We start from the raw sequence: 57,174 nt of genomic DNA on the forward strand, positions 1-57,174 counted from the left end.
CACCCCCACACACCAGATCGAAGAACTCCTCCTGCATCTCGAACGAGATCCACTTCGGCATCACAACGCTCCTCAGTCAGCGTTGCTTAGACCGATGGACTCCGCCCCGTTGCAAAGGCCTGGAAGTGCAGGACTTCGTCAGGAAGTGGCTCACGTCGGGCTCTGACGCCAGCCAGGTGAGCACCGGCGCCGGATGCCCTCAAGTGGCGGCACCCGACACCCAGGACCCGGGATCCCACGTCGTACGCCGCCAGTTGTGAACCAACACCCGAGCGCACGGCGCCGTACGCCATCCTTGGCCCGACTTCATAGGCGTGTCGTCACCTTCCCCCGTGTTGCAGGCCGCGGGAAGGTTCGATTCCCCCGGGTAGCAGGGGGACCAGCGACGACCCCTCAGTTGTCGCGGCGCGAGACCTGCTCGCCGGTGACCACGAAGATGACCCGGTTGGCCACGGACACGGCGTGGTCCGCGATGCGCTCGTAGTAGCGGCCGAGCAGTGCGATGTCCACGGCAGCCTCGACCCCGTGGGCCCAGTCATCGCCGAGGAGCTCGGCGAAGCTGCGCCGGCGGAGCTGGTCCATGATCTCGTCGTCACGGCCGAGCTCGATGGCTGCCTCGACGTCGCGGTCGGAGATGATGGACTTCACCCGACGCACCATGTCCTCGGCGACCTCGGCCATCTTCTCGACGGTCTCCAGGATCGAGTCGGGTACGGCGATGTTGGGGACCCGCAGGCGAGCGATCTTGGCGACGTGGACCGACAGGTCGCCCATCCGCTCGAGCTCACTGACCATGCGCAGGGCAGAGACGACGACGCGCAGGTCGCCCGCCACGGGCTGCTGCAGCGAGAGCAGGGCGAAGGCGTTGTCCTCCACGCGTTCCCGGTTGGCGTCGATGGCCCGGTCGGCGCTGATGACCTCTTCGGCAATCGCGGCGTCGCCGGTCAGCAGTGCTGCCGTGGCACGGTTGACCGCGACCTCGACCTGCCCGCACATGGCGGCGAGGTCGATGAAGACGGAGTCGAGCTGGTCATGGAAGGCCTCACGCATGCCGCCCAGCCTATGTTCGGAGCGTCGGCGAGGCGCAGGGGGGCGATGAACGCCGCATGAACACTGGGTGCTCGGGGTCTCATCGGCAGGCGGGAGCGCGCACAATGCGTACGATCAGAGTGTGGATCCGACGCTTCTGGCAGCTGTTGCCGCCGCCATCGGGGCGATCGTCGCCGGCGGCGGGGTGCTTGCGTGGCACATCAGCGACCGCCAGCAGTCGCAACGCCCGCACGTCGACGAGCCACCCGTCCCTCTCGGCGTCGCCGCCGTCCTGGCCGTCCTGAGGTCGAGCGCCGTCGTGGTCGACCCTGAGGATCACGTGCTCAAGGCGTCCGCGCCGGCCTATGCCCTCGGACTCGTGCGCGGCAGCGAGGTGTTGGTCGACGACCTGTTGGACCTGATCCGCCTCGTCCGCCGCGACGGCCAGATCCGCGAGACCGAGATGCAGCTCGGCACGCAGACCTCCACTGCCCGTACGGTCGTGGCCCGAGTGGCCCCGCTGGGCTCCCGGCTCGTCCTCGCGCTGGTGGAGGACCGCACCCGCGAGCGCCGGGTGGAGTCCGTGCGCCGCGACTTCGTCGCCAACGTCAGCCACGAGCTCAAGACCCCGGTAGGTGCGATCCGACTGCTCGCCGAGGCCGTCACCGACGCCTCCGACGACCCCGAGGCGGTCCAGCGCTTCGCCGGGCGCATGCTCACCGAGAGCGACCGACTCTCCAAGCTCGTGCAGCAGATCATCGAGCTGTCCCGCCTCCAGGGCGACGACCCGCTCGAGACCCCGGCCCGGGTGTCCCTCGACAATGTGGTGGCGGCCGCCGTCGACACCAGCGTCATCGATGCAGGCGCCAAGGGCATCACCCTGGTCACGACCGGTGATCGCGGCCTCGAGGTGTTCGGCTCCCTCGACCAGATCAGCGCAGCGGTGACCAACCTCGTCTCCAACGCGGTCACCTACTCCGAGGCGGGTTCTCGGGTGCTGGTCAGCTCCAAGTCGGTCGACGACACCGCACAGATCTCGGTGGTCGACCAAGGGATCGGCATCCCCGCTCGCGAGATCGACCGCATCTTCGAGCGCTTCTACCGCGTCGACCCGGCGCGGCACCGCTCCACCGGAGGCACCGGTCTCGGCCTCTCGATCGTCAAGCACGTCGCCGCGACACATGGTGGCGACGTGAGCGTCTGGTCGGTCGAGGGCCAGGGATCGACGTTCACCCTCACCCTCCCGCTGAGCCCCGAGCCCAGCAGCACCGGGCCGATGGAGCCGGTCGCGATGGTGGTGCCTGTGCGGCGTACGCCGAAGGCCCCCCTCGCCCCCCACAAGCAGGTCCCACGACCCATTGAGTCAACAACCGACGCCGGAGACGGCGCGGACCACATCGAACCGCAGGAGGTACGCCGGTGACGCGGGTGCTTGTCGTCGAGGACGAAGAGAGCTACAGCGATCCGCTCGCCTACATGCTCCGCAAGGAAGGCTACGAGGTGGCGATCGCAGCCGACGGCAACGCCGCCCTTGCGGAGTTCGCGCGCAACGGCGCCGACATCGTGCTGCTGGACCTCATGCTGCCGGGCGTGCCCGGCACCGAGGTGTGTCGTCAGATCCGTCAGACGTCCAGCGTGCCCGTCATCATGGTCAGCGCCAAGGACGACGAGGTGGACAAGGTGGTCGGCCTCGAGCTCGGCGCCGACGACTACATCACCAAGCCCTACTCCCCCCGCGAGCTCGTCGCCCGCATCCGCGCCGTGCTGCGCCGAGGACAGGAGCCCGACCTCCTGCCCGACACGCTCGAGGCCGGACCCGTGCGCATGGATGTCGAGCGTCACGTCGTCACCGTCGACGGGACCGAGCAGCGGTTGCCGCTCAAGGAGTTCGAGCTGCTCGAGATGTTCCTGCGCAACCCGGGTCGCGTGCTCACCCGAGGGCAGCTCATCGACCGCGTGTGGGGTTCGGACTACGTAGGGGACACCAAGACTCTCGACGTCCACGTGAAGCGCCTCCGAGCCAAGCTCGAGCCCGACCCGAGCGAGCCGAAGTACCTCGTCACCGTGCGCGGACTGGGATACAAGCTCGACCTGTGACGCGTTCCCGACAGCGAACCTGGCTCGAGCGCTCGCTGGTGACGTTGGCGATCCTCGCGGCCTTCGGCGCGGCATACGCGTCCTTCGTCGCACTCGTCATCCGGGCCTTGGAGCAATGTGCCGGGTATGACGACGAAGGGATCATGCTGGCGCCCAAGTCACTGCGCGGCAGAGTGGTGTGCTCGGGGCCGGGATCGGAGACCGGCCTGCTGGTCTTCTACTGGTCGCCGCCGCTGCTGCTGCTCGCGCTCGCGTTGCTCGTCTGGTTGCGCAGTCGCCACGTCGTGGGGTTCCTCGCGACCCTCGTGCTGGCGGCGCTCTCCCCGCTGATTGCCGAGGCGATGGTTCGGGCCATGCCGGCTGACTGCAGTGCCGATCAGAGGCAGCAGTACGGCGAGGAGGGCTGCGATCGCGATCGCGAGCTGAGGTAGCCCGACCCCTCCATCGTCGGCGGGAAGTCGCGGTTCCTTGTCCGAAATCCGCTCGCGGCCGGTCATGGGCGTCCGTAGCCTTGACTTGTGACAACGACACCCGGCATGACCCCCGGCACCACACCCGGCAGGACGCCGACCCAGCCCGCTGACGTCCCGTCTCCCCCACCGACTGACGCCACACCGTCCTGGCTGCCACTCGCGGCGGTCGCGACCACGCTGGTCCTCTGGGCGAGCGCCTTCGTCGGGATCCGACACCTCGGGGAGTCGGTGCCGCCCGGCGCCCTGTCGCTGAGCCGGCTGCTCGTGATGATCCTCGCCCTGGTGGTCCTGATGAAGGGCCGGCTCCCCCGCTTGCCGACGAAGAGGGAGTGGCCGCTCGTGCTCGTCGGCGGGGCCAGCTGGTTCGGCGTCTACAACCTGACGCTCAACGAGTCGGAGCGCCGCATCGACGCCGGCACCGCGGCCCTCATCGTCCAGATCGGTCCCATCCTCGTCGGCCTCCTGGCGACCTTCTTCCTGGGCGAGCGGCTGACGAAGTGGCTGCTCATCGGGATGGGCGTCGGCTTCGCCGGCGTCGTGATCATCGGCCAGGCGTCCTCGCAGGGCGGCAACGGTGACCTGGTGGGCGTGCTCCTCGCCGTCGTCGCGGCGCTGACGTTTGCCATCGGCGTACTCACCCAGAAGCGGCTGCTGTCCGCGATGGGGGTCCTGGACATGACGTTCTGGTATGCCGTCGTCGGCGCGGTCGTCTGCCTGCCCTGGGCGGGCCAGACGGTGAGCGTGCTCACCGACGCGAGCGCCGACACCTGGTGGTGGATCCTCTACCTCGGCGTGTTCCCGAGCGCGATCGCCTTCAGCACCTGGACCTACGCCCTGAGCCACGCCGATGCGGGCAAGTTCGCCCAGTCGACGTTCCTCGTCCCCTTCATCACCACGCTGATGGCGTGGCTGCTCCTCGACGAGGTGCCGCCGGCGTTGGCGTTCGTCGGTGGCGCGCTGTGCATCGTGGGGGTCTTGCTGGCCCGCCGTACGCCGCGGGCACGGGCCTGACGTCAGCGGTGCCCGCCGGCCCGCGACGGAGACGTCGCGGGCCGAAGGGCATGTGTGGCTAATCAGCGAAGCAGCGATTGACCGCTCTCAGGATCAGCGAAGATCCTTGGCGACTCCACACTGCTCCGCAGTCCGGCCGAATTCGTTCTCCACATCGCCAGGGGCCCCACCAGGCTTCTGGTCGACGAAGAACCTTGTTCCCGTCGGGTAGAACTTGTCAGGGAGTTCGGCGTCGTCAGGGTTGTCGGGGGTTGCGTCCGGTTGGGCGATCGCCTGGGCGATGGTGTACGTCGTGAAATTGGCCTCTTCACCATCGGGGATGGGGATCTTCCTTTCACGCGCCATGCAGTTGCTCCAGGTCCACGAGCCAACCTCGGGGATCCCTCGAACCAGAACGCTGGCGAACCGGGTGTGAAGGATGTAGTTGTGGTGGATCCTGATGTCCGTTCCCGCGATCCGCTCCGGGTTGTTCTCCTCGGCGGGGTCGCCGTGCATGTCGAAGATGTGCCCCTCTGACTCAGAGAGAACGAGGTTGTAGCGCGCCTCGTAGGACTGCTTGGTCCCTCCATTGCCGGCGACGGCGTGGCGGTTGTAGTTGAACCGGTTCCACTCGACCAAGGCCTCCGACGTCCCGGTGTCCAACACGACTCCGTACCCGGCCTCCTGCTTCCGGTTGTGGTGGAAGTAGTTGTGGTGGATGTGCGTGTCGATCACGTCGACCTCACCCGGTGCGAGGGCGATCCCTGCGTACGTCCAGTCGAAGATCTCCACGTTGTCGACCTCGATCGATTCCCCGGTGGCGACAATTCCCCTGGAGTTGACGCAGGTCTCGCCGGGGTCTGCTGGGTAATTCTCCTGGATACAGTTCGTGTCGTTGTGTCCCTGGATCCGGAGACCAGTGATCCGGGCACCCGTCCCAACCGAGATCATTCCGCGGCCCTCCGTCGCCACGGTGGTTTTGAGGAGTGCTCCTCGAGATGTTCCGTCCTCGCGCTGGCGCCCGCGGCCGCTGGCCAGCGTAACTCCGTTGGGAACGTGAAGAACAATGTGGTCCTTGGTCAGGCTGGTGAAGTCAAACTTCGCGCTGTCTCGCACGTACACGACGTCGCCGGGATCGGCGTCGTCAAGCGTCTCCTTCAGCTTGCTCTTCTTGCGGACAACGGTGAACTCGCCAGGACATTTTTTGAATTTCACCTGAGTGACGATGTCCGGATAACCGGCGCCCCCTCCGAACTTGTACGAGGTTCCACTGGGCGGGTTGGCTGGGATCGGCGTTCGCCCACACTCAACCTTCGCAGCAGCGGCGCTCTCAGCAGTGAGCAGAGCCTCATCGGCTCCGTCCTGCGCGACTCCCGCGGTGACCGTTCCATCCCCGTCCCAGTCCCCCGGCACTGGCTGGTCGCCGGCGACCCCGTAGGAGAACTGGTGATCGCCCGTGCCGCCGAGGACGTCGGACAGGGACCACTCCGCTCCGCTGACGACACCAGGAGTGTCGCGCCCGTCGCCGTTCCAGTCGCCCACCACCGGCGCGTCACCGGTGGCGCCGTAGGTGAAGCCGTGGTCGACGCCACCCTCCAATGAGTCGGTCAGCTGCCACGTGCCGTCGCGCCAGACGCCCACGGTGGTCATGCCGTCACCGTTCCAGTCTCCGACGACCGGGGTGTCCGTCGAGAGGCCGAAGGCGAACTGGTGGTCAACCTCTCCCGAGCGGTCGTCCGAGAGGTACCAGACCCCCTCTCGGAAGAAACCCGGGGTGTCCGTCCCGTTCCCGTCCCAGTCCCCGACGACGGGCTTGTCGCCCACGTCGCCGAACGACGAGGTCAGCTCGCCGGTGCCGCCACACGAGTCGGCGAGGTGCCACGTGCCGTCGCGGAACACGCCCGGCGTGTCGGTCCCGTTGCCGTCCCAGTCCCCGGAGACGGCTCCATCGCCGGCGGCGCCGTAGGTGCACACGAGTTCGCCGTCACCGCCGAGCGAATTGCTGAGGTTCCAGTCCTTGTCTCCCGTTGCGGTCGTCGCAACCGCTGGCGGAACCGCCGCCAGTCCGAGGATCAGGGCGGAAATAGAGAGTAGAGCCATTCTCTTGGTGGACACATGCGGGCAGAACATAGTTGAATTCCCCGTTACTTTCGTCGGCCAGATGGCCATGGTGAGTGCCGACGGTCGGATTGACCGTGGCCCCGGAGGCGCCGCCGAACAATAGCGCAGCGAGGCAACATGGGGATTCCGGATGTCTATCCCTGGGAATTCGTCGTAACGTCGCCGACCGGGTATTGACACTGCCTGCATCCATTTGACGGAGCTCGACCCACGAAGCGGACCGAGGCGACGCGTCAGCCGGCATGCCATGCTGCGGGCATGAGCCTGGTCGCCAGCATCCTGATCGGCGTTGTCGCCGCCCTGCACGCCTACTTCCTGGTGCTCGAGATGTTCCTGTGGACGAAGCCGGCCGGCCGCGGCGCGTTCGGGCTGACGAGGGAGTTCGCCGAGGAGACGAAGTCGCTCGCGGCCAACCAGGGTCTCTACAACGGGTTCCTGGCCGCCGGTCTCGTCTGGGGCCTGGTCGACGACGACCTCGCCTTCAAGGTCTTCTTCCTCGGCTGCGTCATCGTCGCTGGCCTGTATGGCGCAGCGACCATCAGCCGGAAGATCCTCTTCATCCAGGCGGTGCCGGCCGCGCTCGCACTCGGCGCGGTGCTGGTCGCGAGCTAAGCCGGAGGCGGGGCGGGGTCGGTGCCCGCCTCGAGCCACCCGCGGAATGCGTCGAGGTTGCGCGTCGACTCCCCCCGCGAGATCCGCCACTCCCACTCCTTGCGGATCGAGGAGGCGAACCCGAGCTCGAGGATGGTGTTGAACGACGCGTCCGCGTGGGCCAGCACGGAGCCGAGCAGCCGGTCCAGCTCCTCGTGGCTGACCGACGACAGGGGAAGGCGAGCGTCCAGGTAGATGTCGCCGGTGTGGTCGACGGCGAACGCGACGGCGTACATGCGCAGGTTGCGCTCGAGCAGCCAGCGGTAGACGCGAGCGTGGTTCTCGTCGGGGTTGCGGCAGACGAAGGCGTGGACGCCGAGCGCGTGCTCGCCGACGTCGAGGCGCACCGGCGTCTGCAGCTTCTTCTCCCCCGGCAGGGTCAGCGAGAAGGTCCCCTCGCGCGGTGACTCGTAGTCGATCTCGTTGGCGTCGAGATAACCCCGGATGGTGTCGGCGACGGAGGTCACGCCGACATCTCATCACGCATCAGCGTGCGTGCGCCGCGGTAGGCCTCGAGCGTCCGATCGGCGGTGCGGTCCCAGGAGAAGTCGCCCGCGTGGGCCAGAGCGCCCTCGCCGAGGCGCTTGGTCAACGCCGGGTCGTCGATCAGCCGGCGAAGCGCTGCTGCCCAGTCACGCGCCTCGTGGCCCTCGACCAGCAGACCCGAGACCTCGTCGGCGACGACCGTCGTGAGGCCACCGACAGCCGCGGCCACGACCGGGGTCCCGGTGGCCTGCGCCTCGGCCGCCACCAGCCCGAAGGACTCGTTGTAGGAGGGTACGGCGACCGCTGTCGCGGCAGCGCACCAGCGAGCGAGCTCCGCCTGCGCCACCGGAGGCACGAAGCGGACCACGTCGTCGAGACCCAGCTCGGCGCTGAGCTTGGCGAGGGACTCGGGGTGCTCGAGGCCGCTGCCGGAGGGTCCACCGACGATCGGCACCACGAGCCGCGAGCGGAGCAAGGGGTCCTGCTGCAGGAGCTCGGCCACCGCGCGCAGCAGCACGTCCGGGGCCTTGAGCGGCTGGATGCGACCGGCGAACATCAGCACGGCCGCGTCCGCAGGCAGGCCGAGCTCGCGGCGGACGACGGCCTTGTCGAGCGGCTTGAAGACCGACAGGTCGACGCCGGGGTGCACCACCTCGACGCGGTCCGGCTCTGCGCCGTACAGCTCGATCAACTGTCTGGCCTCCAGGTCGGTGTTGGCGATCAGCAGGTCGGCGGCCTCGACGACCTGTTCCTCGCCGATCAGGCGGGCCAGCGGCTCGGGGGTGTCGCCCTCGGCGAGGGCCTCGTTCTTGACTTTCGCCATCGTGTGCATCGAGTGCACGAGCGGCACGCCCCAGCGGTCCCGGGCGAGGGCCCCGACCTGCCCGGACAGCCAGTAGTGGGAGTGCACGACGTCGTAGTGGCCCTGGGGCTGGATGGCCTCGGCACGCAGCACCTCGCGGGCGAACGCGCACAGCTGTCCCGGCAGCTCGCCCTTCGCCAGCCCCTCGAAGGGCCCGGCCGCGATGTGCCGCACGTGCACGCCGTCGAACGCCTCGACCACCGGCGGCAGCTCCGAAGAGGTGGCGCGGGTGAAGACGTCGACCGCGATCCCCTTCGCCGCGAGCCGGCGGGACAGCTCGACGACGTAGACGTTCATGCCGCCCGCGTCGCCCGTCCCCGGCTGGTCGAGCGGGGAGGTGTGCAGACTGATCATCGCGACCCGGTCCACGCGCGGCATCCTCTCGTCCACGGCACCGCCCAGCGGAGTGGGGCGCCTCCCGGGTGCAACAGCACGACCGGGCCGACCATTCCCCCGGCGGTCAGGCCTCGGCGGTGCCCTGGTGGAACCGCTGCTGCCAGTGCCCGCCGGTGCGCTGCCACAGCGAGCTGCGCAGACGGCTCCCGTCATCGGAGGAGGCGCGCCAGACCAGCAGGATCAGGTCGGGCGCGAGTCTGGAGACGTTCAGGACCTCCAGCGTGACCGATGCGTCGAGAGGGCCGATGTCGTCGAGGAGCACCTCGCGCTCCCACAGCACCCCGGACGTGCCGATCTCCTGCCATTCAGGATGCAGCAGAGCGGCGACCGCTGCTCGGTCGGAGCGCACCTCGTCGCTCAGCAACGACCGCTCCAGGGCGACCACCTGCTCCTCGTCGGAGACCTCGTCCACGAGGTCGCTGAAGAGGTCCGGCTCCTCCTCGACCTGACCGACCTTCGCCGCCGGGTGGTCGGTGCTGCTGCCGGCGAAGCCCGGGCCCGGGTCGGGCACCTCACCTCGCTGGTACGCCGCAGCAGCGGCGTTGGCCCGCACGTCGGCCGCTTCATTGAGCTCGTGCCCGGCGTGACCCTTGACCCATTCGAACCTCACCCGTCGGCCCTGCATGGCGGCGTCGAGCGCCTTCATCAGCTCCACGTTCTTCACCGGGGTGCCGCCACCGGTCTTCCAGCCCTTGCGCTTCCAGCCGGCCATCCACTTGGTGATGGCGTTGATGACATAGGTGCTGTCGCAGAAGACGTGGAGCTCGTCGTCGATGTGGGCCGACTGCTGGAGGAGGTCCAGGACGGCCATCAGCTCGCCCATGTTGTTGGTGCCGTGCGGCCAGCCGCCCGAGGCCCAGCACGTGTCGTCGACGTACCACGCCCATCCTGCTGGTCCGGGGTTGCCGAGGGCCGAGCCGTCTGCTGCCGCGATGATCACGGGAGCATCCAATCAGGGGCGTGGGTCGGGCGGGGTCGGCACGGCATGATGCACCGCATGAGCGAACAGAAGACAGCCGTCGTCACCGGTGCCTCCAGCGGCATCGGCGCCGCCACCGCACGGGCGCTGGCCGCTGAGGGCTTCCGGGTGGTGTGCGCTGCTCGCCGTACCGACCGGATCGAGACCCTCGCCGGTGAGATCGGTGGGGTCGCGGTCCCCCTCGATGTCACCGATCCCGGCTCGGTGGCCTCGCTGGCCGCGCAGGTCGAGGTTGCGCACGTCCTCGTCAACAACGCGGGTGGCGCCTTCGGCTCCGAACCCATCGAGTCGGCCGACGCCGACGACTGGGCCAGGATGTACGACGTCAACGTGCTCGGGATCCTGCGCGTGACGCAGGCCCTGCTGCCCGCGCTGCGGGCGAGCGGCGACGGGCTCGTCGTCAACATCGGCTCGACCGCTGGCCGGTGGGCCTACGAGAAGGGGGGCGGCTACACGGCGTCCAAGCATGCTGTCCGGGTGGTGACCCAGACGCTGCGGCTCGAGCTCAACGGCGAGCCGATCCGGATCTCCGAGGTGGCACCCGGGATGGTGCGCACCGAGGAGTTCTCCCTCGTGCGATCGAGAGGTGACCAGGCGGCAGCGGACGCCGTCTACGCCGGCGTGGCCGATCCGCTCGTGGCCGAGGACGTCGCCGAGGCGGTGCGCTGGATCGCGACCCTGCCCGCCCACGTCAACATCGACGAGGTCATCATCAAGCCCCTGGCGCAGGCCGCGGCCCACAAGGTGCACCGCGTCTGAGCGGAGTCTGGAAGACTGCGCGCGTGCAGACCATCGGACTCATCGGCGGGATGAGCTGGGAATCCAGCGCCGTCTACTACCGCGATCTCAACGTCGGGGTGCAGGAGCGGCTGGGCGGACTCTCCTCGCCCAAGATCGTGCTCAGCACCGTCGACTTCGCCGAACTCACCGACCTCGAGGACCACGAACGCTGGGACCAGGTGGGGGAGCTGCTCGCCGAAGCGGGTCGGGGGGTGGAGCGCGCGGGCGCCGACTTCCTGCTGCTGTGCACGACCACCTTCCACAAGGTCGCCGAGGCCGTGGCCGCGGCCGTCGACATCCCCCTGCTCCACCTGGGTGACGTGGTTGCCGAGGCGTGCCTGCAGGGTGGCCACTCGACGGTCGGCCTGATCGGCACCAAGGTCGCGATGGAGGACTCCTTCTTCGTCGAACGCCTCGCGTCTCACGGAGTGACGGTGCTCGTCCCCGACGCGAAGCACCACGACACCCTCAACGACGCGATCTACGACGAGCTCGTCCACGGCAACGTGGTCGATGCCACCCGACGCCGGGTGGTCGCCATCACCGAGGAGCTCTGGGACGCCGGTGCCGGCGCGATCCTGCTGGGCTGCACCGAGCTCGAGCTGCTGGTCCGCCAGGCCGACATCGAGCTCCCCGCGATCCCGTGCACGACGCTGCACGTCCAGGCGGCCCTGGATCGAGCCCTGGGCTGATCCTCAACGTTCCCGACCGTGCTGCAGCACCAGGCTGGCCAGCTCGTGCAGGTCGCCCGAGAGTGCTTGTTGGGGGAGGGTGATCGGGTCGCCGTCGGCGACCCGGAAGGTGTAGACGAACATGTCAGGCAGCTGCCTGTACGCCGCAGCGCTGGCCGCCGCCGCGTCGAAGTCGATGCGCTCGACCAGGGATCGCAGCTCGCTCTCGGCGTCGCTGAGCGACAGCTCGCCCTCCTCTGTGCGCCCGGCGAAGCCGCCGGACCGCTTGACCCGGACCGTGTCGGCTCCTCTGGGCGCCGGCACCCACACCGCAGGCGCCTCGGACGGCAGGCCCACCTGGCTGCCGGGCATCACGCCGACCGCGCGCCACGCCTCGGTGACCGCCTCCGCGTGCCCTCCGGCAACAGCGATGGTCGCAGCGGCGAAGTCGACGAAGTCGGCGTTCGGCTGCAGGCTGCCGGCTGTCAGTGCGGCGTACCAGATCTGACCGGCACCCTCGAGGCTGGTGCCGCCGATGGTGGTGGCTGCGAGCTGGAAGGCTCGGTTGGGGATGCCGGAGTTGAGGTGGACGCCGCCGTTGTCCTCGTCGGTGTCGATGAAGTCGGCCATGTGCCCGACCTGCGGGTCCTTGCCGAGGGTGAGGTCGTCGTAGGCGGTGCCCGGAGCCGCCATGTCGCGCAGGGCGCGGGCACGGATCGTCGGGACGAAGATCCCCTCGCCGATCAGCCAGTCGCCCTCGGCCGCGGACTGGCGGTGCGTGTGTTGCTTGAAGCAGGCGGCCATCACGTCGGAGACTGACTCGTTGAGGGCACCGGCCTGGTTGCGATAGACGAAGCCGGCGGTGTGTTCGGTCACGGCGTGGCCGAACTCGTGAGCCAGCACGTCACCCGGCTTGGTGAAGCGCTCGAAGACCTCGCCGTCCCCGTCACCGAAGACCAGGTGGGTGCCGTCCCAGAAGGCATTGTCGTAGGCGCGTCCGTAGTGGACCGAGATCGTGACAGGGCCCCCCTTGCCGTCGTAGGACGATCGACCGAAGCCATCGGCGAACATCTCCAGCGTCGCCTCGATGCTCGCTGCGGCCTCGTCGACCGCCACGTCCCCGGTCTCCGGCTGCCCCGCCGCGCGTGCCGGACGCCCGGGCAGGGTCGTCGCACTGCCGGCGTCGTGGACGGTCCATGCCGCCACGTCGACAGCCGCGGCCGCCTGGTTCCTCGGTTGGAGCGCGTGGGCCGCTCGTCGTGCACGGAGCTGTTCGTCCAGTGCCAGCGAGCCCATGGCGCCCACGCGTTCGAGCAACCACGGCGGAATGAAGTGACAGCGTCCCCGAGAGATGTCCATGGACTCAGGTCTACCCCCTCCCACCGACGTGCGGAAGATTCTCAGGGGTGAGGCCGCACCATCGTCGCGGTCAGCCCGGTTGAACTCAGGGGGCGAAGTCGAAGGTGAGGTCGGAGACGATGAGACGCTGGTCGGTGTCGACCGTGCCCGAGAACGAGCCGGCGCCGTTCCAGAGCATCAGGGACATGAAGGTGATCGGCTCCGCGTAGCTCAAGGTCAGATGGCCACCTGAGACCGTCTCGTCCGGCACCCCGTTGTCGCTCACGGTGCTGGAGAAGACGCACGCTCCGCCGAAGCTCGGGTCAGGCTGCTCGGCGATGTCGGGCGACTTGCTGACGATCGCGTATCCCGGACTCGGCATGACGGCGTCCCAGGAACCTCCGTAGCTGTCGATGTCAGCGATCGTGAAGCGCAGGTTGGTGACCGGCCTGCTGAAGGTGAACGTGTAGATGCCCCGATCCTGGCTCCCCGCGGCGTCCCACGAGGTTGTCGACTGCTCGAGGCACACCCCACCCATGTCGAGTCCACCTACGTGGGACTGAAGCGTGAAGTTGGAGTTCCCGTTGGCCACGAACTCCGCCCCCGGCTTCATGTTGCCGGTGTAGGCGCAACCCATCGTCACCGTCAGCGGCGCGGCGCCCACCTTGGAGTACGTCGCTGCGGCTCGGCCGCCATTCGGCCTGGAGTAGACGACATCAGCCCCGTCCCAGTCGAGCGTTCCCGTCGTCGGCGTTGAACCGTGCAACCGGGGCTTGGGGATCGAGACGACTTCGGTGGTGTTCGACATGGGTGTCCTTCGCTCGCTCACTCGTGCCCGCCTGAGGCACAAACACGAACCTACGTGGGGTCAGGCACGGCGCGCACCGTTGTTGATCAAGGGTGGACCTCTTGTGGAGAAGGGGCCTAGACAACTCAGTCGCCAGCAACCCGACTTCTTGCGATTGCAGGGCAGGGGAGGCCCTCCGGTAGCCTGCAACGGCGCCATCCGCGCCATACGGACCCCTCGTTTCGCCCCCGAAAGGCAGTTCTTCTCGCATGCCTGAACGCTCAGACCTCCGCAACGTCGCCATCGTGGCTCACGTCGACCACGGCAAGACCACCCTGGTGGACGCCATGCTCCGTCAGGCGGGTGCCTTCACGGCCCACCAGGCCGAGAGCGTCGCCGAGCGCGTCATGGACTCCGGTGACCTCGAACGCGAGAAGGGCATCACCATCCTCGCGAAGAACACGGCCGTGCACTACGCCGGGCCCGCTGGTGGCGGTCAGCCGATGGTCATCAACATCATCGACACCCCCGGCCACGCGGACTTCGGCGGCGAGGTGGAACGCGGCCTGTCCATGGTCGACGGCATCGTGCTGCTCGTCGACGCCTCCGAGGGCCCGCTGCCCCAGACACGCTTCGTGCTCCGCAAGGCGCTCAACGCCGACATGCCCGTGATCCTGGTCGTCAACAAGACCGACCGGAGTGATGCCCGCATCGCTGAGGTGGTCGACGAGACCTACGAGCTCTTCATGGACCTGCTGGACGAGAGCCACAGCCAGGACGCCCTCGACTTCCCCGTGGTCTACGCGTCCGGCCGTGCCGGCATCGCCAGCCTCGTGCGGCCCGAAGACGGCACCATGCCCGAGGGCTCCGACCTCGAGCCGCTGTTCAAGACCATCCTGGAGACCATCCCCGCCCCCGTCTACACCGAGGGCGCCCCGCTGCAGGCCCACGTCACCAACCTCGACGCCTCCCCGTTCCTCGGCCGGCTCGCGCTGGTCCGGGTCCACGAGGGGACTCTCAAGAAGGGCTCCACCGTCGCCTGGATGCGTCGTGACGGCTCGGTGAAGAACGTCAAGATCACCGAGCTCCTCGTCACCGAGGGTCTCGAGCGCCAGCCCGGTCAGAGCGCTGGGCCCGGTGACATCGTCGCCGTGGCCGGCATTCCCGAGATCACCATCGGTGAGACCCTCGCCGACGCGGAGAACCCCGTCGCGCTGCCGCTCATCCACGTGGACGAGCCGGCCATCTCGATGACGATCGGCACCAACACCTCGCCGCTCGTCGGTCGCACCAAGGGCGGCAAGGTCACTGCTCGCCTCGTCAAGGACCGTCTCGACCAGGAGCTCGTCGGCAACGTGTCGCTGCGCATCCTCCCGACCGAGCGTCCCGACGCGTGGGAGGTGCAGGGCCGCGGTGAGCTGGCACTGGCCATCCTCGTCGAGCAGATGCGTCGCGAGGGCTTCGAGCTCACCGTCGGCAAGCCGCAGGTGGTCACCAAGGAGGTCAACGGCAAGCTGCACGAGCCGTACGAGCGCCTGACGATCGACGCCCCCGAGGAATACCTTGGCACCATCACCGAGCTGCTCGCCTCCCGCAAGGGCCGCATGGAGTCGATGACCAACCACGGCAGCGGCTGGGTCCGGATGGAGTTCATGGTGCCGGCGCGAGGTCTGATCGGCTTCCGCACCGAGTTCCTCACCGACACCCGCGGCACCGGCATCGCCCACGGCATCTCCGAGGGCTACGAGCCGTGGGCCGGCGAGATCCGCTCGCGCACCAACGGCTCGCTCGTCGCCGACCGCAAGGGCGCCGCCACGGCCTACGCCATGACCAACCTGCAGGAGCGGGGGGTCATGTTCCTCGAGCCCACGACCGAGGTCTACGAGGGCATGATCATCGGCGAGAACTCACGCGCCGACGACATGGACGTCAACATCACCAAGGAGAAGCAGCAGACCAACATCCGGTCCGCCACCTCGGACAACTTCGAGAAGCTGATCCCGCCGCGCCACCTCTCGCTCGAGCAGAGCCTGGAGTTCTGCCGCGACGACGAGTGCGTCGAGGTCACCCCGGACGCGGTGCGGATCCGCAAGGTAGTGCTCGACGCGAATGCCCGCGCCAAGACCGCGTCGGTGTCGCGCAAGGCCAACAAGTAGTCGCCCTGCGTCGCGCCCGCCTCACCGGGGCGGGTACGGCGCAATGACAACACCCCGGCTCCGCAACGCGGAACCGGGGTGCTGTTGTTCGTGGTTGTGTCAGCAGGGCTTGTAGTCGAACGTCATGTCGCTGATGTAAATGATCTGGTCGGTGTCGATCGTGTCCCCGAACGCGCTCGCGCCGTTCCAATAGGTGATCGAGAAGGTGGTGACCGGCCCGGCGTAGCTCAGGCCGAGGTTTCCGGCGCTGCCGGTGGTGTTGTCCACCGGGCCATTCGCAACAGTCCGGAAGAACCTCCGGCCGCCGCCGATGCCGTTGGTGTCCGTCCCGACGCCGCTGCCCTGGCTGGTGACGGTGTAGCCCGCTTGGGGCTGGAGGACGTCCCAGAAGTCATTCGACGCCGAGTCGATGTCGGTGAGGGTGAACCTCAGGTTGGTGACCGGCTGACTGAACGTGAAGGTGTAGGTGCCCCGGTCAGCGCTGCCCTGGGGGCTCTTCGACGTGGTCGCCTGTTCCAACCCGAGGCCGGAGATTCCGAGGCCGCCGATGGCTGCCTTCACCCTCAGTGCGTTGGCGGTCGAGCCAGCTTCGTTGCCCGCGCGCATGTTGCCGACGTACGACGCAGCGACCCCGAGGGTCAGGGTCGGGATCGGGCCAAGACCGTCCGGGTCGAAGATCGCCGTTCCGCTGGCGGGGCTGTTGCGGGTGTAGGTCGTGTTCGCCCCGTCCCAGTCCAGGGTCTGGTTCGTCAGGGCGGCGCAAGGGGAGGCGGCGAAAGCCGGGGCAGCCGTGGCGATGGAGACAACCGGCACGCTCCAGGCTGCAGCGCGCACAAAAGAGCGCCGACTCGGTCGGACGAGCGCTTCGGTCATTTCGGGTCCCCCCAGATCAAAGGGCCCGAACCCTTGTGATTTTCTGTCTCGTGAGAAGACTAGGCGGGCGAGGGGACCGCGCCTGCCACGCGAGGACTACGTGTAGGTAACACAATGCGGTCGAATGTGCCCCTGCGGTATCCACTTGGGCTCCTCAGAGCAACACGCCGTCCGCCATGGGCGACGGCAGGTGGGTGATGCCGAGGTCTCAGTGGCCGACGTGCTGGCTGCCGGCGACCCAGGCCTTGGTGCCGAAAGGCACCGTGACGGTGCCGGCGATGTTGACGTACTTGATGGTCGCCGTCGCAGACACCGAGCCGGCGGAGGCATCGGCACCGTCGAAGTCGACGTGGATGCGGTAGACCGAGTTGGCCGGAATGTCTGCCGCGTGCGTGGCGGTGACCGTGTACGGCGACACGGGGCTGACCGGGCCCTTGACCCAGCCGTTGTCGACGACTGGGCTGAACCCGTAGATCGTGAACGTGTTGAACGAGCCGCTACCGTTGGGGATGTAGTCAAAGGTGATCGAGACGGTGTCGATGACCTTGGCGCCGTTGTTCAACGTCAGGTCCCACGACACGTGCTTGACCGCACCGCTGCCCCACTTCACGGGAGTGTCCGTCACAAAGGTCGACGTGGTGGTGAGAGCGAAGGCCGGTGCCGCCGCGGCGATGGACACGACGGGCACGGTCCAAGCGGCAGCGCGCACGAAGGAACGCCGACTGGGTCGGAGTGTCTCAGTCATGTCGGTCCCTTCCTGCCTATAGGGCCCGAACCCTGAATCAACTCTCTCCAACGAGAGTAGGTAGCCGAAGGGATCGGCCGTCCCACGGCAGATCCACGCTGATACCACAGTTCGTCGCATCTTCATCAATTTGGGGCACGCGGTGTGCACACGCAGCGCTGTACCCTCTGCCCCGCCTACAGTTCGATCCGTGACAGGGCAGGGCACCGACATCGTGGTGGTCCGCGTCCTCGGCGTGGCCGTGGCCGTGCCGGCACGTGACGCCCAGACCGCATCGCGCCTGAGACACCAGTGGTCTCGAGCCCTCACCACGGATCCTGCCGAGGTCAGCGCGGATACCGGCGGCCTGTCAGCCCTGGAGGCTGACCAGCACGACTACGCCATGACGTCGCGGGTCACCCTGCGGGCGCTCGAAGCAACCGCCGGGACGCGGCTCAACATGCACGCCGGCGCCGTCGCGGACCAGGAGGGCCGAGCACTCGCCGTGGTCGGCGAGTCCGGAATGGGCAAGACCACTGCCATCCGGGCCCTGGCTTCCCGCCTGGGCTACCTGTCTGACGAGACCGTTTCGGTCAGTTCCGACATGACCGTCCACGCCCACGCGAAACCGCTGTCAGTCATCACCGACCCGACGCGCCCACAACGCAAGGCGTCCGTCTCCCCCGATGATGCCGGGCTCCTCACCCCGCCCGATCAGGCGACACTGCGGCGCATCGTGCTGCTGCGACGCGGACAGGGAACCGAAGGGCTGGTGCCGGTCACCACGCCGGAGGCGATCGTGGAGATCGTGCCCCAGACCTCCTCGTTGGTCCTGCTCCCCGACCCGTTGCTCACCCTCGGCGAGACCATCGAGCAGTGCGGCGGGGCGTTCGCCCTCCACTACAAGGAGATCGGCGACCACCTCGACGAGCTGGTGAGCTTTCTGTCAGAACCCCAGCGGGAGCAGCGGCCTCCCCTCCACCACCCGCTGGTCGACCTGCCGCCACCCCAACCCGGTCAGTGGTCCAGGAGCCCGTGGCTCGATGCCGTTGAGTACGACGACGAGCTGGTCGTGATGATCGGGGACACCGCGCACCTGCTTGCCGGACTCGGGTCGACGATCTGGCGGGCGCTCGCCGTGCCGGTGACGGTGCCAGACCTCGTCACCGCGGCCGAGGTCGAGCACGGGGCACATCCGGACGCTGGCGCCCTCATCGAGGTCGCGCTCAACGATCTCGTCGGGCACGGACTCGTGACGCCTCCCGGATGAGCTGTCCCGATCCTTCGCCGCGCGACTTCCCCCCACGCTTCGAGGAAGTTTGCTCAATACCTGCCCTCGGGTAGGTGGCGCCGCGATACTTCCAGCCATGGCCAGCCCGTCCTCCTCGTTGCACGGTGAGCGGCGGTCCGACATCCAAGGCCTGCGGGCCGTGGCAGTGCTTTCGGTCATTGCCTTCCACGCAGGGCTGGCCATCCCAGGAGGATTCGTCGGCGTCGACGTCTTCTTCGTCATCTCCGGCTTCGTGATCACTGCGATGCTGCAGCGGGAGTGGGAGAAGTCCGGGACCTTGAACTTGGGCCGGTTCTACCTGCGCCGGTTCAAGCGCCTCACCCCCGCGCTGGCCCTAGTCGTGGTCGTGAGCCTCATCGCAGCATCGCTGCTTCTGTCTCCCTTCGACCGACAAGGCATCGCTGCCGACACCGGAATCGGGGCCATGTTGCTGGTGGCCAACGCCGTCATCGCATCCGTCAGTGGCGCCTACTTCGAGTCTCCGGCCGAGAGCAATCCGCTCCTGCACACGTGGTCGCTGTCGGTCGAGGAGCAGTTCTACATCGCCTTTCCTCTCCTGTTGCTCCTTGCCTCGCAGGTGGGCCATCGCGTCGCCAGGCAGCGAGTGGTCGCCCTTGCCATGGTGGCGATCGTGGGCGTCTTGTCGTTGGTGATGATCCGCGGCACCAGCCTGGGCGTCCCTGCCGACTCCTGGCTGATCGGGTTCTACAGTCCGCTCAACCGCGCCTGGGAGTTCGCCGCAGGCGCAGGTCTGGCGCTGCTCGCCGGATGGCTGCCCTGGTTGCAACGACGAGGTGTCGCAATGACGTTTGCCTGCATCGGCGCAGTCCTCCTCGTCGGCTCGTTCTGGATGATTGACGGCGAAATGCCCTACCCGGGCAAGGCCACCCTGCTCCCTGTTGCGGGGACGACGCTGCTCATCGCGGCAGGATTTTCCGACAACCCCATCAGCCGGCTACTCGCGACGAAACCGCTGTCCCTGATCGGCGACTGGTCCTACTCGCTCTACCTCTGGCACTGGCCCTTCATCGTCTTCGGGCTCGCCCTCTGGCCTCTTGGCACCTACACCGCAGTCATGGCCGCCACCGCGTCAGTGCTGCCTGCCCTCCTGTCGTACTACTGGCTCGAGCAACGAGTGCGCTCCCTACCCCCACTCGGCTGGCGGCGCATGTCGCGAGTCGTCATTACCTGCGTCCTCTTTCCAGTGCTGGTTGGGGTCGCTACCCGTCTCATCGCTACCGAGGTATGGGCTCCAGCGCTCGAGTCGGGCCGCCTCGAGGTGGCCTACCCCAGGGACGAGGTCGAGCGAGAAGCGGCGGCGCTCCCGGAGGCGCCCGGCAACCCGTGCACGTCGTCGGAGATCGCTGTCACGGTCGCCGACAACGGCCTTTGTCGCCAGTCTCGGACCGGAGGCCCCGTCAGGGTGGCCTTGGTGGGAGACAGCCACGCCGAGCACTTGTTCGTGGGTTTCGTGGAGCAGTTCCCGGACGTCAACGTGGCGATCTACTCCGTGCGCAGCCCCTTCTTCATGGGGACTCCGGAAGGATTGGACACGACTCTCGACGTCCTGTCGCAGATGCCGGCGCTGCGGGTGGTGATCCTCAGTCGATGGTGGAGCCGTGACACCACGGCAGAGGCGCGGCAAGCACTCCAGACCGCGGTCCAACTACTCGCCGACACAGGGATTCGAGTCTTCGTGGCCGACGACATCCCGGACTACCCCTTCGACGCCTTCAGCTGTCAGTTTCGTCGCGCTCCTGTGTTGAGCGCACCGATGTGCAGCCAGCCCGTGAGCAGGTTCGACGCGATCAGGGACGACTACTTGCCCACGCTCGAAGCGGCCATCGAAGGCCAGCCCCGGACCACGCTGTTGCCCACAGCACGACACTTCTGCGACGACGACACGTGCTCGATGGTGCAGGACGGTCAGGTGTTGTACGGCGACCGCGATCACCTGAACGCTGACGGGGCCCGCTGGCTCGTGGCGCGGCTCGTGGACAGTGAACCAGGCTTCGCCGAGACCATTCGCGGGATCAGGTAGCGAGGTTCTCCGCGTCGCCCCAGGTCGACCTGATGGTCTCGCCGAACGTGCTCGCGCCGTAGGTCCGCGCACTCCATTCCTGCCCTCGATCTGCTCGTGCCTGAGCCGCAGCGGGGTCGGAGAGCACCTCGGTGAGCGCCGCTGCCAGGTCGGGGGCAACGTCGGTCACCCTCACGAACAGATCAGGATCGCCGATCCCCTCAGCACCCACGGTGGTCGTGGCCACTGGAACACCCTGGACCAAGGCTTCGATCGTCTTGAACTTGACGCCCGCGCCCAGCAGCACAGGCACGAGACAGGCTGTGGCCGCGGCATACTCGGCCGAGAGGTCGGAGACGAAGCCCGCCAGCTCCACTCCCGACGACTCCCCCTCGGCGTCGACGCGGCTCGCGAGACCCGGGCGCACCCCGCCTCCCACGAACCGCAACCGAGCGTCGGGGTGAGCCGCTCGCACGCCCGGCCATACCTCGTCGAGCACCCAGTGTGCTGCCGTGTCGTTCTCCTCACGCGCCAAGTAGGAGACGACAAGAACGATCTTGTTCGTGTGGGGCAAGTGTGGCGGCTCGGAACCGCTGGCGAGCGGGGGTGCCACGACGACGGCCGACGACGTCAGGCCGAGGAGTTCGGCGTCCTTGTGGCTGAAGACAAGGACTTCGTCCAGCCGAGCCACCATGCCTGCCTCGTGCTTGCGAGAGCGACGTGCGACGGCCTCCCAGTGTCTGCGCTCGCGGGGTCGGTGCTCAGCGCGCCGCGCGAACGACTGCGACATGACGTCGTGAAAGGTGCCGGTGACGCGGGCGTCGGGATTGAGCCGACGCATGAGGCGCACCAGCCGTATCGACTGCGACCACTGGAGGTCGATGATGTCCGCAGCTCGAATTGCCTCCCGCGCGTGCCGACTACGAGCGAGCCCGAGCAGGAACGGCAACGATGGGGCGCCTGGGTCCCACCGCCGCCAGCGTGCGTCCGCCTGGATCGCCAGCCGGTTCAACCCGCCGTTGATCAGACCTCGCCCTGTCTCGTGACCGAGCAGGAGCAGCCGATCGGGCACGCCCGGCGCAGCGGCGCTCTCCTCGTTCAGACGGCTTCGGACAGCCAGCATCGTCAACTCGGACTCGGTGGCAAGAAACCGCTGGAGCTCGAGCAGGTAGCGGCCACCTGCGTGTGGGACTCCCTCGAACCCGAGGTACATCGAGACGAGCACGACGCGTAATCTGGACACTGCACCATCCTTGCACCCGGCCCGCGGATGAGCAGTCCGTTGCAGTGACCCGCCGCTCGTGGCGGCGCATCGAAGGACTTCTGCACTGCGAGGCGCACGTGGATGTCAAACTACGCAGGTGCCCATGCTGAGCAGCGCTCTACCTCGCGTGGCACGGTTCTTGGGCTTTCCCAGGGGCACAGGGACCCTGATCGATGACCAGACTCGTCGACGCTTGGCGTTCTCTGCGTGCTTGTCTGCCCTGCTAGCCCTCCTCGACATGGCCGGCGTCGTTGCGATGTTGCCGATGATGCAATACGTCACGGGGCAACCTCTCGATGCCGGAGCCCTCGGCTTCGTCAACCGCGCTCTGGACGAGCCCCCTCTGCAGGTCCTCGTGGGGTCCATCGCCTCGATCATCGTGAGCTCGTTCATCCTCAAGGACATCGCCGCGCTTCTCGTGCGTCGCTGGCAGTTGTCATTCATGGCCAACCAGCAAGTGACGGTCTCGACGGCTCTGCTCGAGGGATACCTCACCGGCCCCTACTCGTGGCACTTGCGCGAGAACACTTCTGACAAGCTCTGGATGGTGTCCGGCGCGGTTGGGATTGGCTATGCCGGCGGCTTGACCTCGGCACTTGCTGCGTTCACGGAGATCCTGACCATCGGGTTCATCTTCGTCTCCCTGTTGTTCATCTCGCCGGAGGTCTCGGTCGCGGCCGCCCTGTACTTCGGACTCGCCGCGTGGGTGGTGCAACGGATGATCCGGCCACGCATCGTGCTGGCGGGCCAGCACACCCTCGACGCGTCCAAGGCAGTGGCTCGCGCCTCGCTGCAGTCCTTGACCGCTGTCAAAGAGATCAAGCTGAGGCAAGCCCACGCACCGTTCGTCGACGTCTTCCGCGCGGCGAGCCAGGCCAATGCCGAAGCAGGAGCGCGAGCGGGGATCCTGAACGAGGTCCCGAAGTACTTTCTCGAGATCGTCTTCGTTCTTGGGGTGGGCCTCCTGGCAGTGGCGGCAACGTCAGCCTCCAGCGGGGCTGACGGCCTGGTGCTGCTGGGAATCTTCGTGGCCGCCGGTACTCGGATTCTGCCCAGCTGTGTGCGCCTCATCAATGCGTTGGCCGGAATAAGATTCGCGCGGGCCCCGCTGGAACACATGGTCCGGATCCATCAACACCTGGCGCGGCACCGTGCCGAGGAGCTGGCCGCCGTGATCACTGATCGGGTGCCGGCAGGGGATCTCCGGGTGGAAGACTTGCGGTTCGCCTACCCCGGCCAGCCGGACACTGACGTGCTCCGAGGGGTCGACGTCGACATACCGGTCGGTTCGTCGCTGGCAATCGTGGGTTCCAGCGGGGCCGGCAAGAGCACGCTCGTCGACATCCTGCTAGGGCTCCACCGCCCATCAGCAGGCCTGATCACAGCTGGCGGCGTCCCTGTGTTCGACAATCTGCCCGCCTGGCAGCGTCAGCTCGCCGTCGTACCCCAAGAGGTGATGCTGCTCGACGGGACGATTCGGGAAAACATCGCATTCGACGAGGAAGTGGACGAGCAACACTTGGCACGCGCTGTGGCACGGGCTCAGCTCGCCGACCTGATCGACGCGCTGCCGGAGGGTTTGGACAGCGAGGCCGGCGAGCGCGGCATGCGGCTGTCGGGGGGCCAGCGTCAGCGCATCGGCATAGCCCGGGCGCTCTACCGTGACCCCAGCCTCCTGGTGCTGGATGAGGCGACCTCTGCCCTGGACAACGAGACCGAACGTCGGCTGACGGAGACGATCGAGTCCCTCAAAGGCTCAGTGACCATGGTGATCGTCGCGCACCGGTTGTCGACCGTCCGACACTGCGACGCGCTGGCCTTCATGCGCGATGGCCGGGTGGTGTCCTACGGCACTTTTGAACAGGTGCAACGCGACAACGCCGAGTTCGCACATCTCGTCGCTCTCGGGTCGCTGGACCAGAGCGATCCCTACGCCGCCCGAGGCGCACAACCCCTCGACGACTGATCCCAAACTCGAATCAGCGTGCGCGTGCGACTTTGATGAAGTCGGGCGACGTCAAAGGCAGCGCGTCCTACGATGGTGCGTGACTTCGGGACCTGCGCGCGTATCCGTAGTGATTCCGACGTACAACGCCGCACACGTCATCGGCCAACAACTCGGAGCGTTGGTCGAACAGATCGACGCGCCTGCTTTCGAGGTGATCGTCGCGGACAACGGGTCCACTGACAACCTCGCGGCAGCGGTGGGCGAATGGACCTCCCAGTTGATGCAGTTGCGCGTCGTCGACGCCTCTCGTGGCTCCGGGGTCTCGTTCGCGCGAAACACCGGGATCCGGGCCGCCAGCACCGACCGGATCCTTTTGTGCGACGCCGATGACGTGGTCTCGAACGGGTGGGTCGCCGCCCTGGGACGGGGACTGGAGACTCATCCGCTGGTGAGTGGACCCGTCGAGACCACCCGCTTGTCGGGACGTTCAGCGTCCTGGGTGCCAGTTCCCTCTCTGACCACTGGGCTCTTCGAGACATGGGGTGGGCGAACGTATGGGATCGGTTGCAACCTCGGGATCAGACGAAACGTCTGGACCGAGATCGGCGGCTTCGATGAGACCTACCCCGCCGGCGCCGAGGAGATCGACTTTGCCTGGCGTGCTCAGGACGCAGGGCACGCGATGGGGTACGTCGCCGATGCCCTTGTGCACTACCGGATCCGCACTGACCTGCGCGGCGTCCTCAAGAAGCAACTCAATTCAGGCCGGGGTTCCGCCACCCTCTACGCCAAGTTCCGCCCGGCTGAAGTGGTCCCCAAGTCGACCATTCGCCGGGTGCGCCACGAGGCGCTGTTGCTGCGCCGATTCCCCTGGCGAGGTACGCCCGATGCGCGTCGTCAATGGCTCTGCACGGCGGCCTTCGAGGCTGGCAAGCTGTGGGAGGCCCGACGGCTGGGGACCCCAGCCCCCTGAGCCAGGTCAGCGCCGCTGGGCCATGACCCAGTTCCTGGCGCGCGAACGCAAGGAACGTCGACCTGTTGAAGCCGCCGCCGAATGTTGCTGTCCTCGCCACAGACGTACGACCCCCCCGCCTGCGAGGTGCTGAAATTCATGCGGCCAACGGCTATCCGTTGCCCACGCACGGACGTCGTCGAACCAGGGTTGCGGGTTGCCGAATGTGGCGTAGAGCTTCACTGGACTCAGCGCGAATGGGTGCAGCCCGCTGGCGGTGGCCCGCCAGACCGCAGCGGACACCCCCGGTGTGTGCTCTGACCTGTAGTCGTCGAAGACGACCACGCCGTCGTCCATCAGTAGCTCTCGTGCGGCCTGGATGTCGCCGACCACGTGCTCGTAGTGGTGGGAGGCGTCGACGTGGACGAATCGGTGACTTCCCCTCGTCGCATGGTCCACGATCGATTCGCTGGGTCCCGTGACAATGGTCGGAAGCCGGCCGTGGACCTTGAGGTAGTTGGCCTCGAACGCGGCCCGACTCAGGCCTACGTACTGGTCGTCGTTCTCGCTCTGATTGTCGACCGTGGCAGCATCTTCGCCGAAGAGATCCACCACTGTCAGGACCTCGTCGTCGCTGAGCGCACCCCCTAGCAACACGGCACTCTTGCCGAGGTACACACCCAGCTCGGCCAGGTTCCCCTGCCCCAGGCGTTCGGTCGTCTTGCCCAGAAGCAGCCTGAACAGGTCGACGTCGTAGTCAAGAAACCACCCGGGGATCGCGCCGATGTCGTCGTCGCTGACGTGGGTGACCATGCTGGATCTTCGCACGGGAGGATCAGGGCCAGCGCTACAACCTGTCGACCAGTGACCCTGACAACGTGCCCCGCGTGTCCAGCACCGGAACCCCGGCACGCTCCAGTCGGTCATTGTCGTAGTCGGCATGACCCTGAAGGTGGATGACCAGGTCCGCGTGCGACAGCGCCTCGTCGAGGTCATTGACTCGCTGGAACGTGCGGGCGTGGACGTGCCACTCCTGGACGTACGGGTCGTAGAAGGACAGCTCGGCGCCCAGTGCAAGCAGCTCGATCGCCAGTGGCGTCGCGGGCGACTCGCGCTGGTCCGCGATGCCGGCCTTGTAGGTGACGCCCAGGATGAGGACGCGTGCGCCCGACATGGCCTTGCCCTCGTTGTTCAGCCGCCGCCAAGCTCGATCGGCAACGTACTTGGGCATCGAGCGGTTGACCTCCTGGCTGAGCTCGACGAAGCGGAAGGGGTAGCCGAGCTGCGCCTGGACGCGGTGAGAGAGATATCCGGGATCAATGGGGATGCAGTGCCCGCCGACGCCGGGTCCCGGATAGAAGGCCTGGAACCCGAACGGTTTGGAGGACGCGCATTCGATGACGTTCCAGAAGTCGATGCCCATGTCGTGGGAGAACTTGGCCATCTCGTTGACGAGCGCGATGTTGACCTGGCGGTACGTGTTCTCGAGGAGCTTGGCCATCTCCGCCTCGCGAGTCCCGGTGGCCAGCACCACGGTGTCGATGAACTGCTCGTAGAAGCTCACCGCCCGATCGCGACTCGTCTCGTCGATGCCACCGACCACCTTGGGAGTGTTGACGATGCCGTAGACGCTGTTCCCCGGGTCGATCCGTTCCGGAGAGAACGCCACGTAGAGGTCCCGTCCCACGGTGAGCCCGGACCGCTCCAAGATCGGCACCAGCACTTCATTCGTCGTCCCCGGCCAGGTCGTCGACTCCAGGATGACCAACGTTCCGGGACTGACGTTGCGGCTGACAGCCTCGGCTGCAGCTTGCACCGCACCGAGGTCCGGGGCTCCTTCTTGTGCGAGTGGCGTCGGGACACAGATCACGATTACCCGGGCATACTTCAGGCGCGTCTCATCGGTCGTGGCGCTGAAGCCGCGATCCAACATCGCGCTGATGTCTGTGTCGGCCAGGTCGTCGACGTGCGACTGTCCACCGTTGAGCTGATCCACGACTCTCTTCGACACGTCCAGCCCCAGACCCGTCAATCCGCGCGCGCACGCCGCCTGCGCGAGGGGAAGACCGACATAGCCCAGGCCGATGACCGCGAAGTCGACCTGCTGCGTCTGCTCACTCACAAGGGCTTCCCGTTCACGTTGTCCTGCCGAGCTCAAGTGCGAGCTCGGCCGATTTCTGCGCCTTGTAGACCGTCAGGTCGTCCACTCCGTGACGGAGCCCGGAAGCGCCGGCCGCTTCGACACACAGGGCGGTCAGGCGAGCACCCAGCTGGCCAGAACCGAAGTCGAGAAGACGGTCAAGCACCCGGCCGACCCGTTCGTAACCCGGCTTCGTGGTGACCGTACTGCTCAGCCCGAGGACTCCGGCCCGCCATACTCGATCCTTGACGCCGCCGCGCGGCGAGGAGGCCCTGGACGGCTCAGGATGGACCCGGTAGAAGAGTCGCTTGGAAGCGCCGGAGACGAAGGCCCGCGGGATCCGGGTCGCGGCTCTCGTCGATGGCCCCCGGTGGTCGACCTGGAGCTCCCGGTCCACGATCAGGGTGACCTTGCAGTCGTGCACCAGCCTCCACCCGAGCTCGGAGTCCTGTCCGTACACGAAGCGGGGGTCGAAGCCACCCGAACAGGTCCAGGCCTGGCGGTGGATGGAGTTGTTGGCCGCCCAGCCGATCCAACGGTCCTGCTCGGGGCGGGCGTAGGCAGCCGAAAGGCTGCGCTCGGTTGCCGGCCGCCCATAGACCCGGGCGTAGGGGGTCTCCGGGAAGACGTCCCGCGTCGGTCCGATGACTCCCACATCGGTACGCCCGGCGTGGTGCGAGACGTGGCGACTGACAAAGGACGGCCCCGGAGTCAGATCGTCGTCGCACCTGATGAGCACGTCACCGGTGGCAGTCGAGAACGCGTCGTTGAGCACGGCGACCACGCCCTGGCTGGTCTCGTGCACGATCGTGCGCAGCGGGAGGTGGTCGCGATATGACTCCAGGATCGCGGGGCTGTCGTCGACGACACCGTCGACGACGACGATCAACTCCCACGGTCCGTCGAAGTCCTGCCTCGCCATGGCATCGAGAAGGTCCGGGAGGCGGTGTGCGCCACGGTGAGTGGGAACCACGACACTCGCTTGCACGCGCGGCTCCTTCGCAAGGCTATGCAGACCGTCGACACGAGTTGGGGGTGCTCGACACATGTCAGGATAGACGTCGAGAGTGGAGCGGGTGACGGAATGGATGCGTTGTCGGATTGTGTCAGCGTGGTGGTGCCGCACTACGGCGACCCCGCCCCGACGACCGCGCTCGTGGAACGCCTCCGCGCCCAGCGGGGTGTGACTCTGCAGATCATCGTGGCCGACGACCACTCCGTCGACCCGTTCCCCCGACTTCCTGGGATCGAAGTCGTACGGCGTGAAGCCAACGGTGGCTTCGGCAGCAACGTCAACAGCGGTGTTGCCGCTGCCGCTCACGACCTGCTGCTGGTCCTCAACAGCGACGTCGAGATCGACGACACCTTCGTCGCGGATCTCGTGAAGGCAGCCAGGCCCTGGTTGCCTGCCGTCGTCAGCCCGCGGGTGGTCAGCCGCCAGGGCAACAACGAATGGATCGGTAGACACTTCCCCAAGGTGCGACACCAGGTCGTCGAGTCGCTGCACCCCCTCGTGCGTCTGCGTCCCCGACTCCATGACGCCGTCGGTCACGACACAGCAGCGCGAGGCCAGACGAATGTCGTCGACTGGGTCGTGGGCGCCGCGATGCTCATCCCGACTGCCACTTTTCGCTCGGTGGGCGGATTTGACCAGCGGTTCTTCATGAACTCCGAGGAGGTCGACCTCCAGCGGCGTTTGCGCGAGACAGGTGTGCCGTCCGTCGTGGTCTCCGAGCCCACCCTGGTCCACGAAGGCGGCGGCTCGTCCCCCTCGCTCAGTCGACGACGGTGGCTGGTGCAGTCCCGTCTTGCCTACGCCCGCAAGTGGTCCGGCGTGTCCGGGGAGCGACGATTGCGAACGGCACTGGTGCTCGCGACCTGCGCCAACTTCCTGTGGAACGCAGCGCGCGCGCTTGCCGGCCGCGACTCCCGCCCTGTCAGCTCCCTCCGCGAGGAGCTTGCGGCGATCCGTCCGGGCGCCCGTGGGTCTGGGTCACGTGCGGGGTGACGCGGCACCTTGCTGAACGCAGCCGCAGAACACACGACGTCTGGTCTACTGGCGCTGTGAAGCGATGTACCGGTGACGAGACCTACGGCGGTGCCAGATGAAGGTCCTCATCACTGGCGGCTGCGGCTTCATCGGTCAGCACCTGGCCCGTCGGCTCGTCCGCCAGGGGTCCGATGTGGTTGCGCTCGACGTCCTCAACCCGCAGGTCCACCTCGAGCCGGAGTCGTCCCGCCTCGCGTTCCCGGGCGCGGTGGTCGTGGGCGACATCGCTTCGCCGGACGCCTGGGACGCCGTCTCGAACATCGGCAGCTTCGGTGCCGTTGTCCACCTTGCGGCCGAGACTGGCACCGGCCAGTCCATGTACGAGCACGAACGCTATCGCCGCACCAACGTCGACGGCACCCGCTCCGCTGGCCTCTTCGCAAGCAGCCACGACATTCCCCTCGTCTCACTGAGCTCTCGAGCGGTGTATGGCGAAGGCGCTCCCGATCGGCCGTCGTACGAGGACGATCCCCACCAACCGGTCTCCTTCTACGGCGAGACCAAGTCGCTTGCCGAGCAGGAGGTCGCCGGGTTTGCCTGTTCGGTCCCGATCACGACGATCCGCCCGCAGAACGTGATCGGTCCCGGCCAGGCTCTCCACAATCCATACACGGGCGTCCTGGCCGCTTTCCTCGCCATGCTCCGCGAGCAGCGTCCGCTGACCGTTTACGGCGACGGCAGCCAGACTCGTGACTTCATCCACGTCCAGGACCTCGCCGAACTCGTGGTGTGGTGCCTGGAACACCCAGCGGTCACCGGCGAGCAGCGGGTCCTCAACAGCGGAACCGGCACCCGCACCACGCTCCTCGAGCTCGCGCGTCTGGCCGTAGCTGCGTCTCCGCACGACGTCGGAGTCGAGCATCTCGCTGTCAGTCGCGCGGGCGACATCAACCATGCATGCGCATCGTTGGACAGGCTCAGGACCGTCGGTGCCCCGGAGCCCAGATGGTCTCCCGCCGACGCGGTCACGGAGTTCATCCAGTGGTCCTGGGACCGACCTGGTGCCTCGTCCAGCGCTTGGGACCAGGCTCTGGGCGAGCTGTCGGACCGAGGCCTCGTCGAGTGAGCCGCGTCCTCCTGGTGAGCCCCACGTTCCACGGGTACTGGAGAGCGGTACAGACCTCGCTGGAGGGTCGAGGCCATGTGGTGCAGGCTCACCTCTACGACGAGCTCCTTTCCGTCCCGGCAAAGGTCGGCAACAAGGTTCGTCACGAACTCAAAGAGCGCCTAGGGCATGAGCACGACGCTCGACGCGATCAACACACGACCGAGCATGCCCTGGTGGCTCTCCGCGCGTCCCGCGCGGACGCCGTCGTGATCGTGAAGGGCGACCAGTTGGGAGACGACTTCTGGACGGCCCTCGAGGGTCGCCCACACGTCCTCTGGCTCTACGACGAGCTTCGGCGTACCCGGTGGAAGACCAGATCGATGACCATCGTCGGCCCCATCTGCTCCTACTCGCGTCTCGACGCCGAGGCCCTGATGGGCCTCGGCCTTCCCGCACGTCACCTACCACTCGCCTTCGACCACCAGCTACGTCCCCATCCCCCATCCAGACGCATGAGCGAGACCGTGTTCATCGGAGCCCGCTACCCAGAACGACAGCGGACGCTGGAGGCGCTGGCCGACGGAGGCATCCCCGTCCGCGCGTTCGGCCGCGACTGGTCTCATCACCCGTGGGACCGACTGCGGACGTGGGACCTTCGGCGACCGACTCTGCCAGCCGGGCGCGACCTCGACCGGGGCGATGCCTACGACACGATGACCGCAGCAAGGGCGACGCTCAACATCCACGGTGACCAGGACGGCTTCACGATGCGAACCTTCGAGGCGTGCGGCGCGGGCGCGCTCCAGCTCATCGACCGCTCAGATCTGCAGGGCCTGTATGACGACGGCTCCGAGCTGGCGTCGTACTCCTCAGACGCCGAGATGATCGACCTGTGTCACCGCGCGGCGGTCGACATCAGGTGGTCGGAGCGGGTCCGCACTGCGGCGCGTGCCCGCACGATGGCCGAGCACACGTTCGACCACCGGGTGAAGGTGCTGGAGGAATCGTGGGGCTGAGTCGGCAGGATTGAAGGATCTGGGGTGACGGGCCACCGATGGAACTAGGCTCTGACGCAATGGACATCGCCGCCACACTCGCCGAGTCCCCGTCGCCAGCACGGTGGCACAAGGCTCGGCTGGTGACTGCTCTGCTGTATCGCCGCGCCTTCGGCCGATTGGGCGCCGGCACGGTGATCGTCCGGCCTCAAAGGCTCGCACAGGTCAGGCGCATCCACATCGGCGAACAGTGCGCCTTCTACGAAGGGGCCTGGCTCGCCTGTGAGCGAGCAAGAGGCCCCCTCACGATCGGCGACCGCAACTACTTCGGCCACCGGGTGCATCTCCACGCCTTCGACGCGGTGACGATCGGCTCCGACTGCGTCTTTGCCGACGATGCCTTCGTTGCGTCATCCGACCACGAGAGGGGCAACCCGGCGGGCATCACGGGCACAGGTCCGATCACCATCGGCGACAAAGTCTTCGTCGGGCAACGCGCCGTGGTCCTGGGGGGCGTCACGATCGGAGATCGGGCGACCATCGCGGCGCATGCCGTCGTGACTCGCGATGTCCCCGCGGACGCCACCGTGGCAGGCGTTCCTGCCAGGGTCATCGGGACCCACACGCCGTGACCGGTCTGCTCCATCCCACGGACCTGCGAGCCTGGCGGACCTGGCACGAGTCCCGGCACCCGATCCGGTCGACTGTTCGATCCCTCCTCGGGCGCGGACGGGGCGAGCGTCCCGCCCTCGACCTGGTGGCTCCTCCTGCCGCAGACATCCTCGTGTGCATCGAAGCGACGCACACCAGTGTCCGGAGCGCTGTGGCCAGCGTGCTGTCGCACCTCCCCGCCGAGCGGACCGCGATCCTGTGCCAGCCTGCGTGGGTTCTGCCCAGCACGTACGCCCAGCACACTCGAAACTCAGTCACCGCCCATGACCTGGTGGACCGGTTGCCCCACCTCCGCGCTGTCCTGGCTGCCGGCCACTACACCGTGGTGGGTGCCGCCGGCCACGATGCTGCGGTCGCGAAAGGCGCCGATTTCTTCATCTCCCAGCACGGCGCCCTGACCCCCTATGCGCCCCCGTTACCACCCGAGTCCCGGCTCCTCGCCTGGAGCCAGGGCGACGCCGACTTCTGGAGGTCCGGGCGCACCGATGTCCACACCTTCGTCACCGGTAGCCAGCTGTTGTGGAGCGCCGGCAACCACCGCGACACAGCCCCGCGGGTCAGCACATCCGGGCCACGTGATCGCTTGACGTACCTCGGTCAGATGCACGGCGCCGAGCTTTCTCGAAGTCGTCTGGCAAGCGCGGCGGCCGGCTTCTGTCGTACGCACCGCGCCACCTATCGCCCCCACCCGTCGGAGCGCGACAAGCTGTCGCAGTTCACCCATGCGGCCTATCGCCGGGCAGGAATCACTGTCGACGCTGCCGCACAGCTCACGGACCTCGATGGACCCGTCGTCAGCGTCTTCTCCACGGGAGTGCTGGAAGCAGCGGCCCAAGGGCGCGAGGCCTGGGTTGATTTCCCTCGGCCACCAGCATGGCTCGTGGAGTTCTGGGAGCGTTACGACATGCACCGTTTCGAAGACGTCCCCACCCCGCCGCCCGCTCGTCACGATGAGGAGCCGGCGCGGCGCATCGCACGGATCTTGATGGAGTCGGTCTCGTGAGCTCGATCCTGTGCGTGATCCCTGCACGCGGCGGGTCCAAGGGGGTTCCTCGCAAGAACCTGCTCGACGTCGGCGGAAAGCCACTGATCGTGTGGACCATCGAGCAGGCGCTGGCGGTCCACGACCTCGACGTGCTCGTCTCCACCGACGACGAAGAGATTGCCGACGTCGCTCGGCGGGCCGGCGCCCGAGTGCCCTGGCTGCGACCCGCGGAGCTGGCACAGGACACCACCCCGACAGAGCCGGTCGTGCGACACGCGATCGACCAAGTGACGTCCGAGCGCAGCCGACCCGACGCTGTCATGCTCCTGCAGGCGACCTCACCGGTCCGTCACGACGGGACGCTGGCCCGTGCCGTGCGCGAGTTCTCGGAGTCCGGTGTCGACTCGATGGTGGGCGTGGTCCCGCAAGCCCCTTTCATCTGGCAGGCGACCGAGCCGCCCACCGCGGCGTACGACGTCAATGCGCGTCCGCGGCGACAAGACCTCACGACCACGACGCTCCGCTACCGCGAGACGGGCTCGGTCTACGTCACCCGCACCCAGGTCTACGAGGAAGTCGACAACCGGCTGGGCGGACGGATCGGGCTCTTCGTCATGGACGAGGACGAAGGAGTCGACATCGACACCCAGCTCGACGTGGCCCTCGCCGAGAAGTTCCTCGGATCCTCCAGCCCGCACGCATGACCGCGAAGATCGTCTTTGCCGCCAACCAGGGGGACATCGGTGGTGGCGAAGTCATGTTGCTGCACCTGGCTACGGCCGCCCGAGAGTTCCACGTCGACGTGGAGGTTGTCGCGCCGTCAGCCAGCCCGGTGGCCGACCTCCTGTCCCAAGCGGGCTTCCGGGTCCACGGGCTCGGGTCGACGCGACGCGAATACCTGCTCGCCCTTCCTCGCTTCGCCAGAGCGACGCCCGGCCTGCTGTGGTGCAACGGGCTCGGCCCGGCCCTCACCACGGCCGGCCGTCGCAACCGGGTGGTCCACCTCCACCAGACGCCGTCGGGACGACATGCGGTAGCAGCGAGGCTCGCCCGGTCTCGAGCGCGTGCCGTCGTGGTCCCCAGTCGCTCCAGCGCATTGCACGTGCCTGGAGCCAGGGTGTTGGCGAACTGGACGAGCGAGGTGGTCCCAGAGCCCCGGAGCCAGGGCGACGTGCAGCCAGTCATCGGTTTCCTCGGGCGTCCGTCGGTGGCCAAGGGCGTCGTGGTCCTCGCGGAGGCCATCTCGCTCCTGGCTCGACGATCCGATCCTGCGCCCCGCCTGCTCCTGGCCGGGGAGTCCCACTTCGTCGACCCGGAGGAGCAGGCATCCGTCGGTGTCGCCCTGGGCCGGATCGACCATCTGTGCGTCCGCCAGGGCTGGACCAGCCCCTCCCGCTTCTTCGGGCAGGTCGACTTGGCGGTCTTTCCGTCGATCGTGCCGGAGTCGTTCGGTCTCGTGGCTGCGGAGGCGATGAGCGCCCGGGTGCCATTCGTGGTGTCCGACGCGGGAGCTCTCCCTGAGGTGGCCGGGGCCGAGCACCCTTGGATCGCACGCAGCGGGGACGCGGACGCCCTGGCAGACACGATCGAGGCCGCCCTCTGCTCGCCGCCGGGGCAGACAGCACACGCGGTGGCGTCGGCGCGCGAGCGCTGGGAAGCACACTTCTCGCCCGTTGCCGGACATGCCCGTCTCGGTGCGCTCCTGCGTGATCTCGGGCTGATCTGAGGCGTACAAAGCCGCCCGAAGTCCGTTGCCCCTTCGCCGGTGACGCACCCCACCTCACTGCACGAACCGGGGACGCAGCCACGTCCGCGCGGTTACGGTGGCGATCCACAGTCTTGGGGAGAAGCAGCCAGTGATCATCGAACGTGACGTGACGGCGTACGTCGTCTACTCCGGCGACCCCGTGCTGCGCGCGCTGGAGAAGATCACGGCCAACAAGGCCCGCGTCATCTTCCTCGTGGACGCCCGCGGGCACCTCGACGGTGTGCTCTCCGACGGCGACTTCCGGCGGTGGATCAGCACCTCCGCCAGCATCAACACCGACGCCCGCGTCATCGAGGCGGCCAACACGAGCCCACGGTCGCTGCCCATGGGCAGCACACCCGCCGAGATCTCGCACGCCTTCGACACGGGTGTCGACCACGTGCCACTGGTCGACGAGCGCGGTCACCTCGTCGCGATCGCGATCAACCGTGCGGACGAACTGCGCATCGGACGCCACATCGTCGCAGCCGACGCCCCGACGCTCGTGATCGCCGAGATCGGGAACAACCATCAGGGCGACGTCGCCTATGCCAAGCGGCTCGTCGAGCTGTCGGCCGAGGCCGGCGCCGACATCGTGAAGTTCCAGCTCCGGGACATGGAGGCGCTCTATCGCCAGGGCACGGACGGGTCGAGCGGCGAGGACCTGGGCGCTCAGTACACGTTGGACCTTCTCGCCAAGTACAACCTCGATGCCGACCAGCTCTTCCAGGTCTTCGACCACTGCGCCGAGGTTGGGGTCGACGTCATGTGCACGGCATGGGACCCGCTCAGTGTGGACCGCCTCGTCGCCTACGGCGTCACGTCGCTGAAGGTGGCGTCAGCCGACATGACCAACCACGCGCTGCTGCGACACATGGCCACGTCCGGGACCCCCATGGTGATCTCGACCGGGATGTCCACCGAGGGCGAGATCCGCGAGAGCGTCGAGCTGATCCGCGCGACCGGCGTGCCGCACGCCTTCCTGCACTGCCAGTCGACCTACCCGGCACCCTTCAAGGACGTCAACCTCGCCTACCTCACCAGGTTGGCGGAGATCACCCAAGGGCCGGTGGGATACTCGGGACACGAGCGCGGCATCCACATCCCGGTGGCTGCGGTGGCGATGGGTGCACGCATCATCGAGAAGCACTTCACCACGGACAAGGCGCAGGAGGGCAACGACCACACGGTCAGCCTCCTGCCGGGTGAGTTCAAGGAGATGGTGCAACGCATCCGCGAGGTGGAGGAGGCGCTGGGATCGACCTCCCCCCGTGCCGTCTCGACCGGGGAGATGATGAACCGCGTCAACCTCGCCAAGTCCCTCGTCGCCACCCGTCGCATCGAGGTCGGCCACGTGCTCACCGAGGCCGACGTCGACATCAAGAGCCCCGGTCGCGGTCTCCAGCCGAACGCGTGGGACAAGCTGATGGGTCGTACGACGACGCGGAGCTTCGACCCCGGGGACTTCTTCTACGCAACTGACCTCGGCGCAGCTGCCATCCGCGGCCGCGCCTACGACTTCCGCCGGCCGTGGGGCCTGGCCGTGCGCTACCACGACGTCGAGTCGATGACCCGCGACACGACCCCCGACTTCCTCGAGTTCCACTTCTCCTACCAGGACCTCGACATCGACCCCGCCAAGGTCTTCTCCGACCGGCTCCCCATGTCGTTCTGCACGCATGCCCCAGAGCTTTTCGCCGGCGACTTCATCCTCGATCTGGCGTCGCCGGACAACGACGTCTTCCAGCGCTCGGTCCACGAGCTGCAACGTGTCGTCGACGTGACGCGACGACTCAAGACCTATTTCCGTGAGGACGCACCTGACCCGGTGATCGTCACCAACTTGGGCGGCTTCACCAAGAATGGGTTCGTCGACGCCTCCAAGCGACGTGTCATGTACACCCGCATCGCCGACGGCCTCGGCCTCATCGACGATGCCGGTGTGCGCATCTGTGCCCAGACCATGCCGCCCTACCCCTGGCACATGGGTGGCCAGTCGTTCCACAACCTCTTCGTCGACCCGGCCGAGACCGCGCAGTGGGCCGAAGAGCACGGCCGTCGTCTCTGCTTCGACGTCTCGCACTCCAAGCTGGCCGCGAACTATCTCGGTCTGTCCTTCGCCGAGACCACAGAGCTCCTGGCCCCCCACACGGACCACCTGCACCTCGTTGACGCGACCGGCGTCGACGGCGAGGGCGTGCAGGTCGGCGACGGCGAGGTCGACTGGGCCCTGCTCGCTCAACAGCTCGACACGCACGCCCCCACCGCCAGCTTCATCCCGGAGATCTGGCAGGGACACGTCAACGACGGCGAGGGCTTCTGGATCGCCCTCGAGCGGTTGGAGCAATGGTTCTGACCGCTCGACCGACCGCTCTGTGGGCGATCCCGGTCAGTGACCTGGCGGGGGTAGCCCGACACGCCCTCGACGTGGCGCGCGTCGGCATCCCGGGGTGGCGGCTCGTGTTCCTCACACCCCCAGGGGCTCTGCCGCGCGAGCTGAAGGCGGCCGGTGCTGCTGTGCTCGAGGCGCCCTTCGGACCCGGGCACGGACTCCACGCCTCGGTGAGCTCGCTGCGCCACGCAGTCGCCAAGCTGCAGCCAACGGTGGTGCACACCCATTTGTCCTACGCCGACATCGTCGCGGCGCTTGCGGTCGGGCACGGTCCCCGGCTGATCACGACCGAGCACGGCATCGCCCAGGACGATGTCGTCTATCACGGTTCCGCTGTCAAGGCTCGGGTGATGTCAGTGGCACACACGGCGCGGCTGCGCCGCTTCGACGCCGCCATCGCGGTCAGCGACGCCACGGCCAAGGCAATGAACCAGAAATGGCATCCCCGACGTGCTGTCACGGTCATCCACAACGGCCTTGACCCGGAGGGAGCGCCCACGCGTCCGCCGGGACTACGGGTGCTCTCGCTGGCGCGGTTGGCGCCGGAGAAGCGCCTTGACAGGCTGGTGGACGGCTTCGCCGAGCTGGCCAGCAGCCAAGTCGCGGCCACGCTCACCCTGGCCGGCACTGGCCCGCTCGAGGGCGACCTGCGTCGCCAGGTGAATCGAATCGGCCTCGAGGCGCGCGTTCGATTCCCCGGATTCGTGGACCCGGACGCAGCCATGTCCGAGCACGACGTGCTTGCCATGCTGTCGGTCTGGGAGAACTGTTCCTACGCGCTGCTCGACGCCGCTGCTGCCGGGCTGGGCGTCGTGGCCAGCAGTGTCGGAGCAAACCCCGAGATCCTCCCCGACAGGTGTCTTGTCGATGCGACCGACAGATCGCACGTCGCTGACGCACTTGCTCGTCAGGGCCTCGAGCCCACGCAACGTCCCGGCCTGGACGGCTGGCCCACCGTGACGCAGATGACCCAGCGCATCGCGGGCGTGTACGACACCGTCACTGGGGCCACGACATGAAGAACGTGGCGTCTGCCTGGGTGCTGCCCGACGCCGCCGAGACCCGAGCCGCCCGGGCGGACTCCGAGGTCCGGGTCGTGGAGTTCGTCCTCTTCTCGCTGATCCCGCTGCGCGTCGTGGAGACGGCGGGCCTGCCCGTCAACGAGCTGGCTGCCCTTGCCGTGGTCGTGCTGGCAACCATGCGCCCCGCGCTGGGTCATCGCATCCCTCTCATGCGGGTCTGGTTGTTCTGCGCAGCGGCCCTCGGCCTGCTCCTCTTCTCCGGCATCGCCAACGACGTCGACTGGATGCGCCGAGTCGGTCACGTCGCGATCTGGTGCGGCCTCATCTGGGCGTGCGCGACCGGTCGCGTCTCGCTCCGCTCGGCTGCTCTCGGCCTGGCCGCCGGGCTGCTGTCCGTCATCGGGCTCTACCAGGTCGGCATTGGCGGTGACGCCTACCCCGGTCGTCTCACCGGTTTCCTGGGCGATCCCAACGCCGGGGCCCTCTTCATCGTGACGCTCGGGGCACTCGTGGTGGGCTTCGCCGACGACCGCCGCAGGGTCCGCCTGCTGCTCGCGGTGCCGTTGATCGCCGGGCTGGTGATGACCTACTCACGCACCGGCCTGTTGGCGCTGGCCTTCGCCCTCGCGTGGTGGCTGCTGGGGCGACGCCTCGGCAAGCTAGGCGGTGCCGTCGCGGCCGGTTCGCTGGTATGGGTGGTGGACAACATCCCCGACGACCTGGTGCTCTTCGGCCCCTTCTCCAACCGGTCCGGCAGCGACGCCCTGCGGGAAAGGATCATCGCCCAGGAGCAATCGCTGCTCGATCAGGCGCCGTGGTTCGGGAACGGACCCGGCACTGCCAAGGTCGCTCTGGCCCAGAACGAGTTCTTCTTCCACAACAGCTATCTCGCTGTTCGCCAGGAAGGCGGATGGTTGCTCCTCGGCCTCGTCCTGGCCCTGGTGGCCACCGCCTTCTTGGCACTTTCGTCCAGGACCCGCACCGGGGACGTGCCGGCGATTGCCGCCCAGGCGGCTCTGATCGCCATCCTGACTATGGGCGTGACCCTCGGCGAGGTCTTGCTGGAGCTCCCGACCGCGCTTGCCGTCGGCTTTGCACTGGCGCGAGCCAGCGTGCTGACGTCACCCGGCGACCAGTCGGTCGTTGCCAATATCGTGAAAACTCCACGGTCGGACCCCGAGTGACGTGGGATGGGAGCAGTGCCGACGGAGTGATCTGGCCGGTGCACGTCCAGCCACGCATCCAGGAGTAGCAATGACCCGGTCGGCGATCGCGATCGCCCATGACTACCTCACCCAGCGCGGTGGGGCAGAACGCGTCGTCCTGACGATGCGCAAGGCCTTCCCCGGCGCACCGATCCACACCACCCTCTACGACCCCGACGGCACCTACCCCGAGTTCCGTGAGGCTCACGTCGTCACTTCGAGGCTCAATGACGTCGCCCTCTTCCGGCGCGACCACCGCCTCGCGCTGCCCTTCCTCGCTGCTGCCTCCTCGCGTCTGCGGATCGAGGCTGACCTCACCGTCGTCTCGGGCAGCGGTTGGGCCCACGGCTTCCCCACCGACGGACACAAGATCGTCTACTGCCACAATCCCGCCCGCTGGCTGTATCAGACCGACGAGTACCTCGGCCGGCCAGCCCATCGGCACCCCGTAGGGCCTGCCCTGCTGGCCATGCGACCCGCGCTGCGCCGGTGGGACCATCGCGCCGCCGAGACGGTCGACCGCTTCGTCGCCAACAGCCACGTCGTCCAGCGTCGTATCCAGGACACCTACGGTCGCGACGCCGAGATCCTGCATCCGCCGCACAACATGGACCCGTCGGCGCCCCAGGATGCGGTGGCCGAGCTCAGCGACCTGGACCCCGGGTTCGCTCTGGTCGTGTCGCGACTCCTGGCCTACAAGAACGTCGACGCGGCCATCGACGCGGTTCGCCTCACAGGTCGTCCGCTGGTCGTGGTCGGCCACGGCCCCGAGGCGGCCCGCCTGCGCTCCCTGGCGGACGGGCGGGTGCGGATCCTTTCCGGACTGAGCGACGCACAGCTGCGCTGGGTCTACGCCCGCGCCGGCGTGCTGGTGAGCCCCAGCCACGAGGACTTCGGCCTGACACCCCTGGAGGCTGCCGCCTTCGGCGTGCCAACCGTGGCCCTCGGCGCCGGCGGCTTCCTGGAGACTGTGGTCGAAGGCAGCACGGGCCTGTTCTTCGACCACCCGACCGCGAAGTCGATCGCCCGTGCACTCGCGGACTTCGACACCCACGTGTGGGACGCGGCGACGATCCGCGCCCGGGCCGAGGAGTTCAGCGAGGATCGGTTCATCAGGCGCCTCACCGAGATCAGCCAGGAGGTGATGCCACGTGTCCAGCACTGATCGTGCCTCTCGCGAGCTCCTCCAGGCAGCGAGCCCGACGGCCGTCACCGCACCTGCCGAAGTCACCCGCCGACCTGCCCGGACCAGCCGGATCGCTGCGGCGGTTGCCGTCGTGGACCTGGTGATGATCACCCTGGCCACCCTGGCCGCGATCCAGTTCCGGCTGGACCTGCCCTTCTTCGACCCCGCCACAGACGTGGTCGAGAACACGGCCCGGCCTGCGATCTTCCTGATCGCCGCCTGGCTGCTGCTGCTGGTGATGCTGGGGGCCTACGACAACGACCTCTTCGGCGCCGGCATGGACGAGTTCCGCCTCGTGGTCAACGCGTCGCTGGCAAATGCCGCACTCGTCGGAGTGGGCGCCTTCCTGACGCAGTCGCCGCTGTCCCGCGCTCTCTTCGTGCTGCTCTTCACCATCGGCATCCCCCTGCTCCTGATGGGTCGCCTGGCAGCGCGTCGCGTCCTCCAGCACGCGCGCACCCGCGGCCGGTTGAGTCAACGGGTGCTCCTGGTGGGCACCCCGGGACACGTGGGTGAGATCAACGTCGTGCTCAGTCGGGAGCGCTGGCTCGGCTACCAGGTGGTGGGCTGCCTGCTCCCCCGCGACTACGCGGGGATCCGGTCCACGTCGGGCGGGATCCCGGTCCTGGGCACCACCGACGACCTCAGCGAGCACGTGGATGAGCACGAGGTCGACATCGTGGTCTTCACCGCCGGCGCGGTGAACTCCTCCACCGAGCTGCGTCGTCTGGCTTGGGACCTGGAGGACCACTCCCAGGTCGAGATCATCGTCGCTCCCAATGTCACCGACGTATCGAGCGAGCGGGTGCGGATCCGCCCGGTCGCTGGGCTACCGCTCATGCACCTGGGCCGTCCCCGCTCCCGCGCTGCCAGGAGTGCCGCCAAGCGCCTCTTCGACCTCGCGGGCGCCTGGACGACCCTCGTGGTGTTCGGCCCTCTCTTGGTGGCCCTGATGCTCTGGATCCGCCTCGACGACGGTGGTCCCAGCATCTTCCGCCAGACCCGGGTCGGGCGCGACGGGAAGCCCTTCCAGTGCCTCAAGCTGCGGTCGATGGTGGTGGACGCCGAACAGCTCCGGCCGCCCGGCGACGAGTCGAGCGTCCTCTACAAGCTGGCCGACGACCCCCGCGTCACCCGTCCCGGCCGCTTCATCCGGCGCTTCTCACTCGACGAGCTCCCCCAGCTCTGGAACGTGGTGCGGGGCGAGATGAGCCTGGTCGGCCCGCGACCACCGCTCCCGGACGAGGTCGCGCGCTACGAGGACGACATGCTGCGTCGGCTCAACGTCCTGCCCGGGATGACGGGGCTGTGGCAGGTCTCGGGCCGCTCCGACCTCTCGTGGGAGGACACCGTGCGCCTGGACCTCTACTACGTCGACAACTGGTCGATGACCCAGGACATGGCCATCCTCTTCCGCACGGTCTGGGCCGTCCTGGCCTCTCGCGGCGCCTACTGACCCAGGCTCGCCGCGGAAGAGACGGGACGACTACGTCGTCTTGGCCGACCGACGACGGCCGCGGGGCTCCTTGGCTTCGGCGCGGACGGAACCGGGCTCGAGGGAGGTGTATTCGGTCGCGGCGTAGCCGTAGCCGCCATAGGCGGTCGCCATCGGGCCCTTCTGGGGTGCCTTGTTGAGCACCACCCCGAGCAGCCTGCCCCCGACCTGGTCGAGGATGCGGCGGCAGTGCTGGCTGTGCTCGATCTGGGTCTTGCCGGCCGCCTGCACGAGGAGCACGCCGTCACACGCTGCTGCCAGCAGGCCGGCGTCCGTCACCGGCAGGAGCGGTGGCGCGTCGAGCAGCACGAGGTGGTCGAGCGCCAAGGTGTCGATCAGCCTGCGCATGCGGTCCGAGCCCAACAGCTCACTGGGGTTGGGCGGGATCCGACCCGAAGGGAGCAGGACGAGGTTGGGGATGTCGGATTCCACCAGTGCTTGGCTCACCGCGACATCACCTGCCACGACCTGGGTCAGACCGACGTGGCCGTCGATCCCGAAGGTGCCGGCCATCGTGGGCCGGCGCAGGTCGGCGTCGATCAGCACGACCTTCTCGCCCGTCTGGGCCACGAGTCGTGCCAGGTTGGCCGAGACCGTCGACTTGCCTTCGCCGGGCAGCGCGCTGGTGATGACGATCCGTCGGGGTGGCTTGTCGACGTCGACGAAGCGCAGGTTGGTGCGGAGCTGTCGGAAGGCCTCAGCCGCTCGGCCGAGGTCACCCTCGACGCCGCGGGCATGGTGGGCGAGCTCATTGACCTTGGGGATCACGCCGACCACCGAGCCACCGGTCGCCTCCTCGACGTCGCTCACCGAGCGGATGCGTCGGTCGAGCGTGCGCCGCAGCAGGATGACCCCTGCGGCGAGGGCGAACCCTGCTCCAGCGCCCTTCAGGGCGGCCTTGCGGTAGTCGGGCGTGAACGGATCGGACGGGAGCTCGGCCTCGTCATACGGCACGATCGTGACGAGACTGGTCCTGCCCTTTCCGGCGGGGTTCTGGAGATCCTCGGCCTCGTCGGCAACCGCTTCGACGACCGCCGTCGCCAGCTCCTGCGCCTCCCTCGGCGTGGTCCCGACCGCACGGATACGCAGGAGGCCGGCAGCATCGGCGTACGCCGAGAAGCGGGACGCCACGGAAGAGGGCGGAAGCCCGAGATTCAGGTCATCCACGACGCGCTCGGCGACCGGGGTCGTTGAGACGAGGGCGACGTAGAGGGCGGCCTTCTCCTTGGCCAGAGCGAGGTTGCCCGCCTCCTCGGGGGCGCTCTGCGCGCTGCCGACCTGGATGTACCCGGTCGACGTCGCCTCGTAGAGCACCGGCTCGCGGGTGGTGAGCCCCACCGAGACCAGGATGCCGAGCACCGTGCAGCCGATCAGCGCCCACCGGTGGGCACGAGCGAGGCGCACCAGGTCCGCGAACGTCATGCCCGGAGTCTAGGTGGCAACATGAGGACATGCCGCCTGATCCGGGAAGAGCCTCAGCCGAGGCCGACATCCCCATTGCGGCTCGGGTGCATCTCGCGCATGCCGTGGTCCAGCACCTGGCCGAGACGGCCGGGGCCGACGTGCTTCACCTCAAGGGCCCCGCGATGTTCTCCGGGCTGCGAGATCCGGAGCGGAGCTCGTCCGACGTCGACGTCCTGGTCCGGCCCAGCCACCTGACCGCGCTCATCGACGCCATGGAGGCCCACGGCTGGGAACGGCGTACGGACTTCGAGACCGGCTCGCCCTTTGCGCATGCCGCCAACTGGTGGCACCCCGACTGGGGCTGGGCAGACGTGCACGTCTCCTGGCCCGGCGCCGGGATTCCGGCAGAGCAGGCCTTTGACGAGCTCGCGGCGCCGGGCGCCACCCAGCTGATCGCCCATCATGAGTGCCCTGTCCCGGACCGGATCGGGCAACGGCTGATCCTGCTGCTCCACTACGCGCGCACGCCGCGCGGCTCCGACAAGGAGTGGGCCTGGGACAAGGCGACCGAAGCAGAACAGCACGCCGTCCGTGCCCTCGCTGCCCGGCTGGACGCCGAGGTGGCCCTGGCGGCCGCCCTCGACGAGCTCCAGCACCACAGCGACCACCCCGACCACGACCTGTGGCAGCACTTCTCCCAGGGCGGGGACCGGCTCGCCGAGTGGCGTGCACGCATGACGTCCGCCCGTGGCGTGCGGGCCCGGGTCCGATTGGCCCTGGGCATGGTGCGCGTCAACCGCGACTACCTCGCGATCGAGCTCGGCCGCGAGCCGACGCGCGAGGACGTCCGCCGTCGCCAGCGCGAGCGCGTGCAGCGCGCGGTTGCCGATCTGCGGGCTCGGTTGTGACCCGCTACGTGATTCCCGCTGACGTCGCCTGGGTCAGCCGGGAGGACCTCGACCTGGGAGCCGAACCACACGCCTACATCGCTCTGCTGCCAGACGGGCCGTCGCTGTCCCTCCAGGGCTCGGCCTGCATGGTGTGGCTCTCGATCCACGACGGCGGCACCGCCCACGAGATCGCCCTCCGCACGAGCGAGCTGGCCGAGGTCGAGCTCGACGACGTCCTCGAAGACGTCCAACGGTTGCTGACCGACTTGGTGGGCGCCGGCGTCGTCACCGTCGAGCACGCAGGCGGCGTACACCCGTGACAGCAACCGCACCCAGCAGCGCTCCCAGACCGTTGGTCGCCACGTCCCAGACGCTGCCCTCACGGTCCAGCAGGGCCGCCTGGACCAGCTCGACCGCTGCGGACCCCACCGTGGCAACGAGCGTCACCCGCCACCACGACCAGCCCGACAGCTTCGCCAGCGCCACGCCCACGGGCACGAAGAGCAGCACGTTCAGCAGCACGCCGTAGTGCTCGGGCAGCGCCCCCGCCGGCGCGATCGGGACGTCGTAACGGAAGAACACGTAGAGCCGCACCGTCAGCCTGTTGAGCTGCCAACCCCACGGTCCGAGGAGGAGCACCGCGAACCCGGCCGCACCGACGAGCAGCAGGGTGTACGCCGCCCGCGACCGGACCTCGTTCGGCGCTTCCACGTCAGCCACCCTAGGGCCCGCGGTGCTCTCGCCGACCGCCGGTAATGTGCGCCGCATGACTGCCTCCCGCACCCTGCCGACCGAGGAAGCCGTCGAGCTGCTCAAGCTCGTCCGCGAGATCGCCACCAAGGAGCTCCTCCCCCGGTCGGCCGAGGCAGAGGCCACCGAGACCTTCCCCCGTGACGTCTTCCGGCTGCTCGGAGACGCAGGCCTCCTAGGGCTGCCCTACGCCGAGGAGTTCGGCGGTGGCGGCCAGCCCTACGAGGTCTATCTGCAGGTGCTCGAGGAGATCGCCGCCGTTTGGTCCTCGGTCGGCGTCGGGGTCTCGGTGCACGCCCTCTCGTGCTTCGGGTTGGTGAGCTTCGGCACCGACGAGCAGCGCTCCGAGTGGCTGCCGGACATGCTCGGCGGCTCGCTGCTGGGCGCCTACTGCCTCTCCGAGGCCCACGCCGGCTCCGACCCGGCAGCCATGCGGACGACTGCTCGGCGCGACGGCGACTCCTACGTCCTCAACGGCGCCAAGGCCTGGACCACCCACGGCGGCCACGCCGACTTCTACAAGGTGATGGCCCGCACCTCCGACGACCGCAACGGCATCTCCTGCTTCCTCGTGCCGGCCGACACCGAGGGCCTCACCGCTGACCCGCCGGAGCGGAAGATGGGCCTCACCGGCTCGGCGACCGCGACCATGCGCTTCGACGACGTCCGTGTCCCCGCGTCCCGCCTCCTCGGGGCCGAGGGTGACGGACTCCGGATCGCCCTTGCCGGTCTCGACGCGGGGCGCCTCGGCATCGCGGCCGTGGCGACCGGACTGGCGCAGGGAGCCCTCGACGCCGCGGTGGCCTACGCCCGCGAACGCGAGACCTTCGGCAAGCCGATCATCGAGCACCAGGGGCTGGCGTTCGTGCTGGCCGACATGGAGGCAGCCATCCAGTCTGCCCGCGCGACGACCCTGCACGCGGCCCGCCTCAAGGACGCCGGTCTGCCCTTCTCCCGCGAGGCTTCCGTCGCCAAGATGGTCGCCACCGACAACGCCATGAAGGTCACCACGGACGCCGTACAGGTCCTCGGCGGCTTCGGCTACACCCGCGACTTCCCGGTCGAGCGGTTCATGCGCGAGGCCAAGGTCATGCAGATCTTCGAGGGCACCAACCAGATCCAGCGGATGGTGATCTCCCGGTCGCTCGCCAAGGACAACGCCGGCACCATCGGCTGAGACCTAGCCGCGGAGGGCGTACGCCGCAGGCCGGCGCGTCGGCAGCCACCAAGCCGCCAGCACTCCGCCCAGCGCTCCGAACAGGTGCCCCTGCCAGGAGATACCGGGCTGACCGGGCAGCACGCCGAGAAGCACCCCGCCGTAGACGAAGAAGACGAAGACCCCGACGAGGATCTCCGTGGCGTTGCGGGTGAACAGCCCCCGCAGGAGCAGGTACGTCAGCCAGCCGAAGACGAGCCCGGACGCGCCGAGGTGCACCGTGCCCTCTCCCCCGGTGAGCCACGTGCCGACGCCTCCGACCACCCACACGATCGCCGTCACGGCGAGCCACTGACGCAGCCCCGCGAGCAGCACCAGGAAGCCGAGCACCAACAACGGCAGGGTGTTGGCCATCAGGTGGCCGAAGCCGGCGTGGAGCAGCGGCGCGACCAGGATCCCGCTCAGCCCCTCCGGACTGTTCGGCCGGATCCCTTCGACGTCGAGGCGGTTGCCCAGCACCGTGTCGATGATCTCCGAGACCCACAGCACGGCGACGAAGCCCGCGCTCCAGATCGCCGCGATCCTCCACGTCGAGTCTCCGGCGGCGTACGACGGCGTCCTCACGACGATGAGCCTACGAGGCGGGTCGGCGACGGAGCTCGGGCACCAGGAAGAGCAGACCGAGCGCGGGCAGCACGGCGAGGGCGGCGAAGCTGCCCGGGATGCCGATGACTTCTCCGAGCCCGGCCACCACGGCCGAGCCCACGCTGCCACCGACGAGGAAGAGCAGGGTGGCGATGCCCAGGGCGACGCCACGGACGTCGGCGGGCACCGCTGCGCCGACCAGCGCGATCAGCGCGGGCTGGCCGATCCCGAAGGACACGGTGGCCAGCGCGACCGCGAGCGCCACCGGGACCGGCGCCAGCAGATGGGTGCCCAGCGCGGCGAGGAGCAGGGTCGCGGCAGCGACGATCCCGGCGAGCACCAGGCACCAGGAGGCGCCGATGCGCTCCAGGAGCGGGCCTGCCACGCGCGGCACCAGCAGCGCGACGACCGCGCTCGGCACGAGCAACAGACCGACCTCCCACGGCTCCCAGCCGGCGCCGACGAGCACCGCCGGGACGCCGACCAGGAGCGCGAACCAGGAAGCCGGCACCGATGCGGAGGCGATCGCCGATCGGACCACCACCCCGTTGCGGATCACGGACATCGGGAGGAAGCCGTGGGGCCGGTGGCGCACGCGGAGGGCCACGAGCGGCGCACCGAGGATGAGGAGGAGCGCGCCGATGGTGGCGATGGTCAGGCCACTGGTGGGCGACTGCACGAGCAGCACGAGCCCGCCGGCGGTGCCGGCCACCAGGACGGCACCGATGATGTCGAGGCGAGCACCGGTGCCTCCACCCACCAGCGCGCGCCACAGGAAGGGCAGCACCAGGACGCCCAGGACCGGCAGGGCCATCACGGCCCGCCAGCCGAATGCGTGCTCGACGAGTCCACCGAGGAGGGGGCCGAGACAGCTGACTGCGGCCGCGACGCCGGCGAGACGGCCGAGCGCCAGGCCCCGGACCGATCCGTCATATCGCGCGCTGAGGGCGGCGACGCCGAGGGTGGGCACCGCAGCGGCTCCCGCCCCCTGGAAGAGCCGGGCCACCAGCAGCACCTCGAAGGTGGGCGCCAAGGCAGCAGCGACGGCGCCGACGGTCATCAGCGTGATGCCGAAGACGAGCGGGAGGCGTACGCCGACCAGGTCGCTCACGCGGCCATAGACGGCTGTGGTCACCGCGAGCATCAGCACGTAGAGGCTGATGCTCCACGCGGCCGACCCGACGCTGACGCCCAGGTCGGGCGCCATCAGCGGCAGCGCGATCGCGGCTGACGACGAACCCATGCCGGCGAGGCCGAAGAGCAGCCCCAGGAGCAGCGACACCCGCCGCGCGTCGTCCGGCGCCTTCGCGGGGGTCGTCACGGTCTGGGCCACGTCCGGTCGCAACACCCGGCGACGCGGCGACATTCCCTCACACGTCCGTGATGCGCACCCCGGCGTGCGCCTTGTAGCGGCGGTTCATCGCGATGAGGTTGGCGGTGAAGGCCTCGACCTGGTGGGCGTTGCGGATGCGGCCGCCATACACGCCACGCACTCCGGGGATCGTGTCCGCCAGCGACTGGACGAGGTCGGTGGCCTCACGGTCGTCGCCGAGGACCAGGACGTCGGTCTCGACCCGCTCGACCTCCGGGTCCTCCAGCAGCACCGCGCTCACGTTGTGGAAGGCGCCCAGCACCCGGCTCTCGGTCAGGATCGCGGCCGCCTGTTGGGTCGCCGAGCCCTCCTCGACGGCAAGCGCGAAGGGACCCTGCTTGTCGAAGCCGAGCGGGTTGACGCAGTCCACGACGATCTTGCCGGCGAGTGGCCCGCGCAGCGACTCGAGCAGCTCCTTGTGTCCGTCCCACGGCACCACGACCAGGACCACGTCCCCCGCAGCGGCCGCGTCGGCATTGCTCGCGCCGGTCACCGCACCGCCGGTGGCCCCGGTGGCCTCGGCCAGCTCGGCGGCGATGCTCTCCGCCTTGTCGGCCGTGCGGCTGCCGAGCACGACGGTGACCCCCGCCTGGGCGAAGCGGCGTGCGAGCCCCCGGCCCTGAGGGCCGGTCCCACCCAGGACGGCAACGACGGTGTCTGTCGGGAAAGTCATGGGACGACCCTAGGCGCTCACCGGTCGGCTCAGTCGACCAACCAGCGCCCGAGCAGCGTGCCGTCCTGCTCCAGCAGGACCCCCGGCCGCAGGCGTACGTCGACGTCCACCCCACCCGCGATCCGGATCGCGGTCCCGGCGACCAGACGCGGCACGGTCGTGAGGCACAGCTCGTCCACGATCCCCGACTGCAGCATCGACCCGAACAACGCCGGCCCGCCCTCGGAGAGCTGGTCGACCCAGCCGCGCTCGGCCAGCACCGTCTTCATGGCCACGAGCTCGACAGCGTCGTCACCGAGGACGAACACCCGGTCCCGACCCAGCAGGGACCGCGCGGCCGCCAGGCCCGGGGAGGACGAGCACGTCACCAGGTGCACCTGCTCGGAGCCCACCAGCGTCGGCGGCACGTCACCCGACCGGCTCACGATCGCCAGCGGAAGGGTGGGGGGCGCGTACCCCTCAGCACGCAACGTGCCCGCGCCGACGACGAGCACGTCCGCTCGTCGTCGCAGGGCATGGAAGACGCGTTTGTCGGCCGCGTTGTTGATGCCCTTGCTCAGCCCGTCGACGCCCTGCGAGGCGCCGTCGAGGGTGCTGACGAAGTTGACCCGCAGCCACGGAGTGCGCGGTGGCTCGTAGAGCGCCTGCAGCGCATCCTCGTCGAGGTCGGCCAGCCGGTGCAGCTCCAACGGTGTCGTCACGGGTCCATCCTGCCTGTCTAGAGTGACCCGGGTGATCACCCTGGCCGCCCTGACCGAGCTGATGGACGAGTTCGCAGGCGAGTGGCAGGCACCGGTCGAGCCCGTTGTCATCGACGGGCCGTCCGGCCAGGTGGTCATCGGCGACGGCCCGGTGACGCTGATGGGCTGCATCAATCTCTCGCGCGACTCGACCTACCGGGAGAGCATCGCCGTCTCGACCGACCACGCCGTCCGGATCGGTCGGGTCCAGGCCGCGCAAGGAGCCGGGATCCTTGACCTCGGGGCCGAGTCGAGCGACTACACGAAGACCCGCGTCTCGGCCGCCGCGCAGATCGCGGCCCTCGTGCCGATCGTCGAGCAGCTGTCCGCAGCAGCGGTCGTGTCGGTCGAGACCTACCACCCGGAGGTGGTCGGCGCCTGCCTCGAAGCGGGCGCCCGGGTGCTCAACATGACGGGTCGCGAGCACGAGGAGGAGATGCTCGGCCTCGCATCGGTGCACTCAGCGGCGGTCGTCATGTCCTACGGCGCGTCGGCCAACGTGCGCGAGCACTCCGAGGCGCCGACCGGCGACCCCATCTCGGCGCTGCTCGACCACTTCGGACCCCGGATCGAGCGAGCACGCGAGCTGGGAGTCACCGGCATCGTGGTGGACCCGGGCATCGGCTTCAACTACAGCAACCTCGAGACGCCACTGGCCCGGTCGCGTCACCAGATGCGGATGCTGACCCAGGCCTTCCGGCTGCGCCCTCTCGGGGTGCCGATCTGCAACGTGCCCCCGCACTCCTTCGACCTCTTCGGCGACGAGTTCCGCAAGGGCGAGGGCTTCTTCGCCGTCTTCGCCGCCCTGGGTGGGGCCCACCTGTTGCGTACGCACGAGGTGTCTCACCTGCGGGTGGTGCTCGAGGCCCTGGGCGCCCTTGACGTGCGCTAGCCCAGCAGCGCCTTGAAGCGGGCGTTCACGTCCGCGACCGCGTCGGCGGCTCCGGCGCTCAGGGTCACCATGTCGCAGAAGCCGTGGATCATCCCGTCGTAGCGGACCACGTCGACGTGCACCCCGGCCGCGCGCAACGCTTCGGCGTACGCCTCGCCCTCATCGCGCAGCGGGTCGAACTCGGCCGTCACGACCAGCGCTGGCGCCACCTCCGACACGTCCCCGTGCAGAGGCGCGACGCGCGCGAGCTCGGTCTCGAGGTCGAGGTCGGACGGGACGTAGTGGCTGCCGAACCAGTCCATCATCGCCACGGTGAGGAAATAGCCCTCGGCGTTGTCGACCCTGGACGGATAGTCACCGAGACCGTCGGTGGCGGGATAGATGAGGAGCTGGGCGGCCAGCACGTCGCCGAGGTGCTGCGCGACCACGGCCGAGAGGTTGGCGCCTGCGCTGTCTCCGCCGATCGCCAGCCGCCCGCCGCCGCCGAGGTCGCCGAGGTGGGCAGCCGCCCACTCGGTCGCCGTCTGCGCGTCGTCCAACCCTGCCGGGAAGGGGTGCTCGGGTGCGAGCCGGTAGTCGACGCTGAGCACCGCGAGGTCCGCATCGCGACACAACCGTCGACACGTCTGGTCGTGGGTGTCGAGGTCGCCGACGACGAAGCCACCGCCGTGCAGGTAGACGAGGGTGTCCCTTGGGCCGTCGCCCTCGGGCTTGTAGAGCCGAGCCGCGCGCTCGCCCGCGCCGCCGGGCACCATCAACGACGAGACGGAGCCGACCGGCACGACGTCCTCGGGCTTGACGAGGTCGACCGACATCGCCCGCATCGCCTTGCGCCCCTCCTCGGGAGTCCCCGCCTCGATCGTCGGGTAGCCGGCGAGGGCGACGAAGTCGAGCAGGTCCTTGAGCTGGGGGTCCAGGGGCATGGGCACAACCTAATAGCCCCGCGGGCAGCCCACCGCGCCCCTCACCTTCGTGGCGGCAGGCACGTCGGCGTCGTCAGGAACGCGAAGCGTAGATGTAGCTCTGCTCCCAATCGGGCCCGTTGCCGCCCCGTTCCTGCACAAGAGAACCGTGGTCAGTCAGCCACTCGACGACGACATCCTTGGACCGGCCCCACTCCGTCCCGAGGAAGTCGTGACAGGAGATCGTCATGTGGCGGACGTGCGGCGCCGTCCTTTCCATGCCCCGCACAGCGTCCTTCTCGGCGCCCTCGATTGTTCATCTTCATCCAGTCGACCTGAGTGATTCCGCGCTCGGCGCAGAGGTCGTCCAATGTCACGGCCCGAACGGGTGCGCCCTTGTTTGAGTAGACGTTGCCCTCAACCCAGTCGTCCTCGTCAGAGATCATCACCTTCCCTGCCTCGTTGGAGACGGCGAGCTGCAGTGGCTCGATCTGCGACCAGCCGTTGACTCGGATCAGTTCGACCAGGCGTGCGTAGGGCTTGGGGGCGGCCTCGATGGCGAGCACCTTGCCAGCAGGTCCCACCATGTCGGCCAGGAAGAACGTCTCTCCGCCGTGACCCGCACCGACGTCGATGACGGTGTCGCCTGGCTGGGGCTTGTAATGCCGCCAGAGCAAATCGAACATGTCGTAGTCGGTGCCGTTGGTGGCCCACTTCGAGATCGTCCCCCACCGGCGACTGTCACTGACGCGGCCCTCCGGCCACCGGTGAAGCCACTCACCCCGGGACCGCTTGGCGACCATCGCACGGTGGTCAGCCGCCGGTTCTGTGCAGTGTCCTTGGCAGACTTGATTACCCCTATCACGCCCCGGACTGCCACTCGAGTGACTCCGCCTCGGTCGTCGAGCCGGCTTGCGAGCTCCCACGGTGTGACCATGCGCGTGAGCCTGGGGCAACCGGACGACCCTCCACTCAGGATCGAGACTCAGCTCGTGTATCCCTCGGGGTTCTGGGACTGCCAGCGCCAGGTGTCGGCGCACATCTCCTCCACCGTCCGGGTGGTGCTCCAGCCGAGCTCGGCGTTGGCGCGGGACGGGTCGGCGTACGACGAGGCGACGTCGCCGGCGCGACGCGGGACGATCTCGTAGGGAATGGCTCGGCCGACCGCCGTCTCGAAGGCCTTCAGCAGCTCCAGGACACTGGTGCCGCGACCTGACCCGAGGTTCCAGACGTTGACGGGCTTGTCGGTCTTCTCGAGCGCCTCGAGAGCGGCGATGTGGCCCGCGGCGAGGTCCTCGACGTGGATGTAGTCGCGGACGCCGGTGCCGTCGGGAGTGTCGTAGTCGTCGCCGAAGACGCGCAGCTTCTCGAGGCGACCGACCGCGACCTGCGCGAGGTAGGGCATGAGGTTGTTGGGGGTCTCCGAGGGGTCCTCGCCGATCGTGCCGGAGACGTGCGCACCCACGGGGTTGAAGTAGCGCAACAGGGCGAACCGCAGGTCGGGCGCGGCCATGGCGACGTCGGTGAGGATCTGCTCCTGCATGACCTTGGTCCAGCCGTAGGGGTTGGTCGCGTAGGTGCGCCGGTCCTCGGTGGCCGCAACCTGGTCGGTGCCGTAGACGGTCGCGCTGGAGGAGAAGACGAGCTTCTTGACGTCGTAGCGCTGCATGGCCCGGACGAGGGAGAAGGTGGAGCCGAGGTTGTTCTCGTAGTAGTCCAGCGGCTTGGCGACGCTCTCGCCCACTGCCTTGTAGCCGGCGAAGTGGATGACGGCGTCGAAGTCCTCGGCGGCGAAGAGGTGCTCGGTCTTGTCGTAGTCCCTCAGGTCGAAGGCGTGCACCGGCAGGGGGGTGCCGGTCAGGGCCTCGAGACGCGCCACCACAGTGGGCTGGGAGTTGCTGAAGTTGTCGACGATCACCACGTCGTGGCCGGCCTGGACGAGCTGGATCACGGTGTGCGAGCCGATGTAGCCGGCGCCACCGCTGACGAGGATCTTCATGGCCAGCAGCCTACCGAGCGGACGCTGTCACACTGAGCACCATGTCAACTGCGAGGCCGACCGCACTCATCACCGGCATCACCGGCCAGGACGGTCTCTACCTCGCCGAGATGCTGCTGGCGAAGGGGTACGAGGTCCATGGCGTCATCCGCGGCCAGAACAACCCCCGCCGCGCGCTCGTGGAGACGCTGGTCCCTGACGTCCGGCTCCACAACGGAGACCTCACCGACCTGTCCAGCCTGATGCGGGCGCTGCGCGACAGCCAGCCCGACGAGGTCTACAACCTGGGCGCCGTCAGCTTCGTGGCCTACTCCTGGGAGAACGCCTTCATCACCAGTGACGTGACCGCCATCGGCGTGCTCAACATGCTCGAGGCGGTCCGCCTGCAGGCCGGTGACGACCCGTCGGCCGTGCGGTTCTACCAGGCGTCGAGCTCGGAGATGTTCGGGAAGGCCCAGCAGGTCCCGCAGAACGAGCAGACCTTGTTGTGGCCGCGTTCGCCGTACGGCGTCAGCAAGGTCTACGGCCACCACATGACCATCAACTACCGCGAGTCCTACGGCATGCACGCCAGCTCCGGCATCCTGTTCAACCACGAGTCGCCGCGTCGGGGCGAGGAGTTCGTGACCCGCAAGGTCAGCAAGGCCGTCGCCGCCATCAAGCTCGGGCAGCAGCACGAGCTCGTCATGGGCAACCTCGACGCCCGCCGCGACTGGGGCTTCGCCGGTGACTACGTGGAGGCGATGTGGCTGATGCTGCAGCAGCCCGAGGGCGGCGACTACGTCATCTCCACCGGCGAGACCCACTCGATCGAGGAGCTCCTCGACGTCGCCTTCAACCACGTGGGGATCACCGACTGGTCCCGGTACGTCCGCCAGGACCCGAGCTTCATGCGTCCCGCGGAGGTCGACCTGCTGATCGGCGACTCGACCAAGGCGCGCGAGGTGCTGGGGTGGAAGCCGAAGATCACCTTCGAGGAGCTCGTCACCATGATGGTCGACGCCGACCTCGCGGCGCTGAAGGCCGGCTGGTGAGCACCTCGTGACCAGTTCCAGCCGCAGGGCTCTCGTCACGGGGATCGGCGGCCAGGACGGCAGTTACCTCGCCGAGCGACTGCTCGCCGAGGGCACGGACGTGCACGCGCTCGTGCTGCACGACGAGGCCCAGCCGCCGTACTGCCCGCCCGAGGTGACCCTGCACGTCGGCGACCTGGCCGACGTCGCGGCGACGCGTCGGCTCGTCCTGGACCTCGCCCCCGACGAGGTCTACAACCTGGCCGCGATCAGCTCGGTGGCCCAGTCGTGGGCCGAGCCCGACGTCGTCAGCCGGGTCAACGGCCACGCGGCAGTCGCCCTCCTCGAGTCCGCGCGGCAGGTCGGGGACCACGTCCGCGTCGTCCAGGCCTCGAGCGCCGAGATATTCGGTGAGCCCGACCAGATGCCCCAGACCGAGAGGACACCGGTCCGCCCGCTCAACCCGTACGGCGCAGCGAAGGCCTACGCCCACCTGTCGGTCGCCGTCCAGCGCCGACGCGGGCTCCATGCCTCGAGCCTGATCCTCTACAACCACGAGTCGCCGCGTCGACCGACGCGCTTCGTCACCCGCAAGATCACCGCGGGGGTGGCGGCCATCGCCCAGGGGCGCGCGAGCGAGCTGGTGCTCGGCAACCTCGACGCCCGACGCGACTGGGGCTGGGCACCCGACTACGTCGACGCGATGGTCCGGGCGGCCCGCACCGACGAGCCCGACGACTACGTCATCGCCACCGGCGTCAGTCACACCGTCCGTGAGTTCGTCGCAGCAGCTTTCGCGGCGGCAGGCGTCGAGGACTGGGAGGGGTTCGTCCGACAGGACGCGGCGCTGCTGCGGCCCGCGGACGCAGGCGAGCTGGTCGGCGACGCGGCCCTCGCCCGCGACGTGCTGGGCTGGTCGCCGACGGTGGCCTTCGAGGAGGTCGTCGCCCGGATGGTCGCCGCCGATCTGCCAGCCGGAGCCTGACTTCCCGCGGTTTCCGTCACCTTCACATGTGTTGCAACACGCGGGAACGTTCGACTCCCCCGACTCCCCCGGCTACCCGGGGGATCAGGCGAGACAGACCTACTCCCCCGCCTGCTCCGCCAGCAGGTCGAGCAGGTAGGCGCCGTACCCGCTCTTGACGAGCGGCTCGGCGCGTTCGACCAGCTCGGCGTCGGAGAGGAACCCCATCCGCCAGGCGACCTCTTCTGGTGCGCCGATCTTGAAGCCCTGGCGACCCTCGATGGTGCGCACGAAGTTGCTGGCGTCGTTGAGGGAGTCGAAGGTGCCGGTGTCGAGCCAGGCCGTGCCGCGGGGCAGCACCTCGACCTGGAGACGGCCCTGCTCGAGGTAGATCCGGTTGAGGTCGGTGATCTCGAGCTCGCCGCGCGCCGAGGGCTGCAGGTCCTTGGCGTAGCCGATCACGTCGTTGTCGTAGAAGTAGAGCCCCGGCACGGCGAAGTGGCTCTTGGGGTGGGTCGGCTTCTCCTCCAGCGACAGCGCCTGGCCCGCGTCGTCGAACTCGACCACGCCGTAGGCGGTGGGGTCCGCCACGTGGTAGCCGAAGACCGCGGCGCCCTCGAGGTTCTCGAAGCGTCGCAGCCGGGTGCCGAGTCCGGTGCCGTAGAAGATGTTGTCGCCCAGCACGAGCCCGGCGGTGTCGCCGCCGACGTGGTCCGCGCCGATGATGAACGCCTGGGCCAGCCCGTCGGGACTGGGTTGTACGGCGAACGTGATGCTGATGCCGAACTGCGACCCGTCACCCAGCAACCGGTGGAAGCCTTCGGCCTCGTGCGGCGTGGTGATGATCAGGACGTCCCGGATCCCCGCGAGCATCAGCGTCGACAGCGGGTAGTAGATCATCGGCTTGTCGTAGACGGGCACCAGCTGTTTGCTGATCCCCTGGGTGATCGGGTGGAGTCGCGACCCCGTGCCGCCGGCCAGAATGATTCCCCGCATGCAGGCACCCTATGGCCCGGGCCGGTGACGGCGCGATCGCCCGGGGCGGCCCAGGGGTGGCCGACTCCCCGTCTTTCGAGGTCACGGCCACCTCCTCCCTGCGAGGATGAACGCTGTGTCCACCCTGTCCCGGCTCCGCAAGCCCATCGTGCTCCTGGCCGCGGCGACCGGTGTCGTCGCGCTGGGCGTCTCGGTGGCGCGGGTCCCCGGCGCCGCGGACGGCGCCCGGGAGGAGCTGACCGCGGCCAGGACTGCGATCGAGTCCGGGGAGGAGGAGGCCGCCGATGCCGCGGTCGCCCGCGCCCGCGACCACGTCGACACGGTGCAGGTCGGCGTGCAGGGACCGCTCGGACTTCTCGGTCAGTGGCTGCCCGTGGTCGGGACGAGCGTCCGCGACGTACGCCACCTGGGCAACGCCCTCGACGCCGTGACCACGGTGGCCGAGCTCGGCGCCGAGACCTACCCCGAGATCACCGGGGCCGACTCCACCTTCTTCACCAACGGCGAGGTGGACATCCCCACCCTGCGCAGGCTGGTCGCCAACACCACCGAGGCCCACCAGGAGCTGGCGGACGCACGCTCCTCGCTGGAGGACATCGAGGCGACCGGGCCCGGTGCGGCCCGTCTCGACACCGCTCGCGACGAGGCCCTGGCCCAGGTGATCCCGATCCACGACAGCCTCACCGCGACGATGCCCCTGGTGGAGCAGCTGCCGACCATCCTGGGTGCGGAGGGTGAGCGGAAGTATCTCGTCGCGATCCTCAACCCGGCCGAGCTGCGCTACTCCGGAGGCGCGCCGCTGACGCTGACCCCGATCACCGTGCTCGACGGCCGCGTCGAGTTCGGGGAGGCGACCGACACCGAGTCCAACACCTTCGCGTTCCAACCCCGCTACTGGCGCAAGGTCAAGGGCAACTCGTTCCACAACGGCCGCATGCGGCTCGTCAACGCCA

At 68.4% G+C, this 57,174-nt stretch carries 54 protein-coding genes (1 of these 54 only partly in view); 31 read left to right on the plus strand and 23 right to left on the minus strand.

What is annotated here, in order from left to right; all coding sequences use genetic code 11:
* Window positions 1-393 precede the first annotated feature (393 nt).
* Window positions 394-1,050 (minus strand): phosphate signaling complex protein PhoU, encoded by a 657-nt coding sequence (phoU, locus tag VNJ48_RS01655; RefSeq protein WP_325598461.1) that lies wholly within the window; start codon window positions 1,048-1,050, stop codon window positions 394-396.
* A gap of 121 nt (window positions 1,051-1,171) precedes the next feature.
* Between phoU and VNJ48_RS01660 the strand changes: the two genes are divergently transcribed.
* The 4 genes from VNJ48_RS01660 (at window position 1,172) to VNJ48_RS01675 (ending at window position 4,610) form a co-directional block, all read left to right on the plus strand.
* The gene (locus tag VNJ48_RS01660; protein WP_325598463.1) at window positions 1,172-2,452 is read left to right on the plus strand and encodes a sensor histidine kinase; all 1,281 of its coding nucleotides are present in this window, start codon (window positions 1,172-1,174) and stop codon (window positions 2,450-2,452) included.
* Entirely contained in the window at window positions 2,449-3,126 is a 678-nt protein-coding gene (locus tag VNJ48_RS01665) for a response regulator transcription factor (RefSeq protein ID WP_325598465.1), read from the plus strand. The genes VNJ48_RS01660 and VNJ48_RS01665 overlap by 4 nt, the downstream gene beginning before the upstream one ends.
* Window positions 3,123-3,557: a hypothetical protein gene (locus tag VNJ48_RS01670; RefSeq protein WP_325598467.1), complete on the plus strand. Its 435-nt coding sequence runs from the start codon at window positions 3,123-3,125 to the stop codon at window positions 3,555-3,557. The genes VNJ48_RS01665 and VNJ48_RS01670 overlap by 4 nt, the downstream gene beginning before the upstream one ends.
* A gap of 87 nt (window positions 3,558-3,644) precedes the next feature.
* Window positions 3,645-4,610: a DMT family transporter gene (locus VNJ48_RS01675; RefSeq protein WP_325598469.1), complete on the plus strand. Its 966-nt coding sequence runs from the start codon at window positions 3,645-3,647 to the stop codon at window positions 4,608-4,610.
* 93 nt (window positions 4,611-4,703) lie between these two features.
* Here VNJ48_RS01675 and VNJ48_RS01680 read toward each other — a convergent pair whose 3' ends face one another.
* The gene (locus VNJ48_RS01680) at window positions 4,704-6,758 is read right to left on the minus strand and encodes a hypothetical protein (protein ID WP_325598471.1); all 2,055 of its coding nucleotides are present in this window, start codon (window positions 6,756-6,758) and stop codon (window positions 4,704-4,706) included.
* A gap of 210 nt (window positions 6,759-6,968) precedes the next feature.
* Between VNJ48_RS01680 and VNJ48_RS01685 the strand changes: the two genes are divergently transcribed.
* Window positions 6,969-7,322 carry a DUF1304 domain-containing protein gene (locus tag VNJ48_RS01685; protein WP_325598473.1) on the plus strand — a complete coding sequence of 118 codons (354 nt, stop codon included), beginning with the start codon at window positions 6,969-6,971 and terminating at the stop codon, window positions 7,320-7,322.
* On the opposite strand, the gene VNJ48_RS01690 is transcribed toward VNJ48_RS01685, so the two are convergent.
* The 3 genes from VNJ48_RS01690 to VNJ48_RS01700 form a co-directional block, all read right to left on the minus strand.
* The gene (locus VNJ48_RS01690; protein ID WP_325598475.1) at window positions 7,319-7,828 is read right to left on the minus strand and encodes a YbjN domain-containing protein; all 510 of its coding nucleotides are present in this window, start codon (window positions 7,826-7,828) and stop codon (window positions 7,319-7,321) included. The two genes, VNJ48_RS01685 and VNJ48_RS01690, sit on opposite strands and share 4 nt — an antisense overlap.
* A complete protein-coding gene (gene mshA, locus VNJ48_RS01695; RefSeq protein WP_325598477.1) occupies window positions 7,825-9,087 on the minus strand; it encodes a D-inositol-3-phosphate glycosyltransferase in 1,263 nt (420 codons plus the stop codon). The genes VNJ48_RS01690 and mshA overlap by 4 nt, the downstream gene beginning before the upstream one ends.
* A gap of 82 nt (window positions 9,088-9,169) precedes the next feature.
* Window positions 9,170-10,045, minus strand: a complete 876-nt coding sequence (locus VNJ48_RS01700; protein WP_325598479.1) for an RNase H family protein — start codon at window positions 10,043-10,045, stop codon at window positions 9,170-9,172.
* 57 nt (window positions 10,046-10,102) lie between these two features.
* Between VNJ48_RS01700 and VNJ48_RS01705 the strand changes: the two genes are divergently transcribed.
* On the plus strand, window positions 10,103-10,843 hold the full coding sequence (locus VNJ48_RS01705) for an SDR family NAD(P)-dependent oxidoreductase (protein ID WP_325598481.1): 741 nt from the start codon (window positions 10,103-10,105) through the stop codon (window positions 10,841-10,843).
* 23 nt (window positions 10,844-10,866) lie between these two features.
* Window positions 10,867-11,556, plus strand: coding sequence for an aspartate/glutamate racemase family protein (locus tag VNJ48_RS01710; RefSeq protein WP_325598483.1), 690 nt, complete (start codon window positions 10,867-10,869; stop codon window positions 11,554-11,556).
* Window positions 11,557-11,559: 3 nt separating this feature from the next.
* On the opposite strand, the gene VNJ48_RS01715 is transcribed toward VNJ48_RS01710, so the two are convergent.
* Together VNJ48_RS01715 and VNJ48_RS01720 are read right to left on the minus strand one after the other, a co-directional pair.
* Entirely contained in the window at window positions 11,560-12,894 is a 1,335-nt protein-coding gene (locus tag VNJ48_RS01715; RefSeq protein WP_325598485.1) for a protealysin inhibitor emfourin, read from the minus strand.
* Window positions 12,895-12,979: 85 nt separating this feature from the next.
* The gene (locus VNJ48_RS01720; RefSeq protein ID WP_325598487.1) at window positions 12,980-13,681 is read right to left on the minus strand and encodes a hypothetical protein; all 702 of its coding nucleotides are present in this window, start codon (window positions 13,679-13,681) and stop codon (window positions 12,980-12,982) included.
* Window positions 13,682-13,929: 248 nt separating this feature from the next.
* Here VNJ48_RS01720 and typA point away from each other — a divergent pair, with 248 nt between their 5' ends.
* Window positions 13,930-15,816, plus strand: coding sequence for a translational GTPase TypA (gene typA / locus VNJ48_RS01725; RefSeq protein WP_325598489.1), 1,887 nt, complete (start codon window positions 13,930-13,932; stop codon window positions 15,814-15,816).
* A gap of 99 nt (window positions 15,817-15,915) precedes the next feature.
* On the opposite strand, the gene VNJ48_RS01730 is transcribed toward typA, so the two are convergent.
* Both VNJ48_RS01730 and VNJ48_RS01735 read right to left on the minus strand, forming a co-directional pair.
* Complete coding sequence (locus VNJ48_RS01730; RefSeq protein WP_325598491.1) at window positions 15,916-16,629, minus strand: hypothetical protein; 714 nt, start codon at window positions 16,627-16,629, stop codon at window positions 15,916-15,918.
* 268 nt (window positions 16,630-16,897) lie between these two features.
* On the minus strand, window positions 16,898-17,434 hold the full coding sequence (locus VNJ48_RS01735; RefSeq protein WP_325598493.1) for a hypothetical protein: 537 nt from the start codon (window positions 17,432-17,434) through the stop codon (window positions 16,898-16,900).
* A 190-nt stretch (window positions 17,435-17,624) separates the two neighbouring features.
* On the opposite strand from VNJ48_RS01735, the gene VNJ48_RS01740 reads away from it, so the two are divergent.
* The gene (locus VNJ48_RS01740) at window positions 17,625-18,683 is read left to right on the plus strand and encodes a hypothetical protein (protein ID WP_325598495.1); all 1,059 of its coding nucleotides are present in this window, start codon (window positions 17,625-17,627) and stop codon (window positions 18,681-18,683) included.
* 97 nt (window positions 18,684-18,780) lie between these two features.
* The gene (locus VNJ48_RS01745) at window positions 18,781-20,745 is read left to right on the plus strand and encodes an acyltransferase family protein (RefSeq protein WP_325598496.1); all 1,965 of its coding nucleotides are present in this window, start codon (window positions 18,781-18,783) and stop codon (window positions 20,743-20,745) included.
* On the opposite strand, the gene VNJ48_RS01750 is transcribed toward VNJ48_RS01745, so the two are convergent.
* The gene (locus VNJ48_RS01750; protein ID WP_325598498.1) at window positions 20,738-21,967 is read right to left on the minus strand and encodes a glycosyltransferase; all 1,230 of its coding nucleotides are present in this window, start codon (window positions 21,965-21,967) and stop codon (window positions 20,738-20,740) included. The two genes, VNJ48_RS01745 and VNJ48_RS01750, sit on opposite strands and share 8 nt — an antisense overlap.
* 232 nt (window positions 21,968-22,199) lie before the next feature.
* On the opposite strand from VNJ48_RS01750, the gene VNJ48_RS01755 reads away from it, so the two are divergent.
* Together VNJ48_RS01755 and VNJ48_RS01760 are read left to right on the plus strand one after the other, a co-directional pair.
* On the plus strand, window positions 22,200-23,954 hold the full coding sequence (locus VNJ48_RS01755) for an ABC transporter ATP-binding protein (RefSeq protein ID WP_325598500.1): 1,755 nt from the start codon (window positions 22,200-22,202) through the stop codon (window positions 23,952-23,954).
* 79 nt (window positions 23,955-24,033) lie between these two features.
* On the plus strand, window positions 24,034-24,909 hold the full coding sequence (locus tag VNJ48_RS01760) for a glycosyltransferase family A protein (RefSeq protein WP_325598502.1): 876 nt from the start codon (window positions 24,034-24,036) through the stop codon (window positions 24,907-24,909).
* 6 nt (window positions 24,910-24,915) lie between these two features.
* Here VNJ48_RS01760 and VNJ48_RS01765 read toward each other — a convergent pair whose 3' ends face one another.
* The 3 genes from VNJ48_RS01765 to VNJ48_RS01775 are packed head-to-tail and all read right to left on the minus strand — an operon-like array spanning window position 24,916 to window position 28,016.
* Window positions 24,916-25,701, minus strand: coding sequence for a class I SAM-dependent methyltransferase (locus tag VNJ48_RS01765; protein WP_325598504.1), 786 nt, complete (start codon window positions 25,699-25,701; stop codon window positions 24,916-24,918).
* Between the two features lie 34 nt (window positions 25,702-25,735).
* The gene (locus tag VNJ48_RS01770; protein ID WP_325598506.1) at window positions 25,736-27,010 is read right to left on the minus strand and encodes a nucleotide sugar dehydrogenase; all 1,275 of its coding nucleotides are present in this window, start codon (window positions 27,008-27,010) and stop codon (window positions 25,736-25,738) included.
* A gap of 13 nt (window positions 27,011-27,023) precedes the next feature.
* Window positions 27,024-28,016 (minus strand): glycosyltransferase family 2 protein, encoded by a 993-nt coding sequence (locus VNJ48_RS01775; RefSeq protein ID WP_325598508.1) that lies wholly within the window; start codon window positions 28,014-28,016, stop codon window positions 27,024-27,026.
* Window positions 28,017-28,139: 123 nt separating this feature from the next.
* Here VNJ48_RS01775 and VNJ48_RS01780 point away from each other — a divergent pair, with 123 nt between their 5' ends.
* The 12 genes from VNJ48_RS01780 (at window position 28,140) to VNJ48_RS01835 (ending at window position 41,786) form a co-directional block, all read left to right on the plus strand.
* Entirely contained in the window at window positions 28,140-29,036 is an 897-nt protein-coding gene (locus VNJ48_RS01780; protein WP_325598510.1) for a glycosyltransferase family 2 protein, read from the plus strand.
* 97 nt (window positions 29,037-29,133) lie between these two features.
* On the plus strand, window positions 29,134-30,144 hold the full coding sequence (locus VNJ48_RS01785) for an NAD(P)-dependent oxidoreductase (protein WP_325598512.1): 1,011 nt from the start codon (window positions 29,134-29,136) through the stop codon (window positions 30,142-30,144).
* A gap of 215 nt (window positions 30,145-30,359) precedes the next feature.
* On the plus strand, window positions 30,360-31,142 hold the full coding sequence (locus VNJ48_RS01790) for a CgeB family protein (protein ID WP_325598514.1): 783 nt from the start codon (window positions 30,360-30,362) through the stop codon (window positions 31,140-31,142).
* 122 nt (window positions 31,143-31,264) lie between these two features.
* Window positions 31,265-31,753 (plus strand): acyltransferase, encoded by a 489-nt coding sequence (locus VNJ48_RS01795; RefSeq protein WP_414689900.1) that lies wholly within the window; start codon window positions 31,265-31,267, stop codon window positions 31,751-31,753.
* A complete protein-coding gene (locus tag VNJ48_RS01800) occupies window positions 31,750-32,796 on the plus strand; it encodes a hypothetical protein (RefSeq protein ID WP_325598516.1) in 1,047 nt (348 codons plus the stop codon). Before VNJ48_RS01795 ends, VNJ48_RS01800 begins: the two co-directional genes overlap by 4 nt.
* A complete protein-coding gene (locus VNJ48_RS01805) occupies window positions 32,793-33,482 on the plus strand; it encodes an acylneuraminate cytidylyltransferase family protein (RefSeq protein WP_325598518.1) in 690 nt (229 codons plus the stop codon). Before VNJ48_RS01800 ends, VNJ48_RS01805 begins: the two co-directional genes overlap by 4 nt.
* Complete coding sequence (locus VNJ48_RS01810) at window positions 33,479-34,504, plus strand: glycosyltransferase family 4 protein (protein WP_325598520.1); 1,026 nt, start codon at window positions 33,479-33,481, stop codon at window positions 34,502-34,504. The genes VNJ48_RS01805 and VNJ48_RS01810 overlap by 4 nt, the downstream gene beginning before the upstream one ends.
* Window positions 34,505-34,634: 130 nt before the next feature.
* Entirely contained in the window at window positions 34,635-36,881 is a 2,247-nt protein-coding gene (locus VNJ48_RS01815; RefSeq protein WP_325598522.1) for an N-acetylneuraminate synthase family protein, read from the plus strand.
* Window positions 36,872-37,936 (plus strand): glycosyltransferase, encoded by a 1,065-nt coding sequence (locus VNJ48_RS01820; RefSeq protein WP_325598524.1) that lies wholly within the window; start codon window positions 36,872-36,874, stop codon window positions 37,934-37,936. The genes VNJ48_RS01815 and VNJ48_RS01820 overlap by 10 nt, the downstream gene beginning before the upstream one ends.
* Window positions 37,933-39,123 (plus strand): O-antigen ligase family protein, encoded by a 1,191-nt coding sequence (locus VNJ48_RS01825; RefSeq protein ID WP_325598526.1) that lies wholly within the window; start codon window positions 37,933-37,935, stop codon window positions 39,121-39,123. Before VNJ48_RS01820 ends, VNJ48_RS01825 begins: the two co-directional genes overlap by 4 nt.
* 70 nt (window positions 39,124-39,193) lie before the next feature.
* Entirely contained in the window at window positions 39,194-40,309 is a 1,116-nt protein-coding gene (locus tag VNJ48_RS01830) for a glycosyltransferase (protein WP_325598528.1), read from the plus strand.
* A complete protein-coding gene (locus VNJ48_RS01835) occupies window positions 40,296-41,786 on the plus strand; it encodes a sugar transferase (RefSeq protein ID WP_325598530.1) in 1,491 nt (496 codons plus the stop codon). Before VNJ48_RS01830 ends, VNJ48_RS01835 begins: the two co-directional genes overlap by 14 nt.
* Before the next feature lie 30 nt (window positions 41,787-41,816).
* Here VNJ48_RS01835 and VNJ48_RS01840 read toward each other — a convergent pair whose 3' ends face one another.
* Window positions 41,817-43,247 (minus strand): polysaccharide biosynthesis tyrosine autokinase, encoded by a 1,431-nt coding sequence (locus tag VNJ48_RS01840; RefSeq protein WP_325598532.1) that lies wholly within the window; start codon window positions 43,245-43,247, stop codon window positions 41,817-41,819.
* A gap of 29 nt (window positions 43,248-43,276) precedes the next feature.
* On the opposite strand from VNJ48_RS01840, the gene VNJ48_RS01845 reads away from it, so the two are divergent.
* On the plus strand, window positions 43,277-44,137 hold the full coding sequence (locus VNJ48_RS01845; RefSeq protein ID WP_325598534.1) for a nucleotidyltransferase family protein: 861 nt from the start codon (window positions 43,277-43,279) through the stop codon (window positions 44,135-44,137).
* A complete protein-coding gene (locus VNJ48_RS01850; RefSeq protein WP_325598536.1) occupies window positions 44,134-44,439 on the plus strand; it encodes a PqqD family peptide modification chaperone in 306 nt (101 codons plus the stop codon). The genes VNJ48_RS01845 and VNJ48_RS01850 overlap by 4 nt, the downstream gene beginning before the upstream one ends.
* Here VNJ48_RS01850 and VNJ48_RS01855 read toward each other — a convergent pair.
* Window positions 44,405-44,830 (minus strand): VanZ family protein, encoded by a 426-nt coding sequence (locus tag VNJ48_RS01855; RefSeq protein WP_325598538.1) that lies wholly within the window; start codon window positions 44,828-44,830, stop codon window positions 44,405-44,407. The genes VNJ48_RS01850 and VNJ48_RS01855 overlap by 35 nt on opposite strands.
* 55 nt (window positions 44,831-44,885) lie before the next feature.
* On the opposite strand from VNJ48_RS01855, the gene VNJ48_RS01860 reads away from it, so the two are divergent.
* Window positions 44,886-46,046, plus strand: coding sequence for an acyl-CoA dehydrogenase family protein (locus tag VNJ48_RS01860; RefSeq protein WP_325598540.1), 1,161 nt, complete (start codon window positions 44,886-44,888; stop codon window positions 46,044-46,046).
* Between the two features lie 3 nt (window positions 46,047-46,049).
* Here VNJ48_RS01860 and VNJ48_RS01865 read toward each other — a convergent pair whose 3' ends face one another.
* Genes VNJ48_RS01865 through VNJ48_RS01880 form a run of 4 tightly spaced genes read right to left on the minus strand, consistent with a single transcriptional unit; the run spans window position 46,050 to window position 49,416 of the window.
* The gene (locus tag VNJ48_RS01865; RefSeq protein WP_325598542.1) at window positions 46,050-46,649 is read right to left on the minus strand and encodes a rhomboid family intramembrane serine protease; all 600 of its coding nucleotides are present in this window, start codon (window positions 46,647-46,649) and stop codon (window positions 46,050-46,052) included.
* Window positions 46,650-46,659: 10 nt separating this feature from the next.
* Window positions 46,660-48,003: an MFS transporter gene (locus VNJ48_RS01870; RefSeq protein WP_325598543.1), complete on the minus strand. Its 1,344-nt coding sequence runs from the start codon at window positions 48,001-48,003 to the stop codon at window positions 46,660-46,662.
* Between the two features lie 37 nt (window positions 48,004-48,040).
* Window positions 48,041-48,715 carry an NADPH-dependent F420 reductase gene (gene npdG, locus VNJ48_RS01875; RefSeq protein ID WP_325598545.1) on the minus strand — a complete coding sequence of 225 codons (675 nt, stop codon included), beginning with the start codon at window positions 48,713-48,715 and terminating at the stop codon, window positions 48,041-48,043.
* A gap of 29 nt (window positions 48,716-48,744) precedes the next feature.
* Complete coding sequence (locus VNJ48_RS01880) at window positions 48,745-49,416, minus strand: dihydrofolate reductase family protein (protein ID WP_325598547.1); 672 nt, start codon at window positions 49,414-49,416, stop codon at window positions 48,745-48,747.
* Between the two features lie 31 nt (window positions 49,417-49,447).
* Here VNJ48_RS01880 and VNJ48_RS01885 point away from each other — a divergent pair, with 31 nt between their 5' ends.
* Window positions 49,448-50,347 carry a dihydropteroate synthase gene (locus VNJ48_RS01885; RefSeq protein WP_325598549.1) on the plus strand — a complete coding sequence of 300 codons (900 nt, stop codon included), beginning with the start codon at window positions 49,448-49,450 and terminating at the stop codon, window positions 50,345-50,347.
* Here the strand turns inward: VNJ48_RS01885 and VNJ48_RS01890 are convergent.
* From VNJ48_RS01890 to galE, 3 genes are all read right to left on the minus strand, one after another.
* Complete coding sequence (locus VNJ48_RS01890) at window positions 50,344-51,270, minus strand: alpha/beta hydrolase (RefSeq protein ID WP_325598551.1); 927 nt, start codon at window positions 51,268-51,270, stop codon at window positions 50,344-50,346. The genes VNJ48_RS01885 and VNJ48_RS01890 overlap by 4 nt on opposite strands.
* A gap of 152 nt (window positions 51,271-51,422) precedes the next feature.
* The gene (locus tag VNJ48_RS01895; protein ID WP_325598553.1) at window positions 51,423-52,052 is read right to left on the minus strand and encodes an FkbM family methyltransferase; all 630 of its coding nucleotides are present in this window, start codon (window positions 52,050-52,052) and stop codon (window positions 51,423-51,425) included.
* A gap of 182 nt (window positions 52,053-52,234) precedes the next feature.
* Window positions 52,235-53,248, minus strand: a complete 1,014-nt coding sequence (galE, locus tag VNJ48_RS01900) for a UDP-glucose 4-epimerase GalE (RefSeq protein ID WP_325598555.1) — start codon at window positions 53,246-53,248, stop codon at window positions 52,235-52,237.
* A 41-nt stretch (window positions 53,249-53,289) separates the two neighbouring features.
* Between galE and gmd the strand changes: the two genes are divergently transcribed.
* Entirely contained in the window at window positions 53,290-54,282 is a 993-nt protein-coding gene (gmd, locus tag VNJ48_RS01905; protein ID WP_325598557.1) for a GDP-mannose 4,6-dehydratase, read from the plus strand.
* Window positions 54,283-54,289: 7 nt separating this feature from the next.
* Window positions 54,290-55,246, plus strand: a complete 957-nt coding sequence (locus VNJ48_RS01910) for a GDP-mannose 4,6-dehydratase (protein ID WP_325598559.1) — start codon at window positions 54,290-54,292, stop codon at window positions 55,244-55,246.
* 99 nt (window positions 55,247-55,345) lie between these two features.
* On the opposite strand, the gene rfbA is transcribed toward VNJ48_RS01910, so the two are convergent.
* Window positions 55,346-56,221, minus strand: coding sequence for a glucose-1-phosphate thymidylyltransferase RfbA (rfbA, locus tag VNJ48_RS01915; protein ID WP_325598561.1), 876 nt, complete (start codon window positions 56,219-56,221; stop codon window positions 55,346-55,348).
* A 115-nt stretch (window positions 56,222-56,336) separates the two neighbouring features.
* On the opposite strand from rfbA, the gene VNJ48_RS01920 reads away from it, so the two are divergent.
* Window positions 56,337-57,174, plus strand: the start of a protein-coding gene (locus tag VNJ48_RS01920) for a DUF4012 domain-containing protein (RefSeq protein ID WP_325598563.1). The gene runs 1,010 nt beyond the window's last position; 838 of the gene's 1,848 nt are visible here — the first part of the coding sequence; the start codon lies at window positions 56,337-56,339; its stop codon lies beyond the right edge, outside the window.

This window comes from Nocardioides sp. (genome assembly GCF_035576065.1).
Classification (GTDB): domain Bacteria; phylum Actinomycetota; class Actinomycetes; order Propionibacteriales; family Nocardioidaceae; genus Nocardioides.

What these genes read in the sequence shown, in the direction of transcription:
- phoU (WP_325598461.1), bottom strand. Translation starts at nt 1,050, where the DNA reads ATGCGTGAGGCCTTCCATGACCAGCTCGACTCCGTCTTCATCGACCTC.
- VNJ48_RS01680 (WP_325598471.1), bottom strand. Translation starts at nt 6,758, where the DNA reads ATGGCCATCTGGCCGACGAAAGTAACGGGGAATTCAACTATGTTCTGC.
- VNJ48_RS01685 (WP_325598473.1), top strand. Translation starts at nt 6,969, where the DNA reads ATGAGCCTGGTCGCCAGCATCCTGATCGGCGTTGTCGCCGCCCTGCAC.
- mshA (WP_325598477.1), bottom strand. Translation starts at nt 9,087, where the DNA reads ATGCCGCGCGTGGACCGGGTCGCGATGATCAGTCTGCACACCTCCCCG.
- VNJ48_RS01705 (WP_325598481.1), top strand. Translation starts at nt 10,103, where the DNA reads ATGAGCGAACAGAAGACAGCCGTCGTCACCGGTGCCTCCAGCGGCATC.
- VNJ48_RS01715 (WP_325598485.1), bottom strand. Translation starts at nt 12,894, where the DNA reads ATGGACATCTCTCGGGGACGCTGTCACTTCATTCCGCCGTGGTTGCTC.
- VNJ48_RS01720 (WP_325598487.1), bottom strand. Translation starts at nt 13,681, where the DNA reads ATGTCGAACACCACCGAAGTCGTCTCGATCCCCAAGCCCCGGTTGCAC.
- typA (WP_325598489.1), top strand. Translation starts at nt 13,930, where the DNA reads ATGCCTGAACGCTCAGACCTCCGCAACGTCGCCATCGTGGCTCACGTC.
- VNJ48_RS01735 (WP_325598493.1), bottom strand. Translation starts at nt 17,434, where the DNA reads ATGACTGAGACACTCCGACCCAGTCGGCGTTCCTTCGTGCGCGCTGCC.
- VNJ48_RS01745 (WP_325598496.1), top strand. Translation starts at nt 18,781, where the DNA reads ATGGCCAGCCCGTCCTCCTCGTTGCACGGTGAGCGGCGGTCCGACATC.
- VNJ48_RS01765 (WP_325598504.1), bottom strand. Translation starts at nt 25,701, where the DNA reads ATGGTCACCCACGTCAGCGACGACGACATCGGCGCGATCCCCGGGTGG.
- VNJ48_RS01785 (WP_325598512.1), top strand. Translation starts at nt 29,134, where the DNA reads ATGAAGGTCCTCATCACTGGCGGCTGCGGCTTCATCGGTCAGCACCTG.
- VNJ48_RS01810 (WP_325598520.1), top strand. Translation starts at nt 33,479, where the DNA reads ATGACCGCGAAGATCGTCTTTGCCGCCAACCAGGGGGACATCGGTGGT.
- VNJ48_RS01820 (WP_325598524.1), top strand. Translation starts at nt 36,872, where the DNA reads ATGGTTCTGACCGCTCGACCGACCGCTCTGTGGGCGATCCCGGTCAGT.
- VNJ48_RS01825 (WP_325598526.1), top strand. Translation starts at nt 37,933, where the DNA reads ATGAAGAACGTGGCGTCTGCCTGGGTGCTGCCCGACGCCGCCGAGACC.
- VNJ48_RS01830 (WP_325598528.1), top strand. Translation starts at nt 39,194, where the DNA reads ATGACCCGGTCGGCGATCGCGATCGCCCATGACTACCTCACCCAGCGC.
- VNJ48_RS01840 (WP_325598532.1), bottom strand. Translation starts at nt 43,247, where the DNA reads ATGACGTTCGCGGACCTGGTGCGCCTCGCTCGTGCCCACCGGTGGGCG.
- VNJ48_RS01845 (WP_325598534.1), top strand. Translation starts at nt 43,277, where the DNA reads ATGCCGCCTGATCCGGGAAGAGCCTCAGCCGAGGCCGACATCCCCATT.
- VNJ48_RS01860 (WP_325598540.1), top strand. Translation starts at nt 44,886, where the DNA reads ATGACTGCCTCCCGCACCCTGCCGACCGAGGAAGCCGTCGAGCTGCTC.
- npdG (WP_325598545.1), bottom strand. Translation starts at nt 48,715, where the DNA reads ATGACTTTCCCGACAGACACCGTCGTTGCCGTCCTGGGTGGGACCGGC.
- VNJ48_RS01890 (WP_325598551.1), bottom strand. Translation starts at nt 51,270, where the DNA reads ATGCCCCTGGACCCCCAGCTCAAGGACCTGCTCGACTTCGTCGCCCTC.
- VNJ48_RS01895 (WP_325598553.1), bottom strand. Translation starts at nt 52,052, where the DNA reads ATGGTCGCCAAGCGGTCCCGGGGTGAGTGGCTTCACCGGTGGCCGGAG.
- galE (WP_325598555.1), bottom strand. Translation starts at nt 53,248, where the DNA reads ATGAAGATCCTCGTCAGCGGTGGCGCCGGCTACATCGGCTCGCACACC.
- gmd (WP_325598557.1), top strand. Translation starts at nt 53,290, where the DNA reads ATGTCAACTGCGAGGCCGACCGCACTCATCACCGGCATCACCGGCCAG.
- rfbA (WP_325598561.1), bottom strand. Translation starts at nt 56,221, where the DNA reads ATGCGGGGAATCATTCTGGCCGGCGGCACGGGGTCGCGACTCCACCCG.